Genomic DNA, 57671 nt, shown 5'->3' with positions numbered 1-57671 from the left:
AAGTTCCAGCAGTAGCGAGTAGCTAAAAGACGAATTAGTATAACAGTGCAGGCTCCTATGAGCATGGCGATATTGCCGTTTATCTGCTCCAGCAGCCCGGCATAAAGAATGGCACCGGCAATGGATGCGCTGGCATAGATATGTTTTCGAAGCACATAAGGGGTTTGTCCTGCCATGATATCTCTCAAAATACCGCCCCCAACGCCTGTGATCACTCCTAAAAAGATAATAAGGAAATGATATTCTCCATAGCCGGAGAGGATCGCAGTATCAATACCTACCACAGTAAACGCTCCCAGTCCCACCGCGTCAAAAATGTTCATCACTTTCTCGTAGGTTACCAAGGAACGACCGTCTAAAATCCTTTGATTTGAACGTACAATAATAAATAAAATCATTACCGTAAAAAAGGCAAGTAATACATAAACCGGGTCTTTAAAAAGGGCTGGAGGCACATTTCCAATGATAATATCCCGTATCATACCCCCGCCTACGGCAGTTGTGACCCCCAAAACAATGACCCCTAAAAGGTCCAGTTGTTTTTTGATAGCAACCATTGCGCCGGAAGAAGCAAAGGCAATGGTGCCCACCGCTTCTACAAAGAAAAAAAGGGAAAGTTCAACTTTCATCAATAACCTCCGTATTGCTTCCATTTAGGAAATTAAGGAAAGTATATGTTTTTGGAGGATGTTTGTCAATATACCTATTTATGAAATAATAAATCAGGGGTCAGCTATAGGTGCTGTTTTTATAAAAAACCAGAGACACGATTGCTGATAGAGCAATGGTATCTCTGGCTTTCATATTTATTTTCGTCGAACCAACAACTTTACAAATTCAGATATTAATATGACACTAAAGGTAAGCATAAATATCTTAATCCACATAACAAGTCCCAAAGGAACGGTTCCGAAAAAGGCACCTGCAAACTGAATGATCAGGATTTGTAAAAAGAAGGTGATGGATATCACCAAAAGCATAATTCGGTTCTTTAATAAGTGTTTGAAGATACTGGTAGCATACAGTTCCCTGCAGTTAAATGCGTTAAAAAGCTGGAACAGAGCAAACAGAGTAAATAAAACCGTAGTCACTTCCTCATCCCCAGCGCCTAAAAAGTTATACACATACTGGCATAAGAAGATGATGGAGATATAAAGCCCCGTCAGTCCGATTCTGATAAACATAGTACGAGATATGATATTATCGCTTCTTCCTGTAGGAGGACGGCTCATAAGATCGTCGTAGATAGGCTCTAATCCAAGAGTAAGCGCTGGTGGTCCATCCATGATAATGTTAATCCATAAAAGCTGCAGAGCCGTAAATGGCGCCTTTAAGCCCAAGAGGATAGAGGCTAGTACAACAATAACAGAAGAAACATTAACCGTAAGCTGAAACTGGATAAAACGTTTGAAGTTCTCATAGATTCCACGTCCCCAAGCGATGGCCTTTACGATGGTAGAGAAGGAGTCGTCAAGGAGAACGATATCACTTGCTTCTTTTGATACCTCGGTGCCGGAGATTCCCATAGCGATTCCCACATCTGCATTTTTAAGGGCAGGGGCATCGTTAATTCCATCCCCTGTAACGGCGACTACGTTGTTCTGGGATTTTAACAGCTTTACCACCCTCATCTTAGTGGTAGGAGTGCTTCTGGCAATCACGCTGATCTTAGGAAGCATATGAAGAAGCTCTTCATCACTTAAATCTGCAATTTCACTTGCTTCAATAGCAATTCTACCATCTTCCAGAATGTGAAGTTCATTGGCAATGGCAATGGCGGTAATAATATTGTCGCCGGTTAGAATCTTTAAATCAACTCCTGCCATACGGCAATGCTTCACGGATTCATATACATCGGAGCGGAGAGGATCGGAGATAGCCACAAACCCGTCAAAGACCATGTCCCTTTCCATGTCATTGTGATGGATATCATCCTCATAGTCTTTCATTTCAAGAAGCTCTTTATGAGCAAATGCGATTACACGCATGGCTTTTTCCTGAGCCTTAACAATGAAGTGTTCAATCTCGGCTTGCTTGGACGGAGAGAGAGAACACATAGAGAACACGCATTCCGGGCTTCCTTTTACGTATGAAATTATCTTTCCGTCCACCTTACTGATGGTGGTCATATGTTTTAATTCAGAAGAAAATGGAAATGCGTGAAGCACTTCGTGGTCGGAACGCTCATCTTTATAGGATTTGCCAGTATTCTTAAACGCTTTGGAATTTTGATAAAAGCTTATCATGGCGCATTCCGTCGGATTGCCAATAAAGGACCCATCTGGAGAAATGTCTGCTGTGGTGTTTAAACAGATGTTGTGAACCAGCCAGTCAGAGGCGAAATCACCAGTTTTTTCTTTCCATTCTCCATCGTAAAAAGCCGATACAGTCATCTTGTTTTCAGTCAGGGTTCCAGTCTTATCCGAACAAATTACGTTGATGCATCCAACGGTTTCAGAAGCGATCATCTTTTTAACCAGAGCGTTTTGCTTTGATAACTTTATGATGTTAATGGATAAGGACACGGCTACAATGGTAGGAAGTCCTTCTGGTACAGCGGCAACAATTAAGACGATACTGGTAACAAACGCATCAAGGACAACCTCTAAAGAAAGGCCGCCAGAAAGAGAGAAGGAAATAAGCTCTGAAATAAAAACAATGGCAGCAGCAATGATACCAAGAATTGTAATGGTTTTTCCCAGTCTTGCAAGCTTCTCCTGAAGTGGAGTGGAGGTGCGCTCTACGTTTGTCAGTTCCCTTGCAATATTACCAAATTCTGTGTGATCTCCAACAGCAGTTACAACCATTTTTCCGTAACCGCTTGTAATGTAGTTTCCGGAGTATACCATGTTGGCTCGTTCTGCCAAAGGTGTTTTCTCATCCAGTATTAAAAGCTCGGCGTCTTTTTTCGCAGGCAGACTCTCTCCGGTCAAGGCAGATTCATCTGCCGCCATTCCAGAGCTGTTAAGAAGTCTTCCGTCAGCAGGAACTCTGTCACCAGTGGCTAAAAGAACAATGTCGCCTACAACAATGTCTTTCTGGCCAAGCAGCAGGGTATTGCCGTCTCGTATGACCTTAATCATAGTGTCATCGCTGATTTTTGATAAGGCTTCAAAGGCTTTGGCGCTCTTGCCCTCCATAATGACCGTAATTAACACGGAAAGGAAGATGGCAGCAAAGATACCCAGGCATTCCATAAAGTCCGCTTCTGAGCCTGTGGTGGCACGTATGATGTTGACCAAAAGGGCAATGACACCTGCCATAATGAGCATAAGGATCATAGGCTCTTTGGCAGCCTCTGCGATACGCTTTAGCAGTGACTCCGGTTTTTCCTTTGTCAGCGTATTGCTTCCGTACTGTTCTTTCTGTACCTCCACTTGTTGTTCGCTTAAACCGACTGACCCGTCGGTATTTAACCGCTTTAATAAATCACGTGTGTTCTCCTGAAATTCCTTCAACGCAGTTCTCTCCTTAAATTTGTTTTCTATAAAAACAAAAACTCATGCATAGACTAGCTATGCATGAGTCAAAAAAAATAGCCCATGTATAGCGTAAAGCTATACATGAGTCTCGTTTATTAAGACAAGCCAGACCGCAAAACGGTCAGTATGTTGACTTGGCACGCAGATAAACTGCGCAAACTACTCCCTCAAGTGTGAAACCATCATAACATAAACAGATAATTTTTGTCAACGGTGTGGAGACAGGTTCTCCTTTTTCTTTTCTTTGGGTCTTTTTTGTGATAAATTAATAGAATCACCAAATAGAGCAATATACCATATAGGAGGGAAACTTTGATATGAATTCTCCCAAAGATAATTTAGATCTTGCTGCGGCAATGAAGGCACTTCGTAAAAATCGGATAGGTGCATATTTCGTTGCTGATAAAAAGGAACTGATCTCCCTTATCAATACCTTTATACCAAATGATACCCTGGTTGGCTGCGGAGATTCCGTAACCTTAGAGGAACTTGGTGTATTTGATGAGTTGAGAAGTAGAAACATTCAGTTTTTAGATAAATACGTGTCAACTCTTACAAAAGAAGAGAAGAGGGAAATTTACCGGAAAAACTTTTATGCAGATACCTTTATAACTGGGACCAATGCAGTCACTATGGATGGGAAGTTATTTAATATCGATGGCAATGGAAGCCGGGTGGCGCCTATGCTTTATGGACCAAAGCAGGTTCTAGTGGTGGTGGGTATCAATAAGCTTGTTAAAGATACTCAGGAAGCCATAGAACGAACCAGGCAGATAGCAGCAACATTAGATGCCAAACGGCTGAAAAAGGGGACACCCTGTACGGTTTTGGGCCGGTGCATTGATTGCAGTCATAAGGACAGGATCTGCAACGATTTTGTTTTAATTGCAGGGCAGTTTGAAGAGGAGAGAATCAAGGTGATTTTTGTGGAAGGTGTATTTGGATTTTAAATACAATTCCATTTCTTCTATGTAAATATAGAACAACAGGGAGTCCGAAGGTCGATATATGGCCTTAAGACTCCCTGTTTTTATTATAGTATCTAATATTTAACTTTTCTTATTTCTTTTTATTACCTTAAGCCTTGTAAATTCCTCCCTGTCTTTTTCCTCCAGTGAATTGGAGATGTTTTTCGTCAGGGATTCATATCGAGGTATGGTAATATTCTTTAATGCATTTGCCCGTTTCTGGGTTCGCTTGATGCTGTTTGCCAGACGGTAAGCGGAGTTTTCCACGGAAGAAAGCTTTAAAGTCAGCTCTTTTACCTTCTCAAACTTAGAGCGTGCTTCATCAAGGGATTCTCTGGTGGTGTAATATGCATACGTCAGGTTTAAGGGCCTGCCTTCATGTTCCACCAAAGGAATCTCTGTTCCCATAATACTTCTGGTCTTGATGCGCACCGAATCGTCTACAGGGACTGCCATGGCAATGTCCTTTACGTAGTCGATTCCCAGTTCGATGTTGGCTTTTTGCAGCGCTTTATAGGCAGAGGTAAAGGTCTCATCAATTTCTGACTGAATGCCCTTTGCCTCATCAATTAACTCCATTAGCTCTTTGATCAGGATATTCCGCTTTTTATCCATCAGCTCATAGCCCTGTCTGGCCAGACCGAGAGAGTTTTTAGCTAGAATTAGATTTCCCTTGGTGGGAAACGAATTGGGATTCATAGAGTTCCCTCCTATTCATTGGAAGCGTCTGGGGTGGTTTCCTTATAATACTGATTCAGCACCTTAGTATCCACACGGTCTAATTCCCCTCTTGGAAGAAGTCCTAAGAGCTCCCAGCCAATGGTAAGGGTTTCTAGAATGTTCCGGTTGGTGTGGTTTCCCTGGCCAATAAAACGGTTTTCAAATTCCTTTCCAAATATGAGGAATTTTTTATCAATAGGAGATAGCTCATCTTCACCGATAACCGATGCCAGGGCTCTTGCGTCTCCCACCTTTGCATAGCAGGAGAAGAGCTGGTTTGCCACACCTTGATGATCCGCTCTGGTAAAGCCTTCTCCAATTCCATCCTTCATCAGACGGCTTAAAGAGGGCAGTACATTAATGGGTGGATATACGGACTGACCATAAAGGCTTCGGTCTAAAACAATCTGTCCCTCCGTAATGTATCCGGTTAAATCAGGGATAGGATGGGTAATATCATCATTTGGCATGGTAAGAATTGGGATCTGGGTAACAGAACCGTGTCTTCCCTTAACAATGCCTGCGCGCTCATAAATGGATGCCAGATCACTGTAGAGGTAACCTGGATATCCTTTTCTGGAAGGAATCTCTCCTTTGGAGGAAGAGACCTCACGGAGCGCTTCCGAATAAGCAGTCATATCTGTTAAGATTACCAGAATGTGCATTCCTCTTTCAAAAGCCAGATACTCTGCAAGTGTCAGAGCTACCTTTGGTGTAATCAGTCGCTCCACGACCGGGTCATTTGCTAGGTTGATGAACATGGCAACGTGGTCGGAAACGCCGCTTTCTTCAAATGTTCTGCGGAAGAAATCTGCCACATCGTATTTAACGCCCATGGCAGCAAATACCACGGCGAATTTTTCACTGGAGTCGGCGTCATCCCCTAAGGAAGCCTGTTGGACGATCTGAGCTGCCAGCTCATCGTGAGGAAGTCCGTTGCCAGAGAAGATAGGAAGCTTTTGTCCTCGTATCAAAGTTGTCAGCCCGTCAATGGCTGAAATGCCAGTACGGATATAATCTCTAGGATATTCTCTTGTTACTGGATTTAAAGGTTTCCCATTAATATCAAGACGATTGTCAGAAGCAATGTCGCCAAGTCCGTCAATGGGAACTCCGATTCCGTTAAAGGTACGTCCTAACATGTCTTCTGATACGGAAAGCTCCATGGGATGTCCGGTCAGCCTTGTGTGTACGTTTCGAAGGGCCAATCCGTCGGTGCCTTCAAAGACCTGGATAATTGCTTTATCCTCATATACTTCAATGATTCTTCCAAGTTTCTTTGTTTTCCCAGCCACGGTCATTTCCACAATTTCATCAAAAGCAGCATTCTGAACGCCTTCTAATACGACCAAGGGGCCGTTGATGGCACTTAAGCCTAAATATTCGATTGCCATAATCTGCCTCCTTTCTATGCGTTTCGTTCAATGACGGAATCATAAAAGGCATCAACCTGCTTTTTATAATCATCAAAAAGATCCAGCCTGTCATTGGGAACGTCGTATTTTAAAGAAATGATCTTATCAAAAATCGGGTCTTCCTTTAATACGGACATGGGCATTCCCATGGATATAAGAGAACGTGATTTTTTGTACAGGTATAAGATGAGATCCATCATTAAAAACTGCTTCTCCATAGGAACACAAGTATCCTCTTTATGGAAAGCGTTTTGCTGTAGGAATCCGATTCGAATTACCTTTGCAATTTCAAGAATCAGCTTCTGATCATCAGGCAGCATATCTCCGCCAATCAGTTTTACGATTTCCATTAAGCTGCTTTCCTGTGTCAGAATAAATACCATACGATTTCTATAGTCTACAAATCGTTTATCCACGAAATCCACATACCAAGGAGCCAGATCGGTTAGATATTCCGAATAACTGCTAAGCCAGTGGATGGCTGGGAAATGACGTTCGTTTGCAAGGTTTCTGTCAAGACCCCAGAAGCAGCGTACGAAACGCTTGGTGTTCTGAGTTACAGGCTCTGAGAAGTCACCACCCTGAGGTGAAACCGCTCCGATAATGGTAACAGAACCTTCGGTACCATTAAGATTCTGAATGATTCCAGCTCTTTCATAAAAGGCGGATAGACGGGACGCCAGGTAAGCCGGAAAGCCTTCCTCTGCAGGCATTTCCTCAAGTCGCCCTGATAACTCTCTTAACGCCTCTGCCCACCGTGAGGTGGAGTCGGCCATAATGGCTACGTGATAGCCCATATCCCTGTAATACTCCGCCAAGGTAAGACCGGAGTAAAGGCTTGCTTCTCTTGCCGCTACCGGCATGTTGGAGGTATTGGCAATCAGTGTGGTCCGGTCCATTAGTGGATTACCAGAACGGGGATCTACAAGCTCTGAAAATTCCTCTAAAACCTGAGTCATCTCGTTGCCTCGCTCGCCACAGCCAATATAGATGATAATATCAGCATCGGACCATTTGGCAATCTGGTGCTGGGTCATAGTTTTTCCAGTTCCGAAACCGCCAGGAATGCAAGCGGTGCCGCCTTTTGCCAGAGGGAATAAGGTATCTATGATTCTCTGTCCGGTAATCAAAGGTTTTGCCGCAGGATACCGCTTTAGAATTGGCCTTGGAATTCGGATAGGCCATTTCTGGGTCATGGTGATTTCCTTTGTAGTTCCGTCAGAAAGCTTAAGGGTTAAAAGAGGCTGACTGATGGTGTAAGAACCATCGGTTACCACACTCTCTACAAATCCCTCCATGTCAGGAGGAATCATGACCTTATGAGTGATCGCAGGTGTTTCTGGTACTTCTGCAATAATGGAGCCAGGGAAGAGGTGATCCCCTTTCTTAATTGTAATATGAGTCTCCCAAAGTTTATTCACGTCAAGGGAATCTACCTGGATTCCACGGTCAATATAGGGGCCGCCTGTCTTGGCAATTTCCTTTAATGGCCGTTCGATACCATCAAAAATGTTATTTAAAATTCCAGGTGCCAGAGTAACGGACACAGGAAGTCCGGTGGAGATTACGACTTCTCCTGGTTTTAGACCACTGGTTTCCTCATAGACCTGAACGATGGTTCGTCGGTCCGTAAGACCGATGATTTCTCCTACCAGATGATCTTTTCCCACATATACCATTTCATTCATTTGAAACCCTGTATCACCTTTTAGATAGATGACAGGGCCGTTGATCCCTGAGATTTTACCGGTACTAGTCATTGGCCTCACCTCCCACAATATCTTTTATATCAAAGCGGAAGTCACGTTTCGCTTCGGAAAGCTTAGTCTGGAACGAATTATCGATTAAAATATGTCTCGATGGGATGACCGCCCTGATTCCTCCCAGGAATGAATATTCGCTTACCAGAATCTCTGCACTTTGTGGGAAGGTAAGCTCTAATAGCTTTTCCTTGTCTTCTGGATCAATGTAAATGGTAATGAACTCTTTGTCAGCCAGTGCTAAGGCTTTTTTCACCTGATTGTTTAAAAGTGTTGTGTATTCCGGGGTTTTCATGTATTGAGTCAGTCGGTCTAAAAGTTCTTCAAACAATGTTTCTTTTAGTTCATCCTGCTTTTTTCCAAATTCCCGTCGAATGTTAATCTGTTCCAGAGATAGCTTTTTATTTGTTTCCCGTTCGATCTGCTTTTTCTCCAATATCACCTGCTGTTCGGCCCGTCGGATTGCATTTTCTTGATGCTCTGTAAAGGCCTCTTCTAAAGCGGCAGTATATTCATCAAGCATCTTCGCACTTCGGGATCTGGCATCTTCCATACAAAACTCTAGAAAATGCTGTAGTTTTTCCTCAGTTGTCAAGATGACCACCTCTTTCTTATAGTTTTAAACCGATAGCTTGGTTGACATAATCTGTGATAAAGTTTGGCTTGCGGCCGGTACCGTGGCGGTCAGGAATCTCAACGATCAGAGGCAGTTTCCGGTTTAACTTTACATCGTCGATGATGTCCGGAAACTCTCTGCCAAATTTTTCTGTCAGGAGGATAATCCCGATCTCCTTATCGGCCAGTACTTTATCCAGTTCACTCTTAAGCTCAGCTTTTTCATGTACGACAGCTCCCTCGACCCCTGCCAGCCTCATGCCGGCCCAGGTATCTAAGTTGTCGCTGATTAGATACATTTTCATGATTACAGCTTTCCAAGGATCATGAAGGAAATGATCAGACCGTAAAGACATACACCTTCGGCAAGACCTACGAAGATGAGTGATTTACCTAAGATAGTACTGTCTTCGCTGATAGCGCCAAGAGCTGCACTTGCAGCAGCAGAAACGGCGATACCACCGCCCACACAGGCAAGACCAGTGGATAAAGCAGCCGCTAAATATCCCATTCCGGCTACACCAGAAGTTGCAGTTGCAGCAGCCTCAGCAGCTTCTGCCTGGCCCTGGAACATAAGAACACTGGAAACGATGAGAGTACCAAAGAATAAAAGCACATTGACTGACAACGCTGTCTTGTAACGGCCCTTCGTCTTTTCACCCATGGCGAAAGCGAAGAGTGGAAGAGCTATGCTTAAGGTTAATGCAACTGCTAACGTAATTTTTACTAACATGGTCATTATAAATACCTCCTGATATGTTTTTTATAATTTTTTTCCGTATGGCTTGAATGCGCGTCCGGTTCCCCGGTAAAAGCGGCTGAATAATTCATAATATTCCAGACGAAGTACCTGGATACCAACGATCAGTCCTTCCATGCCGCAGACGAATATATTGCCCAAAATCACAACGAGCCAGTTTATATTTCCGGCCTCATAGCCGGAGAGCATTAGTACGACTTCCATCATTGCCGCATGGCTGATTGCAAAGGCTCCCACACGGACAAAGGAAAGAGTATTGGAAAAATAGCTTAAAAGCACTTCAAAGAGTTCAAAGAAACCTTGAACCACAAACATGCCCTTTTCTTTTGGCATGATCCTTGCTTTCCGCTCCAACAGGTTGGTAAGGGGTTCTTTAAAGAACATAATGGCAAGGGGTAGAGCAAACATGATAACCAGCAAAACAGAAGCTGGAATTGGATTTTGAGTCATATAAAGGACAATGGTTAAAACCAGTCCTGCGTAAAAAACGAATCCAGCCAGACCATTGGTATCAAAAAAGGTCCGTTCCGGGTCATGAGAACGATAGCTGTTTATGATGTTTAAGATCATGGTAAGCAAGATGATTCCCATACCGATTGACACGGAAACGATAAATACGGTATTAAGCCGCCCGATAAATGGAAGGCTGGTCATATGCTGCATTGGCCTTAGCCAGACGGCATGGATTATTTCTTCGAACCCAAACACACTTCCAAATAGGAACCCAAATATGGTTGAAAAGATTCCGCAGCAGGAGATAATAGCGGCAAGGCTTGATTTCTTAAATCGGTGAAGTAAAAAACCTCCAACCAGCAAGCAGAGTCCCTGGCCTACATCCCCAAACATGAATCCAAAGAGGAAGGAATAGGTGAGACCTATTAATATAGTAGGATCAATCTCATTATAGGCTGGAAGACCGTACATCTTGATAAAAAGTTCAAAGGGCTTAAACAGTCCTGGATTTAATAGCTTTGTAGGAGGACGGCTTAAGATATTCTCATGATTTTCCTCAACGATACAAAAGGTTTTCTCGTCATCGGAGATATCACGTTGGAAGGAATCTGCATCATGGTGACTCATCCATCCACATAAGATATAGAAGGTATTCCGGCTCTGCCTGGTACAGGCAGCCAACTTTCTTACGTTAAAGTTAGTAGAAAAGCTTTCCAACCGGTCTTTGGCTGATAAAAGGTCATCCCGTTTTAATTCCAGGAAGGTGGCAAGCTGTTTTCTGACGTCATTAAGCTCGATCTGAACCGCCTTCATGCTGTCCTCTAAAGTTTTGGTCGCCTCAAAAGGCGTACCTTTATATTCATCTGGAACTGTAATCAGTTCAAAGTGCATGGAGGCATAAATGGCATCAATTCGGTTTGAGATGGTATCTGGTACAAAATAAACCAGCCAAACGTATTCGTCATCCTCTCTGCATTTGTATAAAACCGTATCAATGGTATCATACACATAGTCCTCAAACTTGTGATAATACTCATGAGAAATGCGTCCAAAGCGGAACTTAATGTACTTAAAATGAAGGATTGCGCTTAGGTCGTAATTAAGTGCGGTAAATGGAAGAATTCGTTCCAAAGATTCTTTTAAGGTGTTCCGTTTGGATATCAAGGACTCTTCCTTGGCTTTTAGCTCTTCTGCTTCATTTCCAATGGCCTCAATCAAGTCCGAAGCTTGAGAAACGGTCATGGATTTATGACCGGACTGTTCTCCATCTGGAGAGAGAAGCTGGGAAAGTTCTAAGGCGCGTTGGCTGATATCCTTAAATGGATTGTTTTCAACAAAAGGCCTTAAGTCTTGCACCGTTTTTAATTCGGACAGGGCATTTTCCAGATGGATCTCATATTTGGATAAGTAGGTGTCAACCACCCGGTCGATATCCTCCTTGGGCCCGGTGATACTTAAGAATTTCATCTTTTCTATCACAGAAAAAGTAACCCCCTTTACTGTTTTTCCACATAGGAGATGATTTCATCCGGAGTTAAACGATACCGGATGCTCTCTATGAGGGTAATAACTTTTTGAATCTCAGCCTCTTTAAAATAGAGGTAGGAATTCAGTGTTGCAATGGAATACGGATTTTGCTGGCTGGTTGAACGGTAGATCTTATCAAGTACCTCCTTTGTAAGCTTTTCCAGGTCAGGCAAATCAAAAACTTCTATATCCGCTTTCCGGCCATAGTAGGTGGTTTTAAGCACCCCGTAGAATTCTTCTATGGTACCGGCCTCTGCCATTTTCGTAATCTGCTCCTTGGTTAGATGATAATTGGTGGGAATGAGAAGGGAATAGATATCAGTAGATTGTATCTGATAATACTTTTTGGATCGATAGATCCACTGGATATTAAGTAAGTCCAGTTTGCTGCCAAAGCAGTTGGAGAGCAGTTCCTTTTCTTCCTTCTTTAAATGTTTTCCCATAACCTTCCATATAGTTCTAAAATATAAAAGATCCAGATGGACCTCATAATCAAACAACGTAGGTTCCTTTGCATCTGACACTTCTGAGAGAACGTCATAATAAATGGAACCTTCCAGGTTCGTCCAAAATTCCGTAAGACTCCTGGAGGATGAAAGCTTTATTAAGTCTAATTTAGAGTGAAGCTTAAAAAAATCCTCAAAAACTAAAAGATCGATATCCAAATAATTGTTCCCCATAGCATTACGGAGACATTTTTTAAGGATATCGATTTCAAAGTGCATAAAATAAAGATCTAGAAATTTACGCTGGTTTAAGTTAGCGAATCGGTATAACTTGGCAAAATCCTTGTAAAGGGAAAGAATGAGCCTCTCTTCAATGGCAACCCGGTGCAAACTGCTACCTTCCAGGTCATCGAAAAGACCGTTATAGGGTTTTAGGTGGCTTAAGTAATCCACTGCTTCCGTTACGGTTGACAGCCCGGCCATCTCATGGAATTGGTTTTCCGAGATCAAATGACTTTCCATAGCCCTTACTTTGGTGGTAATGCCGCTGTAGGACAGCAGGTCCCCCATGAGATCACTCCTTTATCATAGTTTGAAATAAATCCTCAACGTACTGGCTGTGTTGCTCTTCATAACGCTTTTCCAGTGTGGTTAGGATACGTTTGGAATCACTTAACTGCTTTTCTAACTGACGGTTCATTTCAACTTCCATTTGGGTCCGCAGTGCTTCGATTTTTTTATTGGTTTTAGCTTCTAAATCAGAATCAAATGCAGCTGTGTTTTCCTCCATCTTTTTGGCAAATGCTTTTTTACGCTCATTCGCGTTATCCATAATGGAAGTTGCCGCTGATTCGATATCAGAAATCTTTTCAATAACCTTATCCATACCGTAGCCTCCTTAGTTATGTTTTGTTGAATAACGTATTGTATATATAATGATACTATAAATTGAAAAAAATACCAGACCAAAATAGAAAAATCAACCAATTTTATGAAAATTTAATCAAATACGTGATTTAAAACACACAAAAGGACTGTACAAAATTCCTAAAAAAAACGAAGATAGGGAGAAAATTTCCTCTATCTTCGTTTTGCTATGGTTTATTGTCCTGCTTTTTTCGTGGGTTCTGAAGACGCAGTTGTTTCTTTGGTGGTGGAATCGGAAGCTCCTTCTGATTTCGTTAAAAATTCAGTGGCAATATAAGCTTCTTTTCCTTCAAACATAATGACGCTCCATTTGTCATCGTAGGTTTTTACGAATTCCACCTTAGTATCGGCTGCAAGGCTTCCCAGTCTGGTACCGTCAGTAGAAGGTTTAGAGCGAACGTTTAGCTTACTCTTTGTGGTGTATGTGATTGGAGCTTCTGTTTCAGCTTCGGTTGTTTCCTCCGGTGTTTCAGATGTAGTTGGAACTTCGGTTGAAATCTGAGTAGAGGTTTCAGTTGGAGCGGGATTTTGTTTCCCTCCCTTTCCAGGAACAAGTTTTATAAAGATCAAAACAAGCACAAGGATGCCAAGGAAAATCAGTGCTGGCTTTAATAAGCCGTTTGTTTCCGGTGCGCTTTGTCTGGATCTGCGTCTACTGCGACCCTTAGAAGCGCTTCTTGGAGCCTGCCCTGAACTTGCTGCTTTGTTCCCCGATTGTGGTCTATGAGCTTGTCCCTGAGGCGCATTGCCTCTATGAGAGCCACTTCTTTGAGCGTTGCCTCTTTGAGCGTTGTCTCTTTGAGCATTGTTTCTTTGAGAACTGTCTCTTTGAGAACTACTTTTTTGAGAATTGCTTTTTTGAGAATTGCTTTTTTGAGAACTGCTCCTTTGGGAACGGTCATTGGGAGCAATGGCAACTGGTCTAAGGGGAGCCTGGCGCTGTTTGTAGGTGGCATCTTCCGGGCTTTCTCTATGAAATGTATTTGCAAAGGCATTCACTTCCCCTGCCAGAAGCTTTAGAGCCTCTCCTGCATCATAGGGGCTGTCACTGCCTTCGTGAACTGCCTTGTTACCAATCATACGTATCCTATGATAATGATCCTTGGAAGTTTGGGAGATGAGACGTCCTTCAAATAGCTGATCAATGCTGTCAGCTAAATCTCCTTCCACAATCAGGGCCTTTTCTCCTAAGTAGTTTACCATATATTCCACGGTCTGGCGGGCTTTGATCATGGACAGATTATACTGCTGTTGATTCATGAGTATCTCTGTCTCCCTTAGACCTTGCTGGATTTTGATCCAGAAGTTGTTGTCGGTCGTTCCCATATATTTCCTCCTTTGCAAAAACGGATTTATTCTATTATATAGGTATTATACCTGATTCTCAGAGATTGCGCACCTCTTATTTATTTACGATTTGTTTTCTTTTTGTGAATTTATTCCCGTATCTTGCGTCTGTCCCTAATGATATGATACAATCTACCTGCTATAATAGAAGGAACAGAAAGAATACGATGAAATTATTTGGAGGAATTATAATATGAGGTTACGTCACATACCAGGCTCGGAACAAGAAATCGAAGCCAGTCCATATGTGGTTCAGAACCCGGAGGAAAAAAAGGGCCGGTGGAACGAAGTCTTTGGAAATGAGAGGCCCATTGAAATAGAAGTAGGTATGGGGAAAGGCAGGTTTATTATGGAGCTTGCATCCCTTCATCCGGATATTAATTATGTAGGGATTGAACGGTACCCAAGCGTTCTCTTAAGAGGACTTCAAAAAAGAGCCGAAATGGAACTTAATAATATTGTTTTCATGTGTGTGGATGCCAAAAACCTTTCTGAGATATTTAATCAGGGAGAAGTGCAGAAGATCTACTTGAATTTTTCCGATCCATGGCCAAAGGACAGACATACAAAACGCAGACTTACATCAGAGGAGTTTATGGAAGTCTATGACAAAATATTAAAACCTGATGGAGTCGTTGAATTTAAAACAGACAATAAAGGATTATTTGAATATTCGTTAGAAGCCATTCCGGGAGATGTGTGGGAGATTAAAGAATCTACCTTTGACCTTCATCACAGCGAGATGGGTGAAGGAAATGTAATGACAGAATATGAAGAAAAATTCTCTTTAAAAGGAAATCCTATATTCAAACTCATTGCAGGAAGAAAATAAAATCTTTTGATACCGGTGCCTAATGTTATGACTTTGGCACCGGTTTTGCATATAATATAGAAAAAAGAAGATCATGGTGCATGATTATGGGAATGAAAGACAAGGTTACAAATAAGCTACTTCAGGCAACCAGTGATAAAACTGACTTAAATAAGAAGCTCCTTACATTTAACAAATCTTTTGTCGATGTGAACAAAACACTAGGTGGAAATTCAGGTAAAAATAAGAAAAATAAATAAATTATAAATAATAGTAAAATAATTGTAAAAAAGGTGTTGACTTTTGTTGAAGACGGTTATATAATTACACACGTGCTTGAGACAAGCGCACAACAAAAAACAAAAGATACGCGCCTTTAGCTCAGTTGGTAGAGCAGTAGACTCTTAATCTATTTGTCCGGGGTTCGAGCCCCCGAAGGCGCACTAAAAAAGTACTGGTTTTGCAGACAGAGAGCTGCGGGGTCGGTGCTTTTCCTTTGTGTAGAAATATCAGCGGGAATCTATTTGTCCTTTGGGAAGTCTTTAAGGGTAAAAATAAGTACTGTCTTTGACGGCTGTTAAGAGCGTCGGGGACAGTACTTATTTTTGCTTTATATTATCACCTTATTATAAACATAATGGTAAATTCGATACTCTTAGCATTTATTAGCCAATCGTGTTCCTAAATAGATTCCTTTGTATCGTACTTTATATGTTAGAAAAAGGTCGACTATTAGCAATAATAGCCTTTCTTGTTATAAACTCCAGTAGCTGCACGTCATTTGCAAGATATTCATTATCTTTAGTCAGTGGCAAAATCTTACGGCTACTTTCTGATGCTTTATTATGGACAATACTGCACCGAATGTCGTATATTCGCATTGCTATATCATTTAATATTCCAGCATTATCAGTTAACCTTATTTTTTTCTCAGATATTTTATCTGACTCCTTAGCTGAGTAATAAGTTTCCAAGTGACTATTTTCTTTGATGTAATTAATGACATCCTCTGCCCTTAAAATACTTCGTAAGGTTGTGTTAAGCTGCTCTCTTTCATCTCCCAAGCTTCCAGTACTATATTTCTTAATTATATTCAGTAACTTTACAACATCGGAATCCTTATTTATATTAAAACATGGATCTTTTATCAGGTTCTGAATTATTGTTTTCTCAAGTAATGTTGAATAGATTGGAAAATAGAATTCAAGTACTTGATACAATGCAAAATACATAAAAAACGGAGAATTTTTATTGCTCTGGGCAAACCAATACAAGGACATTGGTATTTCGTCGTACTCGTATTCCAGCTTTAAATCTTTACGTTCTGCGGGTATACCAGTTCGCTCTCGTACTATTCTGTTTCTCTCACGTCTTGGTTTTTTCCTTGGTCTCAAAACAATGTCAATATTATATAGAAGACTCAACTGGAAAAATAATGTGTATGAAACTTTCTCTAGCAGAGATTTGGCTTCGTCTTGGGTTTTAATTGGTGTATTTATATTTTCTATTAGTAAGGTTATTTCAAATCGCGTTTTATTTTCATTAATATCTATCCGTCGTCCTTCTTTATACGCACTTAATAATGCAAATTCTTTGCTAGAGTATCCCAGAGATACCTTCCTTTTTTCATCTGAATATAGCATCACACTTTGAGGTTCGGGATCATCAAAGTCGCCATCGCTATTCTGAGGTTGGTCAATACTAAACGCCTTGTAAAGCCGTGAAAAAAGATAACGACTTGGTAATATAATACCCGGAGAAATAATTCCACATTCAATACAGTTGGACTCAGCTGACCAAATTGATTCATAATTAATTATTCCTCTGTAGTTAAACAAACTACTGTTTAAAAGGCTATCAATATTGGGATCATTTTCTCTAATGCGAATTTCCTCGTATTCCCTTGCAACTGGAAATTGGAAATATAGATATGTTAGTGTTTCGTCTTCAAATGAAACTTCTTCAAATTGATTGTTAATATTATTCTCATCAAGTAGCTGTTTTAGCGCTTTCATCTTTTCCATACTGTTTCCCCATCAATTAGATTTTTATTATAATAGTTACATTTTAGAAGGCATACTAAATGCCAATTATTGCTATTATATAAAGCTCATAATGTAACGTTTAATATTTTGTTCTAATTATATTATAAATGGAAAATTTTACAAGTAAAAAAGTGTATCTCAATCAAGTTCCTGGCCAGAGAAGCTCCGGCCGTTCGGGAAGATTGATTGAGATACTTTTATTTTATCTGACGGAAGAAAATATCATCCAGCTTATACACATCTGCATCCATCATACGGTACTGGTTTGCCATTTTTACATAATCCCTAGTAGTAGTGTAATCACTATGACCCAGCATATCACGAAGAAATTCCAGGTTACCGCCGCCGACCAGATAGGAGACTGCAAACGTATGTCTTAATAAATGCGGATGCAGCCTTTCTACACCTGTCCATTTTCTTATTCTGAAAAAGAGCTGTTTCAATACATTATAGTTAATAGCATCCGATCCGTTTGTTTTAAGAATCAATGCATTCATAGGTCTAGCATCACGATAATCAAGATAACTGCGTATATATATTCGTAGATTCCAGGCTAGGGGTACAATACGGGACTTGTGATTCTTTGAATCCTCTATTAATATGTAATCTTTGTCAAAGCAAATATCCTTTACCTTTAAACCAATGACTTCCTCACTTCTTAAACCACCATCAAGCATAAGATGAATAATGCATAAATTTCTAAGTCCCATTTCAGTTGAGTTTAAGAATACCTGATCAAGAGCCTGAACCTCATGAATGTACAAAGGGAGTTGTATCCTAGTATCGTTGGTTGGGAGCCGGGGCCTTTTAAATTTAATTTCACAGTCCAAGTCATCACGAATATAGTTGACGAACACTTTAACAGCCCTGGCATAGATTCTTATGGTAGAATTTTTTAAATTTCCTTTCTTTGCTTCTCCGATCTTAAATGGGTGATTCTCAAATTTTGGCTTAAATCTAAGATACTTGATATAATCTTAAAATGGTGTCACCGTAAACATAAAGACCCCAAGAGTAAGAGCGAAAAGCCTTTTTAAAGGTTTCATGATAAACTCCTTTCTAGTATCTCAAATTTACCTACAGGAGATTCGGAGCTGTGCCGATCTGTAATTTCACTCAGATACAATAAAAAATTGTACAAAAAAGGAAGGATAATGTTATTGTTGTCCACCCTATACCGTGCAACGGAAAGGGGGTGTAACATGCATTATATATTAAGTTTTTTAGTTTCGATTATGGCGGCTGTAGTTAGCTACTACATACGTAAATGGTTAGATCGAAACAAGAAGGACAACTAACCTAAAAGAAACCCTAGGAATTCGCACTTCCTAGGGTTTCGCTTTGTGTAACACGCAATATTAAGTTTTTTAGCTATCTTTATATTACACCATATATTGTGTATATGTCAACTGCTGGATAACTGGTTTTGCAGACAGAGAGCTGCGAGGTCGGTGCTTTTCCTTTGTGCAAAAATATAATTCACAAGGAAACACGGGCTAAATGATTTCAAAGTAATTTCCAGATTGGCGTTTGCACTTTTTTTTAAGGTAGGCGATCTCTTTGGAAAATGAATCAATCGTTTCATAATGTATGTTCTTATTTGAAATACCTGCGATGGAGAGGCTGGCAATGGGGAAGTTTTCTGTAACTCCATGCCGGTTTTTTGATGTTATATACCCTTTTGTGATATCTTCCTCATGATATAACAATGTGACTTTGCTTGAAAACTGATCTATGACATTTTGGCAGTAATCTTTTGCATCATGAGTATCGAAAATTACAATAAAGTCATCTCCTCCAATGTGCCCGATAAATTCCTGGTTAATGGCGCAGTTTTTTAAGGTATCGGCAACCAGCGCCAACATCATGTCTCCATTCTTAAATCCATAAACATCGTTGTATGCCTTAAAGTTATCAATGTCATAGTATGTAATGCAGTAAGGTTCTTCTTCAAAGACCCGGCTTAATATCTCCTGTTCTATGATTAAATTCCCAGGTAACCTGGTTAAAGGATTGGAATGCATGGCAGTATCCACCTCTGCTTTGGTGCATGCCTCAAGTAGATCTTTAATAGTCACGATTCCCCAATAGTTTCCTTCTTTCTCAACCACAATAGGACTGTATAACTGCTCAAAGGTCCTTCGCATGGCAAGGCTTGATACATGATCAGCAGGCATATAGTAATCCACTCTTAAGAAATCCGCCATGGCCAACTGGCTGATGCGTTTTTTTGAATTAAGACTGAATCCATATCTGCCACCAAATGCTTCGCTTAATGCATTTTTTGTCATAAAGCCAATTGCTGTTTCATTTTCTACGATTGTAAACTCTGTAATGGAGGGGCTAAAGTGTATCGTTTCATATATAACTTCTGCCCGTTCATTTGGAGAAAAGGTGTATCCTGGTTTTGATAGGAGTCCAATCACCGGATAGATAGAATTTTGGTTAAATAAGTTATGATTTCTTCCATGATGTTTTTTAATCAGTTCTATTTTATCTTGAGGTAACTCCTTAAATGTTTTCTCAGGAAAGCCTAGGAAAAAGCCTTGTCCTAAATCGACTCTTAATCGAATCAGTGTTTTCAATTCTTCTTCTGTTTCAATTCCTTCTGCAATTAATAAGGTTCCCGCTCTTTTAGAGAAATCCACCATTGCCTGGCATAATAGCTGCTTTGTTTCACTTTTATCAATATCTCGAACCAACTCTGTGGAAAGCTTAATGAGATTTGGCTTAACCGAAGCGATGATATTAAGTCCGGAATAACAAGAGCCAACATCATCAATAGCAATCCCGTATTTTTGATTTTTATAATGGTTGATGGAACCTAGAAAAGCTTCACCATCAGTAACAGCAACACGTTCTGTTATCTCAAAGATGATATTGTCTGAGTCAATGCCGTCTTCCTTAAGTTTTTGTTTTGTGAAGCCTTCTTGAAATTTTTTATCATAGATGATATTGGCGTTTACATTAAGAAACAATTTCTTGTCCATTCCCAAACATTCCAAATGTTCCAGGGCTTTTGTCCGGCATAATGTTTCAAGCGCCCAGGATTTATTACACTCGTCTGCAATCTGGAACATCTCCTCAATATTCATAGATAAAGAAGGATTTGAGATCCTGCTTAACGCTTCATAGCCGTAAGTTCTGCCATCTTTTAAGGAAGCGATAGGTTGAAAGACTGGAGTAATAAAATGACCTTCTATAATTTGATCTAACAAACGGTATTTATCTTTCATAAGAACGCTCCTTGTGGCAAGTCAGTCAGTAAGATTATGTTATCGAATAAAACGGGAAATAACAAGCATAATAGCGTAAAGAATATGTAATTCTCCTGTGTCTATTTGTGTTCGTTTTAAATCTAGGGAGCATTCATAATTTACGGGAAAGATAAAACGTGAAAGTTGGTTTATAAAATACGTATTATTATGATGTGCTCCCATAGTTTTTTGCTCTAATGCAAATATTTATAAACCGTAAGGCCAGTTTAAGATTACATTAATTTTCCAGTATTATTAAAATGTTACATTTAATATGAAGAAAAACTGAAAAAACTGACTTATTTTCACAGGGAGCATTTGTGGGATTTGTTATTGAAATGGACAATATCCCCAGGAAACGTATCTTATTTTTCTAGCATTTACGGCTGCATTATAGGTTCGTTCGTGCTTAATGACGGTTAAAATTTGAGATGATAAAAAAAAATGGTCATTATTCATAAAAATTAAAAGAAAAAATCGTCATAAATCCTAGAAAATTGAATCGTAAAAATGCAACTTTACTTTTTTATTACATTTAACTTAAAAATAGTGATAATAAAACACGATTTTTAATCGACTAAGTTGTTTTAAATGTGCAAACAATAACCTGCATTAACAAGGTGTTATGAATTAGCTAAAAAGTTGACAATTTTTGCGGTTGAAAGTATGATACACCATATACCTCACGCAGATTGTATGTTCAAAAATACAATTTCTCGATGAGATAGATAATAATAAAAAAGAGAAAAGCTGTCTCTAAGAAAGGAAGTGAGCATTACGGAGGATTTAGCAGAGAAGTTATTGGAAGAACTGACCTGCGAAACGGTATTTACCATCCCGATATTCGGAGGAATTCCCATTGCGGAATCTGTTGTGATAACGTGGTTTATCATGGCGGCACTGACGTTACTTTCCATCTGCCTTGTCAGGAACTTAAAAGTCGAGAATCCTGGAAAGAAGCAGCAGGTGCTGGAGATGGCTGTTGGTGGGCTTTATAGTTTTTTTGATGATCTGATTGGGGAAGAAGGAAGACGTTACGTTCCTTACCTGATTTCTGTGGCAATTTACATCGGTGTAGCGAATCTCATTGGTCTGTTGGGACTTAAACCACCTACTAAGGATTTAAATACCACCGCAGCGCTTGCTATTATAAGCATTTTGCTGATTGAATATGCAGGCTTTCACAGAAAAGGTCTTAAAGGCTTTATTAAAAGCTTTGCAGAGCCGGTTGCGATTATCGCACCGATTAATATCCTGGAACTGTTTATCAAACCGCTTTCATTATGTATGCGATTGTTTGGTAATGTTTTAGGAGCGTTCGTTGTCATGGAGCTTATTAAGCTACTCGTACCAGCGTTCTTACCAATTCCGTTTTCCATGTATTTTGACATTTTTGACGGATTGATTCAGGCGTATGTATTTGTATTTCTGACTGCACTTTTTATTAAAGAGGCAGTGGAGTAAAACTAGTTTAAATTAAAAGGAGAGATTATTATGTTTACAGCTATTGGAGCAGGAATCGCAGTATTAACAGGTTTAGGTGCAGGTGTAGGTATCGGTTTAGCAACCGCTAAGTCCGTAGATGCTATTGCTAGACAGCCAGAAGCAGACGGCAAGATCAGCAAGGCACTCTTATTAGGTTGTGCTCTTGCAGAGGCAACTGCTATTTATGGTTTCGTTATTGCCCTTCTTATCATCTTATTCCTTAAATAATGCCTATTACCAGGGATCGTTTGGAAAATATTAAAAAGAAAGGCAGGCGGTAGAGATGCTTAGACTAGATATGAACCTAGTGTTTAACATGTTGAATCTTATTGTCCTGTATCTTTTGCTTAGACATTTCCTGATTCAGCCGGTTATGGGAATTATGAATAAGCGGCAGGCAATGATTGAGAACAGCATTTCAAATGCCAGGAATTCTGAGGGGCAGGCAGCAGAGATTAAAAAGCAGTACGAAGAGAAACTGGCTGCATCCTCACAAGAAGGATCAAAGATTATTGAAGAAGCAAAAAATCAGGCTAAGGTTCAGTATGACCGTATCTTATCAGATGCGGGAGAAGAAGCTGGCCGAGTGATCACAGAAGCACAGAGAAAAGTGGAAGCGGATCAGGAAAAAGCGCTTAACGAAGCTAAGGCTCAGATAGCTGGCTTAGTAATCGCAGCAGCAGCAAAAGTAGTCAATCAGGAAGTGAGTGCCCTGTCAAACAAGGCGCTTTATGATTCATTTATAGCAGAAGCAGGTGATTCTCATGACGCAGGCAGCAATTAATTACGGAAGAGTGCTTTTTGAACTTTCCATCTCCCAGACGGCCATCGAGGAGACCGCTCTGGCGCTAAAGACAGTGCCAGAGCTTAATCGCGCCTTAAGCAGCCCTATTATTTCTATTGGCAGCAAGCATAAGGTCATTGAGCGAGTGTTTCCTCAGGAAATGATAACCTTTTTAAAGGTGTTAGTGGACCGTAGGGATATGGACCTTGTTGATGATATCTTCAAGGCATATCGTACACGGATAGCGGAAAAAGAAGGTATATTAGAAGCCTCCTTATACTACGTGACTGATCCGGAAGAAGAGCAGCTTCAGGAAATAAAAGCGATGCTTTGTAAAAAGTACGAGAAGAAGGATATAAGACTTCGCATGATCAAAGACCCCGGTTTAATCGGTGGCTTCATTATCCGTGTAGGAGATGTAGAGACTGATTGGAGCTTAAAGGGACGTCTTAGACAATTAGAACAAAAAATAATACGGAGGTGAAAAACGTGGCTTCCATCAATTCAGATGAAATTATTTCAATATTGAGAAGTGAAATAGCAGATTATGACGCCCATTCCAGGGACCAAGAAGTGGGAACTGTTATAAGCGTTGGAGACGGCATTGCGACGGTCTATGGTATTGATCATGCAATGTACGGAGAGATTGTTGTATTTGAAAGCGGAATCAAGGGTATGGTTCAGGATATCAGAAGAGAAGATATCGGATGCATCCTGTTTGGTTCTGACCGTGAAGTAAAAGAAGGTTCCAAAGTAACAAGAACAAAAAAACGTGCAGGCATTCCGGTAGGTGAAAAGTTTGTAGGAAGAGTTGTAAACTCTCTTGGAGCTCCTATCGATGGAAAAGGCGAGATCATTTCTGATGATTACCGCCCAATTGAAAATGAAGCACCTGGTATCGTTGACCGTAAGAGTGTATCTGTTCCTATGGAAACAGGTATTCTTGCCATTGACTCCATGTTCCCAATCGGACGTGGACAGCGTGAGCTGATCATCGGTGACCGCCAGACTGGTAAGACATCTCTTGCAATCGATGCCATTTTAAATCAGAAGGGCAAAGATGTGATCTGTGTTTACGTTGCAATCGGTCAGAAAGCTTCTACCGTTGCAAAGCTTGTAAATACATTAACCCATTATGGCGCTATGGAATATACCATTGTGGTAGCTTCCTCCGCCAGCGAGCCAGCACCTCTTCAATATATCGCACCTTATTCTGGTACTTCTCTTGCAGAGTATTTCATGCATAAGGGAAAAGATGTATTGATCGTATATGATGATTTATCAAAACATGCGGTGGCTTACCGTTCCTTGTCACTGCTTTTAGAGCGTTCTCCTGGACGTGAGGCATATCCTGGTGACGTTTTCTATCTTCATTCTAGACTACTGGAGCGTTCTAGCCGGTTAAAGGATGAACTTGGAGGAGGTTCAATTACCGCTCTTCCAATTATTGAAACACAGGCAGGAGATGTATCCGCCTACATTCCAACCAATGTTATCTCTATTACTGACGGACAGATATTCTTAGAGAGTGATCTTTTCTTCTCTGGTATGAGACCGGCTGTTAACGTTGGACTTTCTGTATCTCGAGTTGGTGGTGCGGCTCAGACCAAAGCCATGAAAAAATCAGCAGGAAGTATTCGTATTGATCTGGCTCAGTGCCGTGAGATGGAAGTATTTACCCAGTTCAGCTCTGATCTTGATGCATCAACCAAGGAGCAGATCCAGTACGGCAGAGGACTTACTGAGCTGTTAAAGCAGCCATTATGCCATCCGTTAAGCCTGCATGATCAGGTTATCAGTCTGCTTGTTGCAAACAATCGTCTGCTTTTGGATGTAGAGGTATCAAAGATTAAGGCGTTCCAGAGAGATATGCTTGAATTTTTTGATAGCGTTCACCCAGAGATCGGCAAGGAGATTGAAGAGACAAAAGCCATTTCTGATGAGCTTAAGCAGAAGATTCTTGACACAGTGGCTGAATTCAAACAGAAACGGGTGTAAGATATGGCAAATGCGAGAGAGATACAAAGCAGGATGAACAGCATTAAAAGTACCATGAAGATTACCAATGCGATGTATACCATTTCCTCGTCAAAGCTTAAAAGGGCAAGGAAAGCCTTGACCGATACGGAGCCTTATTTTTATGCACTGCAAAGCACCATCGCAAGAATTATCAGACATACACCGGATATTAATGATTCGTATCTGGATACCCGGCCGGAGATCAAGAAAAAAGACCGTAAGATCGGATATCTCGTGGTTACGGCTGATAAGGGACTTGCGGGTGCTTATAATCATAATGTATTTAAACTGGCCCAGGAGCAGATTGACAAGGGCGGTAATCCAATGCTGTTTGTAGTAGGTGAATTAGGGCATCAGTATTTTAATAAAAAGGGCATACCGGTGGAGCAAGATTTCCGGTATACCGTACAAAAGCCTAATATGAGCCGTGCCAGAATCATACAAGAAAAGATCGTGGAATATTTCCTGTCTGGACAACTTGATGAGGTGTATATGATCTACACCAGAATGGCAAATGTAATGAAGATGGAAGCAGAGGTTCAGCAGCTTCTTCCTATTCCTAAAAAGCACATTACCAGGAACATACCTCTTAACGTACATTTGGAGGAGGTCACCATGTATCCGTCCCCTCAGGCAGTCATTGATGCCATTGTGCCCAATTATATCGCTGGATTTATCTACGGCGGTTTGGTGGAATCTTATTCCAGTGAACAAAATTCCAGAATGATGGCAATGCAGGCTGCGACTAACAGCGCTCAGGATATGTTGACTGAGCTGGCAATCACATATAACCGTGTTCGCCAGGCTGCGATCACTCAGGAGATCACTGAGGTAATCAGCGGGGCTAAAGCCCAGAAAAAGAAGAAGAAAGCGTAGCTTCATCGTGTTTTCAATAAATTGAGAGAGGAGGAGTCCTCACAACTGTGAGTAACACAATATGAATAAAGGTAAGATCGTTCAGGTTCTTGGACCTGTAGTAGACGTTGAATTTTTAGAAGGCAGTGAGCTTCCTGCCATTAAGGATGCCCTTGAGGTAACCAATGAAGGCAAGCGCTGCGTAATGGAGGTTGCTCAGCATATGGGTAACGGTACAGTCCGCTGCATCATGCTGGCATCCAGCGAGGGACTGAGCAGAGATATGGAAGTAACTGCAACTGGAGATGGGATCAAGGTTCCAGTTGGAGAGCAAACTCTTGGACGTTTATTTAACGTACTTGGAGAAACCATTGATAATGGAGAGGAACTCTCCGGTGGCCCAGAATGGGTCATTCATAGAGATCCCCCAGCATTTGAAGAACAGAGCCCGGTAGCTGAAATTCTGGAAACAGGAATTAAGGTAATCGATCTTTTGGCTCCTTATGCAAAGGGTGGAAAAGTTGGTCTGTTTGGTGGTGCTGGTGTTGGTAAGACCGTTCTGATTCAGGAGTTGATTCACAACATCGCGACTGAGCACGGCGGATATTCCATCTTTACCGGTGTTGGAGAGCGTTCCCGTGAGGGAAATGACCTTTGGACTGAAATGGCTGAGTCTGGCGTTATTGCAAAGACTGCTTTGGTATTTGGTCAGATGAACGAGCCACCAGGAGCAAGAATGAGAGTTGCGGAATCTGGTCTTACCATGGCGGAGTATTTCCGTGATGAAGAACACAAGGATGTATTGTTGTTTATCGATAACATCTTCCGTTTTACTCAGGCAGGTTCTGAGGTATCCGCTCTTTTAGGACGTATGCCATCAGCCGTTGGATATCAGCCAACACTTGCTACGGAGATGGGTGAGCTTCAGGAGCGTATCACTTCTACAAGAAATGGTTCTGTTACATCCGTTCAGGCTGTTTATGTGCCTGCCGATGACTTAACGGATCCAGCACCAGCAACTACCTTCGCACATCTGGATGCAACCACAGTTTTATCTAGAAAGATTGTAGAACAGGGTATTTATCCGGCAGTTGATCCTTTGGAATCCAACTCCCGTATCTTAGAGCCTGATGTGGTAGGAGAAGAACATTATGAAGTTGCACGTAAGGTACAGGAGCTTCTTCAGAAGTATAAAGAGCTTCAGGATATCATCGCAATTCTAGGTATGGAAGAGTTAGGTGATGATGATAAGACTACTGTATACCGTGCAAGAAAAATCCAGAAGTTTTTATCCCAGCCATTTTCTGTTGCGGAAAACTTTACTGGTGTATCAGGTAAGTATGTACCACTGAAGGAGACCGTCCGTGGATTTAAGTCTATTGTAGATGGAGAGATGGATCAGTATCCTGAGGCTGCATTCTTTAATGTTGGAACCATTGACGAAGTCATTGAAAAGGCCGGAAAATTAGAGGCTTAACTTGGAGGTGCTGTCTGTGGGTAAGAATACATTTTTCCTTCAGGTTCTTGCAAGTGATAAGGTGTTTTATAGAGGCTTATGCCAGGAACTTGTGATTCCTTTGGCGGATGGCGAAAAAGCGGTTCTCCCTCATCATGAAAATATGGTTATTGCCATATCAATTGGTGAGATGAAATTGCTTGACGGAAATGGTCAGTGGATCAACGGTGTGGTTGGAAATGGGTTTGCCCAGATCATCAATAACCGTGTAACGATTCTCGTAGACACAGCCGAGCTTCCCCAGGATATTGATGAGCGCCGTGCCGAAGAGGCAAGGGAACGAGCGGAAGAACAGCTTAGACAAGGTAAGAGCCTTCAGGAGCATTCCCATTTTGAGGCGTCTTTAGCCAGATCATTGGCAAGACTGCGTACAAAACAAAAAGTGGGATCTGACAGGAAATAAATGATTATAAAAAAAAGAGGCGTCTTAAACCGGCTTAGAAAAGTCGGCTTAAGACGCCTTTTTAAAAGAATTATTTAGCCAAGGGCTACGTCTAAGATCATCATGATCAAAAATCCTACCATAACGCTCAAAGTACCTATGTTTGAGTGTTCTCCTAAATGGGCTTCGGGAATTAATTCCTCAACCACCACATACATCATAGCTCCGGCAGCAAAGGATAAAAGCCAAGGCATGAGAGGGGTTATGCTTCCTGCAATTAGAACCGTTAAGATACCAAAGATTGGCTCTACGATACCAGATAAGCTGCCTTTTATAAATGCCTTTGTAGGGGAAAGACCTTCTTGGCGAAGGGGTAGGGATATGGCGGCACCCTCGGGAAAGTTCTGAATACCGATACCAATAGCAAGAGCCAGTGCCGATGTATAAAGTGCCGGATTATCGCCTTGCTGGGCAGCCAGTGCAAAGGCCAGGCCCACGGCCATTCCCTCGGGAATATTATGAAGCGTAACAGCCATTACTAAAAGGGTAGTACGTTTCCAGGTAGAGGAGATTCCTTCTGCTTCATTGGCACCAGGATTGCTCATATCGGGGTGAAGATGAGGAAGCAGGGAATCCAGGACGATAAGAAAAAGAACGCCCAATACAAAGCCACCTGCAGCCGGTATCCAACCGATACCTCCAGCTTTTTCTGCTTCTTCAATTGCAGGAATTAAAAGCGACCAAACGGAAGCAGCAATCATTACGCCAGCAGCAAATCCAAGAAATGTTCGCTGTACGGACTGATTTACGTCCTTTCGAAAGAAAAACACCACAGATGCTCCCAGAGTTGTCATTAAAAATGTAAAGCCAGTACCTCCGGCAGCCCACAAAATCGGGGTCATAAAAATCCCTCCTTTTTTAAATATATAATTCCAGATGTTTAAAATATCTGATGTTTTTAATATATCATAAGCAGTCATTGGGCGCAATGAGATAATTTCCCTTTCCCTTTCTGACAATATTATGTTAAAATAGACCTGATTTTACATATGAAAGGAATCTTTTAAATGAACATAAAAATTAAATGGAGAAAACCAACGGTCAATTCCTTTTTTCTGGCAGCGACAGCAGCGGCGTTTCTTACTGCCTGCACCAGTACGGAAACGTCTATTAATAAGAATTCTGCAACCCCATCTACCGCAACTGGTTCTGAAGCAAAAGAGGAATTTCAGCCCATTGCAAAGCTTTTTCCAGGGGAAGGTTTATTCCCAATGCTTAACAATGTGCCGGAACAAAAGGATAATCCCATTCCTCAATATTTAAGAAATGGTGTTGAGCATCCAGTGGTCGCAAGTCTTCAGGAACGCCTGATGAATTTGGGCTTTATGGATAACGATGAACCGACTCATTATTTTGGTAATGTTACAGAAGCGGCTATTAAGGTTTATCAGCGCCAGAATGGACTTGCTCAGGATGGAATTGTAGGTTCTGAGACGTTTACCTCCATTATGTCACCGGCAGCGAAGTATTACGCAGTATCAAATGGAGTTTCTGGTGATGACATTTCAAGAATCCAAACCCGTCTTTATGAGCTTGGCTATCTGGCCAATGCCGCCCAGGTGAGCGGAACCTTTGGGGATGAAACTGAGGCCGCAGTAAGAAAACTTCAGGAAGTCAATGGCTTAAACATAGACGGTAAAGTTGGACGTCAGACCATCAACCTTTTGTATAGTGAGGAGATTAAGCCAAATCTGATCTCTTACGGGGAAAAGAGTGATGTAGTCTTAGCCAGCCAGAAGCGCTTAAAAGAGCTTGGATATTTAATTACGGAAGCAGACGGTGCATATGGCAACGATACGGTGACGGCAATCAAGCAGTTCCAGGGCCGTAATGACCTTGTGGTGGACGGATACTTAGGGCCATCCACCAGAGTGGCTTTAAACAGCAAAGAAGCTCAGCCAAACGGAATGACGCTTGGTGAACAGGGAGATTCTGTTGTTAATGTTCAAAAGCTCCTTAATAAGTATGGATATTTAGCAACTGCTAATGTGACCGGCTATTATGGAGAAGTGACTGAAAATGCGGTAAAGGCATTCCAGAACAACAACGGTCTGCCGGCAGACGGCTCTGTTGGTATGAATACTCTAAATAAGCTTACGGGAAGCGGTGTTAAGAGTGCTGGATCCAAAGGAAACCCCAGTAAGGGTGGAAGCAGTAACAACAACGGTGGCGGCCCTGTAAAGGGTGGCAGTGGTGTCAATGGACTTTTATCCATCGCAAGGTCTAAGCTTGGCAAGCCTTACGTTTGGGGATCAAAAGGGCCTGGTTCCTTTGACTGTTCCGGCTTTATCTATTGGTCTTTAAATCAGGTGGGAGTAAGACAGAGTTACTTAACCTCTTCTGGTTGGAGAAGCGTAGGGAAATACACAAAGATCAGCAGTTTTGGAGATTTAAAGGCAGGGGATATTGTAGTTGTTAGCGGCCACGTTGGCATTGTTGCAGGCGGCGGTAATGTAATTGATGCTTCCTCCAGTAATGGAAAAGTAGTAGAGCGTTCTTTAAGCAACTGGTGGAGAAATAACTTTATCTGTGGCTGGAGAATCTTCGGTTAAAAATATATGATTCCTATGTAAAAGGAGGGGGAGCCAGCTTTTGGCTCTCCCTCCTTTATCGTTATCTTTTAATGGGAAATGCAACTCTTGCTTTGAATAGATCCCCATCAATATGCAGTTGAAACTCACCACCTTGGAGCTCAGTAAGACTTTTGGCAATGGAAATTCCAAGTCCACTTCCTTCTGTGGTTCTGGCCACGTCACCTCGGACAAATCGCTCCGTTAACTCTTCCGCCTTTATGTTAAGGGCGGTTTCTGAAATATTCTTCATGGTGAAGACCACCATATCATCTTCTGTAGTGATGTCTACGTATACCCGGCTGTGCTCCATGGCATACTTAAATGCATTGTTGTAAAGATTTTCAAGGACTCTCCATAAATACCTGCCATCTGCCTCGATAAAGATGAATTCATCAGGTAGGTTAGATACCAATTCCAGATGGCGGAAGGAGAATTTTTCTTCAAATTCGCCGTTGGTTTGCTGAATCAGCTCTACAAAGTCTATGTTTAAGATCTCTAGCTTTAGATTGCCGGAGCTAGCCTTTGAAGCTTCCACCAGATCCTCGGTGAGCGTCTTAAGGCGATGGGATTTTTGCTCCAGGACCTCTAGATACCCTAATATCTTTTCGTCCTTGATTCCCTCTCGTTTGATGAGATCCACATAGTTGATGATGGAGGTAAGAGGCGTTTTGATATCATGGGACACATTGGTGATTAGGTCTGTCTTTAACCGTTCGCTTTTGACCTTTTCCTGAAGGGCCGTTTCCAGTCCAGTGCTGATGTGGTTAATATGCTCCGCTAGCTCTCTCTCTTTCCCGTTAAAAGAATTGATATCAATTTTGTAAGTGGTGTTTCCTAGGGATATATGAAGGAGCGCCTGGTTAATCTGGTCTGTCTCCCAGGCATGACGGTACATCTTATGAAAGACACAATAGTCAATGGCAAGTAATAAAAACCCTATGGCTCCCATTAAGATACGGGAAGCAAGATCTTTGTATGTGAAAAAAAGAATGCAAAAGGCCAGTATCATAAGGACGTTAAAGACCAGATAAAAAATATAGGCGAACATAATTCTGGTGGTAAAGCGGTGATTCTTAAAGTACAAGAACATATTGTTCCGGCATCGAAATAATAGACTGCCGGTCCATAAGGTGCCTGCTTTATATCGTTTTAACATGCTTAATGAAAACATCAGGCCAGCGGCGTAATAGATTAAAACCCGAAGAACCAATTCGCCATAATACCACTGTTCGTAGGAAAGAAACAAGTGGATGATCTTATCAAAGAGTATATCTGCCAGGAATAGGGAACATAAGGTGGCAGCGGCATAAAGAACAAAGCTTCCTTCGGCAGGAAGCTGTTTTAGCTTCTCTATTTGAGGTTGATAGGGTCCTTTTTCTTCCAAACCGGTTAAGCCTATCAATACATAGAGCGTAGCAGCGCTTCCAAGAATGCCAAAGACCAGGCTTACAATTCCTAAAATATATAACAAACGTACTTGATTGTAAGCGTTTGAGGCTTGAGCATAAGCGTCGCTATAGGGATAGGACGTGTCCACTCCTATAATCATATGATAATTGCCGTTGTTGTAGGGATTCATCTTTTCCAACTGGGCAGAAACGTCCTTTGGAGTGGTTGTTAAGTTAGAATCCACATAAAGAGATTCCCCGGTTACATAGAGATATTTGCCCATGGATTTAAAGTTTTCCAATGACTTCCCGGCAACATTGCGGTATTGCTTGTACTCATTTTGTGATTTCTCGTAACGGACCTCGAATTTTAAGTTGCTTGGGTTTTGAATAAAGCGGTAATAAAAGGAGTAGTAATTTCCAAGATGAGTAAGAACCTCATAGGAGAGCTGGTCCATAGTGACAAAGGCTTGTCCTGGTTCGGTAGCCACAAAATCAGGTTCATAAGCTCTATAGTCCACCCGTACGTTAAGGTTCTTATTATCAGAATCTGGAAGTTGTCCTCCGCTTACTTTAAACTGTTCATTGAGATAATATCCCTGTGATTTGGCCCGGCGTATCATCTCATCTACGGTATATTCCTTCATGGATCCGGGTCCATCCGTAACTTTAACGATAGGTTTTGAATAATCGATTCTACCATCTGTTTCAAAGACCTCTTTGTACCTTACATAATTAAAGATCTCATCAATGTCTGTCTTTAACTGGCGGGTGAACTCAGGGGTATCTTCATAGGTTTCATGGGTGATCCAGTTAATACCTTCTCCGTAGTGGATGTTGTTGTACATGATGGTAACGCCAACCACGACCAGAAAGGAAAAGATGATATGCAAAAGGGCAGCGGCTTCTTTTCTCTTTTTCATAATCGCTCCTATTGTTTTTCGATCTTATACCCGACGCCCCAAACCACTTTTAAGTAGCGTGGTTCCCTGGGATTGATTTCGATTTTCTCCCGGATGTGGCGGATGTGCACGGCTACAGTGTTATCTGCACCGATGGCTTCTTCGTTCCAGATCTGTTCGTAAATTTCGTCAATGGAGAATACTTTTCCTGCATTCCGAACCAGAAGTAAAAGAATGTTATATTCTATGGGGGTCAGTTTGATGAGCTCATCATCAACAGATACTTCCTTATTATCATCGTTAATAGAAAGCCCCCCACATTTGAAAACAGTGCCTGTAGGCTGCTGATTCATATTTCCAAGCTGGGTATAACGGCGTAACTGGGATTTGACCCTGGCAACAAGCTCTAAGGGGTTAAATGGTTTTGTTATATAATCATCGGCTCCGATGTTAAGTCCTAAGATTTTATCCGTGTCCTCTGATTTGGCGGATAGGATTATGATAGGAATGCTGCTTGACTCTCGTACCTTTAATGTGGTTCGGATCCCGTCAAGTCCTGGCATCATCACGTCTAGGATCATAAGATCCACTTCATTTTTTTCTAATAGCTCCAGGGCTTCAAAGCCGTCATAGGCTTTTATAACCTGAAAGCCTTCTCCTGTTAAATATATATCAATGGCTTCCACGATTTCTTTGTCATCATCACATACTAAGATATTCGGCATAATAAAACCTCCTTTTCAATTATTATACAACGTAGGCAGTAAAAAAGCACTTTACATTTTTCTAAAGAAATTTGAAACCAAGAGCTTTTCTGTCATGTTTCGGCATTTTTTCACATATGCTTTACCAATTCTGTTTAAAGGATGCTGTTATGAAAATATATGTGGTGCAGCAAGGGGACAGCGTAGATTCCATTGCCAGTTCACAGGGCGTTTCGGTAGAGGCATTGACCTATGACAATCAGATCGAAGCTCCCTATCGCCTGGCTATAGGTCAGGCGCTTTATATCCGGGGAGATGATCCATCGGAGGACAGAACTCCTCTTTATGTATTTGGATATGCCTATCCTTTTATTAATCCGGAAAACTTAGATAATACCCTACCGTTTTTGACGGATCTTTACGTCTTTTCTTACGGATTTACGGAGAACGGGGACTTAGTGCCGCCTATGGCTGACGATGACTGGATGATTGACCGGGCATTAGAGGCAGGGGTGCGCCCGATTCTAACCTTGACGCCCCTTGGAGCTGACGGGCGTTTTAACAACAATCTGGTGACAACCATGGTACATAACACCCAGGTGCAGCAACGGCTTATCTGGAATCTGGGACTTAAGATGCAGGAAAAAAGATTCGGTGGCCTGGATATTGATTTTGAGTATATTATGGCAGATGATCGTCTGGCTTATGCAGATTTTGTGGCAAGGACCACTGAGATCCTGAACCAGTTTGGATATCAGGTATCGGTGGCACTGGCGCCCAAGACTTCGGCGGATCAGGCCGGTCTTTTGTATGAGGGCGTGGATTATGGACTTTTGGGAGCGGCAGCGAATCGGGTGCTTTTAATGACATATGAGTGGGGGTATACATTCGGCCCTCCCATGGCAGTTGCTCCTATCAACCTGGTAAGAAGAGTGGTGGAGTATGCGCTAACAGAGATTCCCGTGTATAAGATGAGCCTTGGAATTCCCAACTACGGATATGACTGGCCTCTGCCTTATGAGCGGGGCGTGACAAGAGCAGAAACCATAAGCAATCTGGAGGCCATTCAGATTGCAATTGAAAATGGGGCGGAGATTCAGTTTGATGAGGAGGCTATGACTCCCTATTTCAGATACTGGAAATTTGGGGTTCAGCACGAGGTCTGGTTTGAGGATGTGAGAAGCTATCAGGCGAAGTTTGATTTAATTAAAGAATATGGTTTGACCGGTGCTGGATACTGGCAGCTAATGCAGTTCTTCCGGGCAAACTGGCTTTTACTGAGTCAGATGTTTGAAGCAAGGAAAGTTGGGGATTAAAGATAGGATGCAGGGTAAGGGATTTGTAGTTTCCCTTATCCTGCACTTTATTTTGATAAAAGATAGCACATTTTTTTGTAAAATTTCAACTTAAAAACATAGCTGCTAAACGTAATTTTTTTCATTTATAAACAGTTTCATTGAGGTTTCCTAGGTCGAAATAACTCTGATTATAAAGTGCCTAAAAAAGAACATGTCGAAATAGAAAAAACTTTGACAAAATATGGAATAACTGGTATCTTTAAGGCTAAGAAATAAATGAAACTAATTATTCAAGCAGGAGGGTTTATACTTTTATGGAGGGTACAAAAGTAGTTATAGTGGATGATTCCCCATTTTCAATTGCGTACATCAGGGGAATTCTTGAAAGACACGGACTTAATGTGGTCGGAGAAGCCGGCACATTGGAAGCAGTTAAGGAAGTGATAAAAGATAAGATGCCCCAGCTTGTAACCATGGATATGACATTGCCTGGAACAGATGGGCTGGAGTGTACAAGGGCGGTCCATGAGATTAATAAGGATATTAAGGTAATTGTCGTAAGCTCCATGATGGACGATGAAATCGTCAAGGCAGCAAAGGACAACAAGGTATCGGCTTATGTTCAGAAGCCGATTGACGAGGACAACCTTATGGCAGCGATAAGCCGGGTTATGGATTCAGATGAGCTGTATCAGGAATTATCGGATAAAAATATTGCTATCTTTAAGGAATCCCTTTTAGATGGAATTAATAAGATGGCTAAGTCCCTGATTACATATCAGGACGAATATACATGTCAAAGAGAATTTGAATCCAAAGGACTTACCATAATTATCGGCATCATTGGGAAGTTTTCAGGAAGAATGCTTATAGATCTAAGTATGAAAACGGCTCATGAGATAACTGCCGCAATTATGAGAAAAGAAACCAATACAAATGATGAAGTGATTGCAGTCATTGGCGAGCTGGCTAATATTATCTCCGGAAACGCATGCTCCGTAATCAACCGGATGAATAAAGCATTTGGATTACGAGTGGCTCCACCGACTATTATGCATGGAGAAAGTGTTTGCATTACATCACCTGGTTTCTATACAACTTCTGTGATTGGTGAATCAGAGTTTGGAGAGATTCTCCTTAATGTCGGATTTCAAAGGGGTGATGATCATTGGATGTAAAATACATAAATCCTTTTATACAGGCATTTTTTTCCGTAATGCCACAACTTGGTTTTGAAGACATTCAAAAAGAAGGCATTAGTCTGAAAGACGATAACCTGGTCAGTACAGGCGTGATTATGACGGTTGGTATTGTTGGAGAAGTAAAGGGAAATGTGGTGTACTGTCTTTCTTTAGAAGATGCAAAAGCCATCGCGTCCACCATGATGATGGGGATGCCAGTTGAGGAATTTGATGAGATGGCACAAAGTGCCGTTTCAGAACTTGCCAACATGCTGACAGCTAATGCCGCCACCTTCTTTTCTGAGATGGGAATTACGGTAGATATTTCCACACCAACTCTTATTTACGGAAGCAATGTGTCCATAAAGATGAGTGCCAATCAGGTGCTTTGCGTAAAGGTTTCCGCAAATGGTATTCCGTTTGAGACTAATATTGCCATTAATGGCTAATGTTCTGACTGTCAGGTCTAAGCACTTAGAAAACTATGCTTTTTTGTAGAGTTTAATAAAGAAAGAGTCTGATAAAAATAAGAGATAAGTTCAACGAGCAGTATATGGGATCTCCCGTATGTTGCTCGTTTTTGCTTGTGAAAAAACAGTATAAAAAATGTATAATTATAAAAACTTTATTGACAAGAAAGGGTCATGGTGTTATTATACCAACAAAACCAGTATGTTAATAAGTATAGATGGGAGATCCAATGAATAAAATGATGAATGCAGCGTGTTGTTCTTATGAAAAAGCGATGGACATGACAATGGCCATGCTTTTCATGTGCTGCAATCATGTTTATTTTATATACTCCCATCCAGGCAAGTAAGGAATGCATAAAAATTGCACTGCTTTACCACTTACCAAAAACGGGAGCCTTCGGGAGTCCGTTTTTTTATTTAGTAGGAAACTGCGTCCCATTACATAAAAAGCCCTACCGGGCGGGATGCACATAACACGCATAAAGAAGATTGCCACTATTGTGGCAGCGTGACAGCGCTAGAGTTTGGCAAGCCAGACACTTTGTTTTATGAGGGAGGAACTAGAGTGATTGAACTTCAAAATATTTCTAAGGTTTTTGGTACCGGAGAAGGGCAGGTTCATGCCATTGATGATGTGACGTTATCCATTGACAAAGGCGAGATATTTGGGATCATCGGATTCTCCGGAGCGGGTAAATCCACACTGGTTCGATGCATCAATTTATTAGAGGTGCCGACGGGGGGAAGGGTAATGGTTGATTCCAAGGAACTTACCACTCTTTCGGCCGGGGAGCTTCGTAGTGCAAGAAAAGGGATTGGCATGATCTTTCAACATTTTAACTTAATGCCTTCCAGAACGGTATTTGGAAATGTAGCATTTCCTTTAAAGGGGAGCAGTCTTGGCCGGGAAGAAAAAGAAAATAAGGTTCGAGAGCTTTTGCGGCTCGTGGATATCGAAGACAAAGAAAATGCCTATCCAAACCAACTCTCTGGCGGGCAAAAACAGAGAGTTGCCATAGCAAGGGCACTAGCCAATGATCCTAAGGTTCTTTTGTGTGACGAAGCCACCAGTGCATTAGATCCCCAGACTACCAAATCCATTTTGCAGCTTCTCAAAAAGGTCAACAAGCAACTTGGTATCACAGTAGTAGTGATAACCCATGAGATGGCTGTCATTAAAGAAATATGCGGACGGGTGGCCGTTATGGAAAAAGGAAAGGTTGTAGAGGAGGGAGAAGTATTTTCCATCTTTGCAAATCCAAGAGAGCCGGTTACCAGGGATTTTATTCGGACCACTTCCAGTTTACATAAGATTGAGGGGCTTTTGGCAGAGGATTCTCCAGTGACTCGAATAAAGCCAGGGGAGATGATTGTTCGCCTGTCTTATGTGGAGAAAAATGTCTCTGAGCCCTTGATTTCCACGGTTTCTAGAAACTTTGACATTGACCTTAACATTATATTTTCTGATATTGAGATTATTCAAGATGCTCCCATCGGTGGAACGGTGGCCATTATGAGTGGAGATCGGGATCAGATTGCATTGGCAATGAAGTATCTTGCCGAGAAAAACGTAGGAGTGGAGGTGATTCAGGATGCAGGAACTAATTTATAATGTTATTCCCAATGTGATGGGTAAGCTTCCCACCTTTTATCAGGCTATTGGGGATACGCTTATTATGGCCCTCTGGTCTGGCACCATTTCCTTTGTCTTAGGTATGATACTTGGGGTCATCATTACCGTAACTAGATCTGGTGGGATTTTAGCTCATAAGGGGCTTTATCAGGTCCTTGATAAAGTGATTAATTTCTTTCGTTCCATTCCCTTTATCATTCTCTTAACAGGTGTAATGCCGGTTTCCAGATTTATTATGGGAACGGCCATTGGAGTGGAGGGAGCCATCGTTCCCTTGGTGTTTGGAACCGTTCCGTTTTTTGCCAGACAAATCGAAAGTGCCTTGGCGGAAATTGACCACGGTCTTATCGAAGCGGCCCTTTCCATGGGAAAGAGTCCCTTAGAGATTATATTCCAGGTGTATCTAAGAGAAAGTATAAGCGGAATTGCCAGAGGCACCACCATTACGGCCATCAGCCTTCTTGGGTTGACTGCCATGGCTGGAGTTGTAGGAGCAGGAGGTCTGGGAGATTATGCCATACGGTATGGACACGACAGAAATCAGACAGATGTGACCTATGTGACTGTTTTGGTTCTGGTTTTTATGGTAAGCATCATTCAGATTATTGGAAACCGAATTGTAAAAAAGAACACCCACTAGCGGGGTCTTATGAAAGGCGGTAGTGAAATGGAGCTTCAAAGAAGAAAAATTATCATTGTCGGTGCTGGTCATGTTGGGTCTCATGCAGGATATTCTCTCATTTCTCAGGGGCTTTGTGAGGAAATCGTATACATAGACATTGATAAGGAAAAGGCAAAAGCTCAGGCTATGGATCTATTTGATGCCACAGTCTATTTACCCAGGCGATGTTTGGTAAGAGCAGGTAATTATGAGGATGCAAAGGATGGGGATCTGTTGATCGTGGCAGCAGGACCTTTGCCTGATATGAGCAAGGGGCAGACGAGAATGGATACTCTGCGGGAGACTATAGCTATTATAAAGGAAGTGGCGGAAGGCATACGAATCTCTGGGTTTCAGGGGATCATTTTAAATATCTCAAACCCAGCTGATGTGGTGACTCACTATATTCAGCATACGCTTTTCTATCCGGCAGAGAAGATTCTTTCTACCAGTACCACTTTAGATAGTGCAAGACTTAGGAGAGCCATATCAGAGGCAGTAGGCGTGGATCAGAAATCCATACTTGCGTATGCCCTTGGGGAGCATGGAGAAAGCCAGATGGTAGCATGGTCTGCGGTTACCATAGGAGGAAAGCCACTTTCCCAGTTGATTCAGGAGCAGCCGGATACCTATGGGGCTCTTGACTTAAAAGCCATAGCGGAGGAAGGAAAGGCTGGTGGCTGGCATATTTTAGCTGGAAAGGGTTCTACGGAATTTGGAATCGGAGCCTCCATTGCAGAAGTGGTCAGAGCTATATTTGGAGATGAAAACCGGATTCTTCCAGTATCCACCCTGCTGACCGGACAATATGGGGAAACAGGAGTCTATGCAAGCGCTCCCTCTCTTTTAAACCGCCATGGAGTGGTTGATGTGATCGAACTTAATTTAACAAAAGAGGAACTAGATGAATTTCACAAGTCCTGTCAGACCATGAAAGATAACTTTGATCTGGCACTTACATTATAACCACAACAAAACATGGAGGAAACAATTATGAAACTGAAAAAACTAATTACCCTTACCTTATCTACAGCAACCTTAGCCCTTTTCTTAACAGCTTGTGGTTCAAAGCCAAGTGAAACAACAGCTTTAAAGGATTCCAAACCGGCGGAAACAAAGGAAGCAGAAGCGACCACGGAAACAAGCTCCCAGGCAGTGGCTGAGACAAAGGCAGCTACAGTGACAGTAAAACTTGGAGTTGTGGGAAGTATTTATGAAGAGCTTTGGGCTCCTACAAAAGAGGCATTAAAAAACGAAGGAATCAACCTGGATATTGTACAGTTTTCCGATTATGTAACTCCTAATAATGCGTTGGCAAATGGGGAAATCGACTTAAATGCATTCCAGCACCGCATTTATTTAAAGAAAGAAATCGAAAGCTACAGCTATAAGATTGAGCCCATCGGCAACACGTTCATCATTCCTTTAAACCTCTATTCCAGCAAGGTTAAGTCTGTGTCTGAATTAAAGGACGGAGATACCGTAGCAATTCCAAACGATGTAACAAACGGAGGTCGTGCCTTAAAGGTATTAGAGTCCGCTGGACTGATTAAAATAAAAAAGGATGCAGGTTTTAGCCCTACCATTGATGACATTGAAACATATACCGTTAAAATTAAAATCCAGGAGCTTGCAGCAAATACCATTCCATCTGCACTGGCTGATGTGGCAGCAGGAATCGTCAACGGCAATTTCGCCCTTGATTTTGGGTTAAAGACGGAAGAAGCAATCTTTAAAGATACTAGCCTGAAGGAAGAAAATTACTGGAATTTAATTGCAGCCCGGTCTGAGGATCTATCTGATCCAGAGAAGAAAGCGGCTTACGAAAAGGTGGTTAAGGCCTTCCAGTCTTCTGAGACAGAAAAAGTCTTTGATGATAACTTTGGTGGATTTTTTATAAAAGCAGGCTGGGATCAGAATCTGCTAAGTAAATAAAAGATAAATCAATCATCTTTGATATCATATCATACAAATAGGAGGCAATGAATATGCAGAAATTGTCTGAACGGACGGCTAGCTTTACGGATTCTGTGATTCGCAGGATGACTAGAATTTCCAATTTGCACGGCGCTGTTAATCTATCTCAGGGATTTCCGGATTTTGATCCGCCAAAGGAGATATTGAACCGATTAAAGGAGGTGGCTGATGAGGATTACCATCAGTATTCCATCACCTGGGGAGCACAAAATTTCAGGGAAGCCCTGGCGGAGAAACAATCCGGCCCTATGGGACGAAACATTAATCCTGATCGGGAGATTGTAGTCACCTGCGGAAGTACGGAAGCTATGATGGCTGCCATGATGACCGTAGCAAACCCTGGAGATAAAGTCATTGTCTTTTCCCCGTTTTATGAAAATTACGGAGCAGATGCTATATTGTCGGGAGCGGAGGCGATTTACGTACCACTCTACCCGCCCTTATTCCAGTTTGATAAGGAAGAACTGGAAGCTGCATTTTTAAAGCATCCAAAGGCTTTGATTCTCTGCAATCCTTCTAACCCCTGCGGTAAGGTGTTTACGAAAGAGGAGCTTACCTTTATTGCAGAGTTGGCAATGAAATATGATGTGTATGTGATTGCAGATGAAGTGTATGAACATATTATTTACGAACCTCACCACCATACTTACATTGCGTCTCTTCCAGGCATGTGGGAGCGGACCATTTCCTGCAGCTCCCTTTCTAAAACCTATTCCATCACAGGCTGGCGCCTTGGTTATATCATTGCTTCCGCAGAAATCATTGATGTGGCAAGAAAGGTTCATGATTTTCTTACGGTGGGAGCAGCAGCGCCGTTGCAGGAGGCTGTCATTCCAGGTCTTAAATTTGGACCGGATTATTATGAGATCCTGCGACTTAAGTACAGCAGGAAGCGGGAACTGTTTTTAAAGGGATTAGATGAGATTGGACTGGTTCACACCATACCAGAAGGTGCGTATTACGTACTCATGGATATTAAGGAATTTCACTATGAAAGTGATCTGGAATTTTGTGAGGTATTGGCAAAAGAAGTGGGAGTGGGAGCAGTTCCTGGGTCTAGCTTTTTTAAAGAACCGGTAAACCATCTTATCCGGTTTCATTTTGCAAAAAGGGACGGGACATTAAGTGAGGCCTTAGAACGGCTTTCTCAGATCAGAAAAAAGATTCCTGCTAAGAGCAGGTTTTTATAAAACGATGCAAAGGGCTGGAATCCACAAAAAGGGGATTTCAGCCCTTTTTTCTCTTTTGATATATGTTGATTGCCATTGACAAATTAGAAATCAGTCATATAATAGTTGTATATGCAATAGTTGCAAGTGCAACATAAAATACACGTGGAGAGACTAACATGAAAAAATTGCTGCTTTATGTGAAGAAGTACAAAAAGGAATTTATCCTTGCAGTTATCTGCATTCAGGTGGAAACCATTTTCGAATTGGTAATTCCCCTGATTATGGCAGATATTATTGATGTAGGTGTTGCAACTGGTGATAAGCACTATATTCTGGTCAAAGGATTCCAGATGGTGGCATTTGCACTTGTTTCCCTGATTCTTGGGCATGCCTGTGCCAAGTACACGGCCAGGGCAGGAAGTGGAATAGGAGCTGAGATTCGTAAGGCGGAATTTCAGAAAATGCAGTCTTATTCCTTTGCCAACACAGACCGGTTTAGCACGCCTTCCCTGGTTACCAGGCTGACAAGTGATATTACAGCCATACAAAATTCCATTACCAATGGATTGCGACCAGGATTTCGTTCCCCAGTGATGATGATCACCGCTATGGTGGTTTCTTTTCGTATCAATCCAAAGCTGGCTCTTGTGTTTTTCCTGGCGGCACCAACTTTGGCAGTCATTCTTTTTTTCATTATAAAAAATGTCAGACCGCTGTACGGGAAGATGCAAGGGGCCATGGACATGGTAAACCGTATCATACAAGAAAATCTTACGGCCATCCGAGTGGTCAAGGCTTATGTGCGTGGGGATCACGAAATCGAGAAGTTTCAGGAGGTGAATGATAGTCTTCAAAGCTCTTCCGAACGTTCCTTTTCCTTGGCCTCTCTTAATATGCCTGCCATGCAGTACGTAATGTATGGAACCATCTTAAGCATCTTATGGTTTGGTGGAAATATGGTCATATTGGGCAACATGAAGGTGGGAGCGCTCACTAGCTTTTTAAGTTATGTGCTGCAGGTTTTAAATTCCCTTATGATGTTTTCTAATGTATTTCTTTTATTTACTCGTTCCTTAACCTCCTGGAAACGAATTTCTGAGGTACTTGATGAAATGCCAGCCATCAATGATGACCGGGCAACGGATCGTGTCATAGAAAAAGGTACCATACGGTTTGACCATGTATATTTTAAGTACAAGGACACAGCCAAAGAGTATGTGTTATCCGATATTTCCTTTCAGATAGAGCCAGGTCAAACCATAGGTATCATTGGTCAGACAGGAGCCGCTAAAAGTACATTGGTCCAGTTGATTCCAAGGCTTTATGAAGCAACCGAAGGAAATATCTATATTGATGACCATCCAATTTATGAATATACCCAGGATCATCTAAGAGATTCCATTGCAATGGTGCTTCAAAAAAACACTCTGTTTTCCGGTACTGTAAGAGAAAATCTTTACTGGGGAAAGGAAGATGCAACGGATGAAGAACTGGAACGGGCGGTAAACATATCCTGCGTAAGCGAGTTTTTGGATCGGCTTGAACATGGCTATGATACCGAACTTGGACAAGGCGGAGTTAATGTATCTGGAGGACAAAAGCAGAGAATCTGCATTGCCAGAGCTATCTTAAGGGAGCCAAAGATCATGATCCTTGATGATTCCACAAGCGCCCTAGATACCGCCACTGAGGCAAAGATTAAGGAAGGGCTTGAAAAAGAACTTCCCGGTATGACAAAGATTATGATCAGTCAGAGAATATCGTCCATCATGCATGCGGAGCAGATTATCATCCTAGATGATGGCAGAATCAATGGAATCGGGACTCACGACCAACTGCTTGAGGAAAACGAAATATATCAAGACATTTATTATTCCCAGCAGAAAGGAGGGATCCAGGCTGTATGAAGCAAACAGGAAGAGCAAAACCAAAGGATGCAAAAAAAGCAATGAGTCATCTGTTGACTTACCTTGGGCATCATAAACGTTCTATGGCAGCCATTGCCGTGCTGGTGTGCATCAGCGCAGTATCAAGTATTGCAGGAACTTACTTACTAAAACCAGTGATCAACGATTTTATCGTGCCTGGTGATATTAAAGGACTTATCCAGATGATTGCAATTATGGGAATTATCTATCTCCTGGGGGCGACCTCCTGCCTCCTCTACAACCAGATGATGGTACGGGTATCCCAAAAGGTGGTGGGAGAAATCCGAATGGATTTGTTTCGTAAGACCCAGAAACTTCCTCTTAAGTATTTCGATACCCACACTCATGGACAGTTGATGAGCCACTTCACAAACGATGTGGATACCATTTCAGAGGCATTGAACAACAGCTTCACCCTGCTGATACAAAGTTTTATTACATCGGTAGGAACGGTTATTATGCTGATTGTATTGGATGTCAGACTATCTCTCATCGTAGTTGTCTTTCTCCTCATTATGTTACTCTATATCAGGCATAATGGAATACTCAGCAAACGATATTTTGTAGAACAGCAAAAGAATCTGGGGAACATCAATGGCTTTGTAGAGGAAATGGTAGAAGGACAGAAGGTGGAAAAGGTCTTTCGTCATGAGAGACAGGATTTTGATAATTTCTGTGAACTTAATGAAAAGCTGCGGATATCCTCTACCATGGCAACCAGCTATACTGGAATCACAGTTCCAACCATTGTATCTCTTTCCTATATTAACTACGCAGTGTCAGCTTGCATCGGGGGTCTCTTTGCCTTATCCGGGTTGATTAATCTTGGTACTTTGGCCTCTTATCTGGTATACGTAAGACAGAGTGCTATGCCAATGAATCAATTTACCAATCAGATTAACTTCCTCATGGTAGCGCTTGCCAGTGCTGAGAAGATATTTGATATGATGGAAATAGAACCAGAAATTGATGAAGGTGTTGTTACACTAAAGCGGGTTATGGAGTGGGAAAATGGAACTCTTTCAGAAACTGAGCATTATACCGGCCATTTTGCATGGAAGGTGCCGGGAGAAAGAGGTGATTTCCAGTTAATCCCCTTAAAGGGAGATGTCCGTTTTCACGATGTGGTGTTTGGGTATAACAAAGAGCATACCATACTAAATGGAATCAGCCTTTATGCAAAACCGGGTCAGAAGATAGCTTTTGTAGGCTCCACTGGGGCAGGCAAGACTACAATCATCAATCTTGTGAATCGGTTCTATGAAATAGACAACGGAACCATCACCTACGATGGCATTGATATCAGAGACATAAAAAAGGATGATTTAAGGCGCTCCATATCCCTGGTTATTCAGGACACCCATTTATTTACTGGAACCATAGCAGACAACATTCGATATGGTAGACTAAATGCATCGGATGAGGACATTATGGATTCCGCCAAAATTGCCAACGCAGATTCCTTTATTCGCCGTCTGCCAAATGGCTACGATACGCTGTTAGAAAGTGATGGCAGGAACTTATCCCAGGGACAGAGACAGCTCATTGCCATTGCAAGAGCGGCAATCTCTCAGCCACCGGTACTTGTTCTAGATGAAGCCACCAGCTCCATTGACACAAGAACGGAAAAGCTCATAGAAAAAGGAATGGACGCGCTTATGAAGGATCGAACCGTGTTTGTAATCGCTCACCGTTTATCCACCGTAAGAAATTCAAAAGCCATCCTGGTCTTAGAACAAGGTGAAGTAATTGAACGTGGAAGTCATGAAGAGTTGCTGGAACAACAAGGAAAGTATTATAATCTTCATATGGGACTTTTTGAACTGGAATAACAAAAAATAGAAGCAAGACGAAAAAGGAGGAAATGAATGAGCAATGAATCCATTCGAGAATTAATGGTAAGAGGAGAAAGAGCAAGAAAGCAGATATTTTCACCACTTTTATCTGAACTCGGTCTTACCCCTGGACAAGGGCAGGCCAGGATTTTATATTATTTATTTTTAAAAGACAATATCACTCAAAAAGAACTGGCAGATAGCTGCCACTTTGAAGCGACTACCATGTCAAGGAACTTAGATAAGCTTGAAAATTTAGGTCTGCTCACTAGACAGAATAATCCCGATTGCAGACGCTCCTTTTTGATCTGCCTGACTGATAAGGGAACGGCAGAGGCAAAAGAAATCAAAAAAGTATTTGAGCTGTTTGAAGGAATCGTATCAGACGGTATCTCCCAGGAAGAATTTGATGTATATTTAAAGGTTATGACACGGATGTGCGTGAATCTGGAATCTTATAATAAGAAAGAAAAATAGATCAGTCTGTCCCCATGATCGATTGACATGAGACACCCCAGACTGCTATAATTTTAGTAAGAATATCGTCGGTGAATGAATAAGGAGTGCTTATGAAATTACAGGAAAAAAGGGAAGTATTAAGAAATTATATCAAAGAGATGGGAAGTCTTGCGGTGGCATTTTCTTCTGGAGTGGATTCCACCTTTCTTTTAAAAACAGCTCATGAGGTGCTGGGGGATCAGGTGATTGCAGTAACCGCCCGTTCCTGTTCCTTTCCGGAACGGGAACTTAAGGAAGCAATCGCATTTTGTGAACAAGAAGGAATCAGACATTTTATCGTAGATAGTGAAGAGCTGGACATCGAAGGCTTTGAAAGCAATCCAAAGAACCGTTGTTATTTATGCAAACATGAGCTGTTTGAAAAGATTGCTTTGATTGCAAAGGAGCAGGGGATCAAGGAGATCGCAGAAGGTTCGAACCTTGATGATAACGGTGATTACCGCCCAGGCCTGATTGCGGTAGCGGAGTTGAACATAAAAAGCCCTCTGCGTCATGCTGAGCTTACAAAAGAAGATATCAGGGAGTTGTCAAAGGAGATGGATTTAAAAACCTGGGATAAGCAGTCCTTTGCCTGCCTTTCCAGCCGTTTCGTCTATGGAGAGACGATCTCCAGGGAAAAACTTTCTATGGTAGACAAAGCAGAACAACGTCTTCTTGATATGGGCTTTTATCAGGTCAGAGTGAGGATTCACGGAACCATTGCAAGAATTGAAGTTCTTCCTTCCCAGTTGGAACGCCTTGTGGCAAGAAGAGAAGAATTTACCGAATACTTCCACGAATTGGGATTCTCCTATATCGCCATGGACTTAGATGGGTATCGAATGGGAAGCATGAATGCTACATTGGAAGAAACCACGGTATCATAAATAAGGCATTAGAAAGTCACTAAGTGTCCGATTTATTTATTTTTAAGGGCATAGATAGAGTACTGTTATTTTAAAAGTGGTTCAGCTTAAAAGGGATCATGAAAAAGGATTGAATTATGGGCTGACTTACATTAAAAACTTATAACCCATATGATTTCTTCTTGTAAAAAGGTGCTTTGAACGTGGCTTTTAAAAACCAGTCAAGGCACTTTTTTATGTGAAGATGTAGACGCAGATGTTTCTGGCACATGTGTATGCATTTGCAATGTTTGGTAGTACTTTGCAGCAGCTTCCGGTCTATTGTCATTCTGGTCCATAGCACTCCTGGTCTTGGGACGAATACCCATTGCTTTTTCCTCGTTTTTCTGTTATATTGATTTGTTAAACCATTACTGGAAAGGATTTCGATATGTTTTTATATCAGAATATAAATGACCAGGTGCGAATCTTAGGATACAGAGGTTTTAATGGATCCATAAGAGTACCAGAAACGATCGGAGGACTCTCCGTAACCGAGCTTTCGTCCTATGCATTTTCGGGAGGTTGGGGTAGGGAAGAGATGCTCTCCTCGTTAAAAGAGGAAGTGCTCTTGTGTGATGAAGAGGGAAATCCCATATCGACAAAAAAAGAGGATCTGCCGCCAGCCATAAGTCTGGAAGGGCTTAAGGAAATATATTTGCCGGAGACCATTGAAAAAATAGGAAATTACGCATTTTATAATTGCTTTGAACTGACTCGATTAGAATGCAGTGCAGCTATTGCAGATTTAGGATCTGGCCTGTTTACCGGGTGTTCGGGCATGCGATATTTAGATATCCATCTAGTGGAGGGAAAACGGTCCTGCTTAAAGGAAATTCTATCTGAATTAAGACAGAAGCTTTTTGTAAACTATAACAGTAGTCAGGGCAATGCCAGACTTGTTTTTCCGGAACTGTATGAGGAATCCATAGAACACACCCCAGCCCGGATTATCATCCGGGAAATGCATGGCTGCGGACACTTATACCGGTATTGCTTTGATCAGGCAGATTTTCAGTTTCATAAATACGATGGCCTGTTTCCTCATCTACTCGTACAGGAATCAGAGTCCGTCATCGGAGATCTGGTCATAAATCGCCTCTACACTCCCATGAATCTTTTGTATCACGATAAAATGGTGTACGAAGCATACTTGCTGGAACATCTAGAAGGAGTATCAAAGCTTGCGATAAATGAAGATGAAACTATGTTTTTGTGGATGATGAAGGAGTATGGCAGGGATCAGGTGAAATTTGATTCCATTGTAGAAATGGCCTCAAAAATGGATCGTCCGGAGCTTCTAAGCCACTTAATGAACTTAAGGCGCCGCAGGTTCCCAGCAAAAAAACGGGAATTTTCCCTTTGATTAAAAAGAAGAAAGGCAGGTGATGTGCATGATCGATCCAGTAAGACAAAGACAGTTAGCAGAGCTTGAAGAGGTGGAAATAGGGCATGGCATATTAATCAATGCCAGAAATGAGCTTTACCTTAATTTTCGCTATCTTGATGTGGCTTTAAGCAGCTTTGTTTTTGAAGCAGATAGAACAGGAAATGTGCTTTCCACAGATGGTTTCATCATTTACTATCAGCCTGATCTTTTGTTTTCTATGTACAAAAGCAGTCGGATTCGTGTGAACCGGGCTTATCTTCACATGCTGTTCCACTGCTTGTTTTGTCATCTAAGAGGAAAGGGAAATAGGGATAAGATACTCTGGGATGTGGCATGTGACATAACCATTGAATCCATCTTGGACAGCTTTTATGTAAAATCAGTATACCAACATCAGTCGGCCTACCGCAGAGAGATCTACGGCAGAATCACAGCCAAACGAAAGGTGTTTACCGCAGAAGGAATTTATAAGGACCTGACGGAAATGAATCTGACCCAGGAACAATTAATCCGAATGGCTGGAGAATTCTTTGTGGATAGCCACGAACGATGGGATGAGGAGGAAGATCCTAAGGTTACTACCCAGCGTCAGAACCAGTGGCAGGAGATGCGGGAAAAGATGGAGACGGAGATGGAGTCCTTTGGAGAAGAGAACGCCTCATCTGGCAAAGACCTTCTGGAACAGATCAAGGCAGAAAACAGGGAGCGATATGACTACAAACGATTTTTGAAGAAGTTCTCAGTGCTTCGAGAAGAGGCAGAGGTCGATCCTGATTCCTTTGATCCCATTTTTTACACCTATGGAATGACGCTTTATAAAAATATGCCATTAATTGAACCATTGGAAACAAGAGAAGTTTTTAAAATAGAAGATTTTGTAATCGCTATCGACACATCCATGTCTGTATCCGGGGATCTGGTGAAACGTTTTTTAGAAGAGACGTATGGAGTGCTTTCGGAGTCTGAGAGCTATTTTAGAAAGGTCAACATCCACATCATACAGTGTGATGAAGAGATTCGCTCCGACGTGACCATAACAAGCCAGGAGGAAATGAAGGATTATATGGAACATTTCACCCTAAGTGGGTTTGGAGGAACGGATTTTAGACCGGCCTTTGAATATGTAAGTGGACTCTTAAACAAGGGGGCTTTTAAAAAGCTTCGGGGCCTGCTTTATTTTACAGATGGAAAAGGAATTTATCCGATTAGCATGCCTCCCTATGACACGGCATTCGTGTTTATGGAAGGACAATATGAGGATATTTCAGTTCCAGGCTGGGCAATGAAAGTGATATTGACGGAGGAAGATTTAAATCTTTCATAACAGGAGAAACTGCCATGAATATAAAACGAGCAAAAGAAGAAATTAAAACTACCATAGCAGCCTATTTGTTAAAGGATGCTTATGGAAATTATGAAATACCCTCTTTGCGGCAGAGGCCTATATTTTTGATAGGACCTCCTGGCGTGGGAAAAACCCAGATCATGGAACAGGTCGCCAGGGAATCTCAGGTTGGTCTGGTGGCTTATACCATTACTCACCATACCAGACAGAGTGCCGTAGGGCTTCCTTTTATCAGGGATAAGGTATTTGGAAATGAAACTTACCGGGTGACCGAGTACACCATGAGCGAAATTGTAGCTTCGGTTTATGAAAAAATGGAAAGCACTGGACTGAAGGAAGGGATTTTATTCATTGACGAAATCAACTGCGTATCTGAAACCCTTGCTCCGACCATGCTTCAATTTTTACAATATAAGACTTTTGGAAATCATAAGATTCCGGAAGGCTGGGTCATCGTTACCGCTGGAAATCCCCCGGAATACAATAAATCGGTCCGGGATTTTGATGTAGTGACTCTGGACCGAATTAAGCTCATTCAGGTTGAACCGGATTTTGAAGTCTGGAAAGCTTATGCTTATGAACATGACCTTCACTCTGCGGTGATATCGTATTTGAATGCCAGACCGGAGAATTTCTGCCGGATTGAGACCACGGTTGATGGCAAATTCTTTGCCACTCCAAGAGGTTGGGAAGATTTATCTCGCTTTATCCAGATTTGTGAGCGCATTGAGAAGACGGTAGACCGGGATGTGGTGGGAGAATACATTCAATTTCCTAAAATTGCTAAGGATTTTACAAACTATCTCCACCTATACTATAAGTACCAGGATGATTACCAGATTGATGAGATTTTATCTGGAGTGATTCGGGAGAGTCTTTGCAATAAGCTAAATAAGGCGCCATTTGATGAAAAGTTAAATGTCATTGGACTTTTGCTATCAAAGCTTGGACAGCAGTTTCGGGCTGTGGCAGATCAAGCGGATCGAACCAGCCTTTTGATGGACGAGCTTAAAAAGATAAATCCGGAAACAGACAGCTCTTTGGAAGAATCTATGCATAAGCGGATTTCCGTTTTACGAAACGATTGGAAGGAAGTTTGGGATAAAAAGCGGGAAGCTGGGCTTGTTAATCGGAGAGAGGATTATTTGTCCAGGGATGTGGAAGTTATACTTGCAAGGTATGAAGAGACTTTGGAACAGGAAGAGATTATAGATATCAATGCATCTTGGGAGCGGATACGGGAGCTTTTTAAGGAAGAGAACGAGCGGTATGAGAAGCTACTTTCTGATGGTGGGAAATCTCTGGAGCATGCGTTTGATTTTATGGAAGCAGCTTTTATGGATGGCCAGGAGATGGTGGTGTTTGTCACTGAATTAAATACAGGCTATTATAGTGTTAAATTTTTAAAAGAATATGACTGCGAAAGATATTATCAGTATAATGAAAAGCTTTTATTTAAAGACCGGGAAGATGAATTGAAGTCACGGATTGATAGTTTGGGGAAATAATGTATAAAATCTTTAGCTCTGCCCAATAATATTAAAGAAAAGGAGGTAGAGCCATGGGAAATAAAGCATTAAATTACACAGCTCTGACCATTGCCATTATCGGCGCAGTAAACTGGGGACTGATAGGCTTCTTTAATTTTGACTTGGTTTCATTTATCTTCGGTAACATGACATGGATTACGAGGATTGTGTACGGCCTGGTAGGGATCTGCGGGTTGTACCTGCTTACCTTTTATGGTCATAATGAGGCTAGAGCAGACTGATAGTGTTTGGGTTAAGAAAAAGGCGTTGCTACATGATTCTGTTTTGTATCATGAGCAATGCCTTTTATCTTGTCTGAAGATAAGAAATGGATTTAAGAAAACAAGGCATAATGCCTTATCCTAAATTATAAGTTTGACGATAAGATATTATAGTATAAGGCAATCTAGCTAGGAGGACTCTTTTTATGAAAACCAAGATTAGGCTTTCACAATGCATGATAGTAAAAAATGAAGAAGAAAATATACAGAGAGCATTAACTTGGGGGAAATCCATTGTTTGTGAACAAATCGTTGTGGATACAGGTTCTACCGATAGAACGGTAGAGATTGCAGAAGAGATGGGAGCAAAGGTTTTTCGCTTTGAGTGGATTGATGATTTTGCTGCTGCTAAAAATTTTGCAATTGAGCAAGCGACGGGAAACTGGATTGCATTTTTAGATGCGGATGAATATTTTCAGGAAGATGATGTAACAAAAATTATACCATTGCTTGTACAAATAGAAGAACAAAGAAAAAAACTTAAGATTCCACTGATTGTAAGAGCATCTCTAGCCAATCTAGATGACGAAGGAAAGATAGCGTCTATGGCAAGTCATGCTAGGCTGTTCAGTAATGATCCCAGGTTGCGTTATCACAAGCGAATTCATGAACATCTTCTTGTATCTGGGAATCAAGCTCCGAGTTCTATTGACGCTAGTAATCAATTTATTATTTATCATACAGGATACTCATGGAAAGCATATGAGAAGACACATAAACTAGAACGTAATATTACTCTCCTGGAAAAGGAGGTAGAACAAGATCCTGAAAACTATGAATTGTGGGCATATCTTGGTGATTCTCTGATGGCAGATAAGCAAGTAAAACGGGCAGAGGAAGTATATAATGTGGTTGTTGACCACATTGAGACTATTAGTTTACAAGAACGTGTGGATATGGTTTTTAGCAATTTAATTAAGTTAAAATATTATAGTCGAGTTATGAATGAAGAAGAAGTGATGGATGTCTATCGTAAAGCAGTTAAAAGTAATTGTATGTCGCCAGATATTGAATATTGGTTAGGGCGTTGGATGCTTGACCAGGAAAAAGTGCAGCAGGGAATTAGTTATCTTGAATTAGCATTAAATCGTATTGATCAGTACAAAAAAGATGGAGTTTTAGATATGGCAGGAGATCTTTCGTACATATACGGAAAGCTTTTCTATGCACATAAGTCATTAGGTCATATACAGGATGCTGTGAGGTACGGTACACTTTATTTGCGGATAGAACCATATGGAGAAGAAATTATAATTGAACTTATTCAGTTGTTTAAGGGTGGAGAAGAGACGAAAGAAGCTACTGACGCTATTTTGGGTTTCCTCTCTAAGTTATATGATCTTTTGCAAGCGAAAAATAAATTGTACTTAATTAGGGTATGCCATAAGATGCGTTATAAAAACCTTGAGAATAAGATATCTGAACTTCTTACTGTAAAAGAACAAGAATTTATTAATGAAAATAAAATAAAGTTTTTTGGAGATTCTTTCTAACAACTATGGGAGCAGGTAAAACAAGGTATCACCTAGAAAATAAAAAAATAAATTTAAGTATTAAGAAAAAAAAAAAAGCGCCGATATAATGATTAGTACACAGATTCAATGAAAGATGTGTGTACTGAAAATTTATATGCTAAATAGGTTTTTAACTTTCATTCAGGGCCCGAATGAAAAGTTTGAAATAATTAAATGGGGGGAAAGGATGTCCCCGACATAATCCAAGGAGGTAACAACAATGAGAATTCAACACAATATCGCAGCTTTAAACTCTTACAAAAATTTATCAAGCAATAACAACACTGTTTCCAAAAGCTTAGAGAAATTATCTTCAGGCTACCGTATCAACCGTGCAGGTGATGATGCAGCTGGTCTTGCTATTTCTGAAAAGATGAGAGCTCAGATCACAGGTCTTGAGACTGCATCTAAGAATGCTAATGATGGTATTTCTTTAATTCAGACTGCAGAAGGTTCTTTAACAGAAGTTCATTCCATGTTAAATCGTATGGTAGAGTTAGCACAGCAGTCAGCAAACGGAACTTATGAAGATTCAGTAGACCGTGGTAACCTTCAGCAGGAGTTTGATGCGTTAAGTACTGAAATTGATAGAATTTCAACTACTACTTCATTTAACGGAAAGAAGCTGTTAAATGGCGATTTGGATGGTAAAAACGTTTCAGGAACCAAGGTTGCTGCACTTACTCTTCAGATAGGTGCTACATCTACAGCTGATGATCAGATTGCTCTTAACATTGATGCAATGAATACAACGAGTTTAGGAATCAATAAGACTGCTGATTCAGTTGATATTACGACAGCATCTAAGGCTAGTGCAGCCGCTGAGAAAGTTAAAGCAGCAATTGATAAGGTATCTACTGCTCGTGGTAAGCTTGGTGCGGTTCAGAACCGTCTTGAGCATACTATTAACAACTTAAGCGTTGCTTCTGAGAATATGACAGCAGCAGAGAGCCGTATCCGTGACGTTGATATGGCTAAAGAGATGATGTCCTATACAAAGAATAATATTCTTGTACAGGCTTCTCAGGCTATGCTTGCTCAGGCAAACCAGGTTCCACAGGGTGTTCTTCAGTTATTAAAATAATTGAAAATGTTATATATTTAACAAAAGGGATTGTTGCAAATTGCAACAATCCCTTTTTGAGATTTATCGTCAATATTTGGGCTGAGATTCCTGGAAGCTCACTCCTTTATTTTATTTCGAGCTGTTTTAATTGTTGGTCCTATTAAATGTTGTTTTTGAGCAAGTAAATAGTCTCCATTTCCTAACCATTTTTTCTATGATGCACAATGAAGTATCTGAGTTCAGAATTGTTTGAATTATTGGATTTCATATGAACTCTGCTTTAATACTTTAATCTCATTATAAACCTTTCGTGATACTATAATCCTTGTCGTTGGTAATATAGTCATAGAATTTTGTTGATGCTTTTGGTAAGCTTCAGACAGATGGATATCGAAAATCATTATTTCCTAATAAAGGCTAATAAAAAATCGCCAACCACACCAAGGACAGGCTGTTTAGCAGAGTGTGTTTCAAAGAAAAGTTTAAAGAAGAATTTGTGTGAAAAACTATTTTGCTAAAATATCTCCCAAGTTTAGTAATGACTCACTATAATTAGGATGGATCTTTAATCGATTATCTTCGTTGACATAAAATACTGATCCTGATAATGCATTTGGGAGGTTTCTTGTAGTTTTATTTTTATAACAAAAATAATGTTGGAAGTGTGTTATTTAGGAACACCTAACATTCAGTATAGACCTGAATTATTATGGTGCTGAAAAAGGAAAAAAATGTATATAGAGAAATAGTGGATATATATGTAATTATATGTTGTAATTTGTCGATATAATAATTGTATATTATGATTTTTATGCCATGTAAACTAAGAAGGCTATTTGGAATCTTTTTTTGAATTATTTACAAGGCTTGAAGTAATAAATAGTCTTTATTAAGAGGAGAGCTTCTTTATGACGAGAGTAATTACATATGGTTCTTTTGATTTGTTTCATGAAGGACACTATAAATTGCTTGAAAGAGCAAAAAAGTTAGGAGATTATTTAATCGTAGGAGTCACTACCGAACAATATGACGAATCCCGTGGAAAACTAAATGTAGTAGACTCTATTATAGATCGAATTGAAAATGTAAAAAAAACTGGGTTTGCAGATAAGATAATTGTTGAAGACCATGTGGGACAAAAAGTAGAGGATATTCATAAATATAGTGTAGATATTTTTACCATTGGCTCTGATTGGACGGGAGAATTTGATTATTTAAAAGATTTTTGTAAGGTGATATATCTTGAAAGAACAAAAGAAATATCCAGTACCTTAATAAGAAAACAAAAGTACCCTATTATAAAGCTGGGTATAGTAGGAACAGGACGTATCGCTTCACGCTTTATACCTGAGGCCAAATTTGTCAGTGGGATTGAAACGGTAAGTGCTTATAATCCTCATAGAGAAAGTGTAGAACGTTTTGGAAAGCGTTTTGGTATTCGAGCAGAATCGGAAAACTTTGAAAATTTTTTAGAACCTTTGGATGCGGTATATATTGCATCATTACATCAAACTCATTTTGAATATGCTAAGGCGGCTTTGAATAGAGGAAAGCATGTGTTGTGTGAGAAACCAATGGCTTTGTCTAGAGTACAGGCATTGGAACTATATACGATTGCTAAAGCTAATGATTGTTTACTTATGGAAGCAATAAAGACGGCATATTGCCCTGGGTTTAATCAGCTTTTAGGAGTAGCAAGAAGCGGTATAATTGGCAATATTGTGGACGTGGAGGCTTGTTTTACCAGAATTGCAGATACGGAAACCAGAGAGAGTAAAGACCCTAATTACGGAGGCGGTTTTTTAGAATTTGGAAATCACACAATGCTTCCGATCTTTAAATTATTGGGGACACAATATAAAAGCGTGAGTTTTGATAGTATTAAGGATGTACGAGGCATTGATTTATATACAAAAGCTTCTTTTACATTTGATAGAGGCATGGCGTTATCGAAAACGGGGATTGCTGTAAAATCAGAGGGACAGTTGATTATTGCAGGAACCAAGGGTTATATTCTTGCGGAGTCACCCTGGTGGTTGACAAAATCTTTTGAAGTCCGTTTTGAGAATGCTTATAAGAAAGAACAGTATACGGCAAAATTTTTAGGTGACGGTCTTCGGTATGAATTAAGTGAGTTTGTGTCACTTATTCACAATGGAGAAAGAAAGTCTTACAAATTTACGGAAGAGGAATCGATTGCTATGGCTGGAGTTATGGAGAAATTTATGGAGATGAGAAAATGAGGTATCAGACTAAAATATACGGCCATCGTGGGGCCAGTCAGTATTCTCCTGAAAATTCTATGGAAGCCTTTCAGATGGCTTATGATATGGGGGCAGATGGAATCGAATTTGATGTGCAGATGACTAAGGATGGGCACCTTGTAGTTGTACATGATGAGGAGATAAGCCGGGTTTCTGATGGAATTGGATATGTGAAGGATTATACATTCGAGGAATTGAGATGTTTTCAGTTCAATAGAACGCATCCGGAATATGAGGATATTAAAATTCCGTTGTTAGATGATGTTTTAGAACAATTTAAGCAAAAAAAAGATTTTCTCTTTAATATAGAATTGAAAAATAATATCTTTGCCTATGAAGGAATGGAAGTGAAAGTATTAAATGTGGTAAAAGAGAAGGGGGTATTAGAGAGAACTCTGTTTTCTTCATTCTACCATAAATCTGTGCTTAGTCTTCGGAAAATGGATTCTAACACTAAAATAGCATTTCTTTATTGCGATGGGCTCTTAAATGTTCCTGATTATGCAAGAAAATATGCTGTAGATGCAGTTCATCCAGCGTGGTATCTTCTGGATCGGGATGATATGTTTTTCTCTCTAAAAAAAGCAGAAATTGAAGTAAATGTTTGGACGGTAGATAATGGAAAAGAGATCAGGCGGTTATGTGACATGGGTGTAAATGGAATTATTACAAATAAACCTGATTTAGGAAGTGAGATAAGAGATGACAGAGGAGCGGTATATCAATAAACGGAAGAGAAAAGCTTTTTTTACAAGTTTAGCTTATTGGTTGTTATGGGCGCTTCCAGTGAAAAAGAAAAAAATTGTTTTTACTACCTTTGAAGGAGATGGAGGATATTGCTGTAATCCGCGCTATGTGGCTGAAGAACTATTAAAGAAGGAGGATGATCTTGAATTAGTATGGCTTGTAAATAATTTTAAAAAACAGTTTCCTCAAGGAATCAGAAAAGTAAAAAATACATTTTGGAGAAGAGCGTATCACCTGGCCACTGCTAAAGTGTGGATAGACAATAGTAGAAAAGCTTATGGTACAAGGAAAAGAAAAGGTCAGTTATACATACAGGTTTGGCATGCTGCAATTGGATTCAAACCACTGGGATTATTCAGGGGGAGGCTGTTTCCAAAGATGGCTTATCTTGTCAGCGAGCATGACTCTAAGCTTGCAGATTATGTAATATCCAATTCGAAGTGGTGTACAAAATTCATTCCAGATCAACTTATTTATACGGGTAACATTATAAAAACAGGTTCTCCGCGTTGTGATGTTTTCTTTAATGAGCGAAAAGAGGTATATAGAAAACTCCGTAAACGATATGGAATACCGCAAGATACAAAAATTGCGTTGTTTGCACCTACCTTTAGAGGTGGAAGTCAAAATGGAGATCGTCAGGTATTTGTAGAAGAACCCATTCTTGATTTTGCACGTATGACAGAGGTTCTAGAACGAAAATTTGGAGGGACCTGGTTTGTATTCCTACGTCTGCATCCACAGTTAGCGGCACAACTTGACCAATTTCCTTT

51 protein-coding genes and 1 tRNA gene (2 of these 52 only partly in view) are annotated in these 57671 nt (G+C 40.9%); 34 read left to right on the top strand and 18 right to left on the bottom strand.

Going from position 1 to position 57671, the window contains the following annotated elements; translation table 11 throughout:
- On the bottom strand, positions 1-629 hold the 5' portion of the coding sequence (locus tag BET01_RS03005) for a trimeric intracellular cation channel family protein (RefSeq protein ID WP_120195256.1). It extends 22 nt beyond the left edge of the window; the window shows 629 of its 651 coding nt (coding positions 1-629); the start codon lies at positions 627-629; the stop codon falls past the left edge of the window.
- 177 nt (positions 630-806) lie between these two features.
- Entirely contained in the window at positions 807-3488 is a 2682-nt protein-coding gene (locus BET01_RS03000) for a calcium-translocating P-type ATPase, PMCA-type (protein ID WP_120195255.1), read from the bottom strand.
- 311 nt (positions 3489-3799) lie between these two features.
- On the opposite strand from BET01_RS03000, the gene BET01_RS02995 reads away from it, so the two are divergent.
- Positions 3800-4432 (top strand): lactate utilization protein, encoded by a 633-nt coding sequence (locus BET01_RS02995; protein ID WP_207667552.1) that lies wholly within the window; start codon positions 3800-3802, stop codon positions 4430-4432.
- A gap of 99 nt (positions 4433-4531) precedes the next feature.
- Here the strand turns inward: BET01_RS02995 and BET01_RS02990 are convergent, their stop codons facing one another.
- The 10 genes from BET01_RS02990 to BET01_RS02945 form a co-directional block, all read right to left on the bottom strand.
- The gene (locus tag BET01_RS02990) at positions 4532-5149 is read right to left on the bottom strand and encodes a V-type ATP synthase subunit D (protein ID WP_120195254.1); all 618 of its coding nucleotides are present in this window, start codon (positions 5147-5149) and stop codon (positions 4532-4534) included.
- Between the two features lie 11 nt (positions 5150-5160).
- Entirely contained in the window at positions 5161-6564 is a 1404-nt protein-coding gene (locus tag BET01_RS02985; protein ID WP_120195253.1) for a V-type ATP synthase subunit B, read from the bottom strand.
- Positions 6565-6578: 14 nt separating this feature from the next.
- The gene (locus tag BET01_RS02980; protein ID WP_120195252.1) at positions 6579-8345 is read right to left on the bottom strand and encodes a V-type ATP synthase subunit A; all 1767 of its coding nucleotides are present in this window, start codon (positions 8343-8345) and stop codon (positions 6579-6581) included.
- On the bottom strand, positions 8338-8940 hold the full coding sequence (locus BET01_RS02975; RefSeq protein ID WP_120195251.1) for a V-type ATP synthase subunit E: 603 nt from the start codon (positions 8938-8940) through the stop codon (positions 8338-8340). The genes BET01_RS02980 and BET01_RS02975 overlap by 8 nt, the downstream gene beginning before the upstream one ends.
- 16 nt (positions 8941-8956) lie before the next feature.
- Positions 8957-9265 carry a V-type ATP synthase subunit F gene (locus BET01_RS02970; protein WP_120195250.1) on the bottom strand — a complete coding sequence of 103 codons (309 nt, stop codon included), beginning with the start codon at positions 9263-9265 and terminating at the stop codon, positions 8957-8959.
- A gap of 2 nt (positions 9266-9267) precedes the next feature.
- Positions 9268-9699: an ATP synthase subunit C gene (locus BET01_RS02965; RefSeq protein WP_120195249.1), complete on the bottom strand. Its 432-nt coding sequence runs from the start codon at positions 9697-9699 to the stop codon at positions 9268-9270.
- A 24-nt stretch (positions 9700-9723) separates the two neighbouring features.
- Complete coding sequence (locus tag BET01_RS02960) at positions 9724-11652, bottom strand: V-type ATP synthase subunit I (protein ID WP_120195248.1); 1929 nt, start codon at positions 11650-11652, stop codon at positions 9724-9726.
- A 17-nt stretch (positions 11653-11669) separates the two neighbouring features.
- Positions 11670-12716, bottom strand: a complete 1047-nt coding sequence (locus BET01_RS02955) for a V0D/AC39 family V-type ATPase subunit (protein WP_120195247.1) — start codon at positions 12714-12716, stop codon at positions 11670-11672.
- 4 nt (positions 12717-12720) lie between these two features.
- The gene (locus BET01_RS02950) at positions 12721-13032 is read right to left on the bottom strand and encodes an ATPase (RefSeq protein ID WP_120195246.1); all 312 of its coding nucleotides are present in this window, start codon (positions 13030-13032) and stop codon (positions 12721-12723) included.
- 215 nt (positions 13033-13247) lie between these two features.
- Positions 13248-14399 carry an SH3 domain-containing protein gene (locus BET01_RS02945; RefSeq protein WP_120195245.1) on the bottom strand — a complete coding sequence of 384 codons (1152 nt, stop codon included), beginning with the start codon at positions 14397-14399 and terminating at the stop codon, positions 13248-13250.
- Between the two features lie 214 nt (positions 14400-14613).
- Between BET01_RS02945 and trmB the strand changes: the two genes are divergently transcribed.
- From trmB to BET01_RS02935, 3 genes are all read left to right on the top strand, one after another.
- The gene (gene trmB, locus BET01_RS02940) at positions 14614-15252 is read left to right on the top strand and encodes a tRNA (guanosine(46)-N7)-methyltransferase TrmB (RefSeq protein WP_120195244.1); all 639 of its coding nucleotides are present in this window, start codon (positions 14614-14616) and stop codon (positions 15250-15252) included.
- An 86-nt stretch (positions 15253-15338) separates the two neighbouring features.
- The gene (locus BET01_RS21695) at positions 15339-15491 is read left to right on the top strand and encodes a hypothetical protein (protein ID WP_166428714.1); all 153 of its coding nucleotides are present in this window, start codon (positions 15339-15341) and stop codon (positions 15489-15491) included.
- A 110-nt stretch (positions 15492-15601) separates the two neighbouring features.
- Positions 15602-15674: transfer RNA gene (locus tag BET01_RS02935), tRNA-Lys, on the top strand.
- A 264-nt stretch (positions 15675-15938) separates the two neighbouring features.
- Here BET01_RS02935 and BET01_RS02930 read toward each other — a convergent pair.
- The 3 genes from BET01_RS02930 to BET01_RS02920 form a co-directional block, all read right to left on the bottom strand.
- Positions 15939-17255, bottom strand: coding sequence for a hypothetical protein (locus tag BET01_RS02930; protein WP_120195243.1), 1317 nt, complete (start codon positions 17253-17255; stop codon positions 15939-15941).
- Between the two features lie 218 nt (positions 17256-17473).
- Positions 17474-18040 (bottom strand): tyrosine-type recombinase/integrase, encoded by a 567-nt coding sequence (locus BET01_RS02925; RefSeq protein WP_120195242.1) that lies wholly within the window; start codon positions 18038-18040, stop codon positions 17474-17476.
- A 732-nt stretch (positions 18041-18772) separates the two neighbouring features.
- Positions 18773-20512, bottom strand: a complete 1740-nt coding sequence (locus BET01_RS02920; RefSeq protein ID WP_120195241.1) for a GGDEF domain-containing protein — start codon at positions 20510-20512, stop codon at positions 18773-18775.
- A 789-nt stretch (positions 20513-21301) separates the two neighbouring features.
- Here BET01_RS02920 and BET01_RS02915 point away from each other — a divergent pair.
- From BET01_RS02915 to atpC, 8 genes are all read left to right on the top strand, one after another.
- Complete coding sequence (locus tag BET01_RS02915; RefSeq protein ID WP_120195240.1) at positions 21302-21997, top strand: F0F1 ATP synthase subunit A; 696 nt, start codon at positions 21302-21304, stop codon at positions 21995-21997.
- A gap of 30 nt (positions 21998-22027) precedes the next feature.
- On the top strand, positions 22028-22246 hold the full coding sequence (gene atpE / locus BET01_RS02910) for an ATP synthase F0 subunit C (RefSeq protein ID WP_120195239.1): 219 nt from the start codon (positions 22028-22030) through the stop codon (positions 22244-22246).
- A 55-nt stretch (positions 22247-22301) separates the two neighbouring features.
- Positions 22302-22802, top strand: coding sequence for a F0F1 ATP synthase subunit B (gene atpF, locus BET01_RS02905; RefSeq protein WP_120195238.1), 501 nt, complete (start codon positions 22302-22304; stop codon positions 22800-22802).
- On the top strand, positions 22783-23286 hold the full coding sequence (atpH, locus tag BET01_RS02900; RefSeq protein ID WP_120195237.1) for an ATP synthase F1 subunit delta: 504 nt from the start codon (positions 22783-22785) through the stop codon (positions 23284-23286). The genes atpF and atpH overlap by 20 nt, the downstream gene beginning before the upstream one ends.
- Positions 23287-23291: 5 nt before the next feature.
- Entirely contained in the window at positions 23292-24800 is a 1509-nt protein-coding gene (gene atpA, locus BET01_RS02895; RefSeq protein ID WP_207667551.1) for a F0F1 ATP synthase subunit alpha, read from the top strand.
- A 3-nt stretch (positions 24801-24803) separates the two neighbouring features.
- Complete coding sequence (gene atpG, locus BET01_RS02890) at positions 24804-25697, top strand: ATP synthase F1 subunit gamma (RefSeq protein ID WP_120195235.1); 894 nt, start codon at positions 24804-24806, stop codon at positions 25695-25697.
- A 61-nt stretch (positions 25698-25758) separates the two neighbouring features.
- Entirely contained in the window at positions 25759-27153 is a 1395-nt protein-coding gene (gene atpD, locus BET01_RS02885; RefSeq protein WP_120195234.1) for a F0F1 ATP synthase subunit beta, read from the top strand.
- A 16-nt stretch (positions 27154-27169) separates the two neighbouring features.
- Complete coding sequence (gene atpC, locus BET01_RS02880; RefSeq protein ID WP_120195233.1) at positions 27170-27595, top strand: ATP synthase F1 subunit epsilon; 426 nt, start codon at positions 27170-27172, stop codon at positions 27593-27595.
- 74 nt (positions 27596-27669) lie between these two features.
- Here atpC and BET01_RS02875 read toward each other — a convergent pair whose 3' ends face one another.
- Complete coding sequence (locus tag BET01_RS02875; RefSeq protein ID WP_120195232.1) at positions 27670-28476, bottom strand: ZIP family metal transporter; 807 nt, start codon at positions 28474-28476, stop codon at positions 27670-27672.
- A gap of 165 nt (positions 28477-28641) precedes the next feature.
- Here BET01_RS02875 and BET01_RS02870 point away from each other — a divergent pair, with 165 nt between their 5' ends.
- On the top strand, positions 28642-30186 hold the full coding sequence (locus tag BET01_RS02870) for a C40 family peptidase (protein WP_120195231.1): 1545 nt from the start codon (positions 28642-28644) through the stop codon (positions 30184-30186).
- A 61-nt stretch (positions 30187-30247) separates the two neighbouring features.
- Here the strand turns inward: BET01_RS02870 and BET01_RS02865 are convergent, their stop codons facing one another.
- Positions 30248-32518, bottom strand: coding sequence for a sensor histidine kinase (locus BET01_RS02865; RefSeq protein ID WP_120195230.1), 2271 nt, complete (start codon positions 32516-32518; stop codon positions 30248-30250).
- An 8-nt stretch (positions 32519-32526) separates the two neighbouring features.
- Complete coding sequence (locus tag BET01_RS02860; RefSeq protein WP_120195229.1) at positions 32527-33222, bottom strand: response regulator transcription factor; 696 nt, start codon at positions 33220-33222, stop codon at positions 32527-32529.
- A gap of 149 nt (positions 33223-33371) precedes the next feature.
- On the opposite strand from BET01_RS02860, the gene BET01_RS02855 reads away from it, so the two are divergent.
- The 21 genes from BET01_RS02855 to BET01_RS02755 form a co-directional block, all read left to right on the top strand.
- Complete coding sequence (locus BET01_RS02855) at positions 33372-34517, top strand: glycosyl hydrolase family 18 protein (protein ID WP_120195228.1); 1146 nt, start codon at positions 33372-33374, stop codon at positions 34515-34517.
- Positions 34518-34813: 296 nt separating this feature from the next.
- A complete protein-coding gene (locus BET01_RS02850; RefSeq protein ID WP_120195227.1) occupies positions 34814-35677 on the top strand; it encodes a response regulator in 864 nt (287 codons plus the stop codon).
- Positions 35668-36129 (top strand): chemotaxis protein CheX, encoded by a 462-nt coding sequence (locus BET01_RS02845; RefSeq protein WP_120195226.1) that lies wholly within the window; start codon positions 35668-35670, stop codon positions 36127-36129. Before BET01_RS02850 ends, BET01_RS02845 begins: the two co-directional genes overlap by 10 nt.
- A gap of 589 nt (positions 36130-36718) precedes the next feature.
- Positions 36719-37765: a methionine ABC transporter ATP-binding protein gene (locus tag BET01_RS02840; protein WP_120195225.1), complete on the top strand. Its 1047-nt coding sequence runs from the start codon at positions 36719-36721 to the stop codon at positions 37763-37765.
- Positions 37746-38426, top strand: a complete 681-nt coding sequence (locus BET01_RS02835) for a methionine ABC transporter permease (RefSeq protein WP_120195224.1) — start codon at positions 37746-37748, stop codon at positions 38424-38426. The genes BET01_RS02840 and BET01_RS02835 overlap by 20 nt, the downstream gene beginning before the upstream one ends.
- Before the next feature lie 9 nt (positions 38427-38435).
- Positions 38436-39413: an L-lactate dehydrogenase gene (locus BET01_RS02830; RefSeq protein ID WP_243117099.1), complete on the top strand. Its 978-nt coding sequence runs from the start codon at positions 38436-38438 to the stop codon at positions 39411-39413.
- 27 nt (positions 39414-39440) lie between these two features.
- Positions 39441-40382, top strand: coding sequence for a MetQ/NlpA family ABC transporter substrate-binding protein (locus BET01_RS02825; RefSeq protein ID WP_120195222.1), 942 nt, complete (start codon positions 39441-39443; stop codon positions 40380-40382).
- A gap of 53 nt (positions 40383-40435) precedes the next feature.
- Positions 40436-41614, top strand: a complete 1179-nt coding sequence (locus BET01_RS02820; RefSeq protein WP_120195221.1) for a pyridoxal phosphate-dependent aminotransferase — start codon at positions 40436-40438, stop codon at positions 41612-41614.
- Positions 41615-41772: 158 nt separating this feature from the next.
- Positions 41773-43503: an ABC transporter ATP-binding protein gene (locus BET01_RS02815; protein WP_120195220.1), complete on the top strand. Its 1731-nt coding sequence runs from the start codon at positions 41773-41775 to the stop codon at positions 43501-43503.
- Positions 43500-45356 (top strand): ABC transporter ATP-binding protein, encoded by a 1857-nt coding sequence (locus BET01_RS02810; RefSeq protein WP_120195219.1) that lies wholly within the window; start codon positions 43500-43502, stop codon positions 45354-45356. The genes BET01_RS02815 and BET01_RS02810 overlap by 4 nt, the downstream gene beginning before the upstream one ends.
- Before the next feature lie 36 nt (positions 45357-45392).
- Entirely contained in the window at positions 45393-45836 is a 444-nt protein-coding gene (locus tag BET01_RS02805; RefSeq protein ID WP_120195218.1) for a MarR family winged helix-turn-helix transcriptional regulator, read from the top strand.
- 92 nt (positions 45837-45928) lie between these two features.
- A complete protein-coding gene (gene larE, locus BET01_RS02800) occupies positions 45929-46744 on the top strand; it encodes an ATP-dependent sacrificial sulfur transferase LarE (protein WP_120195217.1) in 816 nt (271 codons plus the stop codon).
- Between the two features lie 409 nt (positions 46745-47153).
- Positions 47154-48128 (top strand): leucine-rich repeat protein, encoded by a 975-nt coding sequence (locus BET01_RS02795; protein ID WP_120195216.1) that lies wholly within the window; start codon positions 47154-47156, stop codon positions 48126-48128.
- 28 nt (positions 48129-48156) lie between these two features.
- Positions 48157-49476: a vWA domain-containing protein gene (locus tag BET01_RS02790; protein ID WP_120195215.1), complete on the top strand. Its 1320-nt coding sequence runs from the start codon at positions 48157-48159 to the stop codon at positions 49474-49476.
- Between the two features lie 14 nt (positions 49477-49490).
- Positions 49491-51005 carry an ATP-binding protein gene (locus BET01_RS02785; RefSeq protein ID WP_120195214.1) on the top strand — a complete coding sequence of 505 codons (1515 nt, stop codon included), beginning with the start codon at positions 49491-49493 and terminating at the stop codon, positions 51003-51005.
- Positions 51006-51058: 53 nt separating this feature from the next.
- On the top strand, positions 51059-51268 hold the full coding sequence (locus BET01_RS02780; RefSeq protein ID WP_024837805.1) for a DUF378 domain-containing protein: 210 nt from the start codon (positions 51059-51061) through the stop codon (positions 51266-51268).
- Positions 51269-51453: 185 nt separating this feature from the next.
- Entirely contained in the window at positions 51454-52800 is a 1347-nt protein-coding gene (locus BET01_RS02775; protein WP_120195213.1) for a tetratricopeptide repeat-containing glycosyltransferase family 2 protein, read from the top strand.
- 241 nt (positions 52801-53041) lie between these two features.
- Complete coding sequence (gene hag / locus BET01_RS02770; RefSeq protein ID WP_120195212.1) at positions 53042-53905, top strand: flagellin Hag; 864 nt, start codon at positions 53042-53044, stop codon at positions 53903-53905.
- 890 nt (positions 53906-54795) lie between these two features.
- A complete protein-coding gene (locus tag BET01_RS02765; RefSeq protein ID WP_120195211.1) occupies positions 54796-56130 on the top strand; it encodes a Gfo/Idh/MocA family oxidoreductase in 1335 nt (444 codons plus the stop codon).
- Positions 56127-56879: a glycerophosphodiester phosphodiesterase gene (locus tag BET01_RS02760; protein ID WP_120195210.1), complete on the top strand. Its 753-nt coding sequence runs from the start codon at positions 56127-56129 to the stop codon at positions 56877-56879. Before BET01_RS02765 ends, BET01_RS02760 begins: the two co-directional genes overlap by 4 nt.
- Positions 56854-57671: the 5' portion of a CDP-glycerol glycerophosphotransferase family protein gene (locus tag BET01_RS02755; protein WP_120195209.1), read on the top strand. Its footprint extends 379 nt past the window's final position; the window shows 818 of its 1197 coding nt (coding positions 1-818); it begins with the start codon at positions 56854-56856; its stop codon lies off the right edge, out of view. Before BET01_RS02760 ends, BET01_RS02755 begins: the two co-directional genes overlap by 26 nt.

It is taken from the genome of Lacrimispora algidixylanolytica (assembly GCF_003609635.1).
In the GTDB taxonomy this organism is placed as follows: domain Bacteria; phylum Bacillota; class Clostridia; order Lachnospirales; family Lachnospiraceae; genus Lacrimispora; species Lacrimispora algidixylanolytica.
The sequence above is the reverse complement of the archived record's forward strand: the minus strand, read 5'-3'. Positions and strand labels throughout refer to the sequence as shown.

What these genes read in the sequence shown, in the direction of transcription:
- BET01_RS21695 (WP_166428714.1), top strand. Translation starts at nt 15,339, where the DNA reads ATGGGAATGAAAGACAAGGTTACAAATAAGCTACTTCAGGCAACCAGT.
- atpF (WP_120195238.1), top strand. Translation starts at nt 22,302, where the DNA reads ATGCTTAGACTAGATATGAACCTAGTGTTTAACATGTTGAATCTTATT.
- BET01_RS02875 (WP_120195232.1), bottom strand. Translation starts at nt 28,476, where the DNA reads ATGACCCCGATTTTGTGGGCTGCCGGAGGTACTGGCTTTACATTTTTA.
- larE (WP_120195217.1), top strand. Translation starts at nt 45,929, where the DNA reads ATGAAATTACAGGAAAAAAGGGAAGTATTAAGAAATTATATCAAAGAG.
- BET01_RS02775 (WP_120195213.1), top strand. Translation starts at nt 51,454, where the DNA reads ATGAAAACCAAGATTAGGCTTTCACAATGCATGATAGTAAAAAATGAA.
- BET01_RS02780 (WP_024837805.1), top strand. Translation starts at nt 51,059, where the DNA reads ATGGGAAATAAAGCATTAAATTACACAGCTCTGACCATTGCCATTATC.
- BET01_RS02920 (WP_120195241.1), bottom strand. Translation starts at nt 20,512, where the DNA reads ATGAAAGATAAATACCGTTTGTTAGATCAAATTATAGAAGGTCATTTT.
- atpD (WP_120195234.1), top strand. Translation starts at nt 25,759, where the DNA reads ATGAATAAAGGTAAGATCGTTCAGGTTCTTGGACCTGTAGTAGACGTT.
- BET01_RS02980 (WP_120195252.1), bottom strand. Translation starts at nt 8,345, where the DNA reads ATGACTAGTACCGGTAAAATCTCAGGGATCAACGGCCCTGTCATCTAT.
- BET01_RS02850 (WP_120195227.1), top strand. Translation starts at nt 34,814, where the DNA reads ATGGAGGGTACAAAAGTAGTTATAGTGGATGATTCCCCATTTTCAATT.
- BET01_RS02870 (WP_120195231.1), top strand. Translation starts at nt 28,642, where the DNA reads ATGAACATAAAAATTAAATGGAGAAAACCAACGGTCAATTCCTTTTTT.
- BET01_RS02855 (WP_120195228.1), top strand. Translation starts at nt 33,372, where the DNA reads ATGAAAATATATGTGGTGCAGCAAGGGGACAGCGTAGATTCCATTGCC.
- atpE (WP_120195239.1), top strand. Translation starts at nt 22,028, where the DNA reads ATGTTTACAGCTATTGGAGCAGGAATCGCAGTATTAACAGGTTTAGGT.
- BET01_RS02955 (WP_120195247.1), bottom strand. Translation starts at nt 12,716, where the DNA reads ATGGGGGACCTGCTGTCCTACAGCGGCATTACCACCAAAGTAAGGGCT.
- BET01_RS02860 (WP_120195229.1), bottom strand. Translation starts at nt 33,222, where the DNA reads ATGCCGAATATCTTAGTATGTGATGATGACAAAGAAATCGTGGAAGCC.
- BET01_RS02965 (WP_120195249.1), bottom strand. Translation starts at nt 9,699, where the DNA reads ATGACCATGTTAGTAAAAATTACGTTAGCAGTTGCATTAACCTTAAGC.
- BET01_RS02835 (WP_120195224.1), top strand. Translation starts at nt 37,746, where the DNA reads ATGCAGGAACTAATTTATAATGTTATTCCCAATGTGATGGGTAAGCTT.
- BET01_RS02785 (WP_120195214.1), top strand. Translation starts at nt 49,491, where the DNA reads ATGAATATAAAACGAGCAAAAGAAGAAATTAAAACTACCATAGCAGCC.
- BET01_RS02825 (WP_120195222.1), top strand. Translation starts at nt 39,441, where the DNA reads ATGAAACTGAAAAAACTAATTACCCTTACCTTATCTACAGCAACCTTA.
- BET01_RS02760 (WP_120195210.1), top strand. Translation starts at nt 56,127, where the DNA reads ATGAGGTATCAGACTAAAATATACGGCCATCGTGGGGCCAGTCAGTAT.
- BET01_RS02790 (WP_120195215.1), top strand. Translation starts at nt 48,157, where the DNA reads ATGATCGATCCAGTAAGACAAAGACAGTTAGCAGAGCTTGAAGAGGTG.
- BET01_RS02985 (WP_120195253.1), bottom strand. Translation starts at nt 6,564, where the DNA reads ATGGCAATCGAATATTTAGGCTTAAGTGCCATCAACGGCCCCTTGGTC.
- BET01_RS02995 (WP_207667552.1), top strand. Translation starts at nt 3,800, where the DNA reads ATGAATTCTCCCAAAGATAATTTAGATCTTGCTGCGGCAATGAAGGCA.
- hag (WP_120195212.1), top strand. Translation starts at nt 53,042, where the DNA reads ATGAGAATTCAACACAATATCGCAGCTTTAAACTCTTACAAAAATTTA.
- BET01_RS02810 (WP_120195219.1), top strand. Translation starts at nt 43,500, where the DNA reads ATGAAGCAAACAGGAAGAGCAAAACCAAAGGATGCAAAAAAAGCAATG.
- BET01_RS02815 (WP_120195220.1), top strand. Translation starts at nt 41,773, where the DNA reads ATGAAAAAATTGCTGCTTTATGTGAAGAAGTACAAAAAGGAATTTATC.
- BET01_RS02805 (WP_120195218.1), top strand. Translation starts at nt 45,393, where the DNA reads ATGAGCAATGAATCCATTCGAGAATTAATGGTAAGAGGAGAAAGAGCA.
- trmB (WP_120195244.1), top strand. Translation starts at nt 14,614, where the DNA reads ATGAGGTTACGTCACATACCAGGCTCGGAACAAGAAATCGAAGCCAGT.
- BET01_RS02970 (WP_120195250.1), bottom strand. Translation starts at nt 9,265, where the DNA reads ATGAAAATGTATCTAATCAGCGACAACTTAGATACCTGGGCCGGCATG.
- BET01_RS02820 (WP_120195221.1), top strand. Translation starts at nt 40,436, where the DNA reads ATGCAGAAATTGTCTGAACGGACGGCTAGCTTTACGGATTCTGTGATT.
- atpG (WP_120195235.1), top strand. Translation starts at nt 24,804, where the DNA reads ATGGCAAATGCGAGAGAGATACAAAGCAGGATGAACAGCATTAAAAGT.
- BET01_RS02830 (WP_243117099.1), top strand. Translation starts at nt 38,436, where the DNA reads ATGAAAGGCGGTAGTGAAATGGAGCTTCAAAGAAGAAAAATTATCATT.
- BET01_RS02795 (WP_120195216.1), top strand. Translation starts at nt 47,154, where the DNA reads ATGTTTTTATATCAGAATATAAATGACCAGGTGCGAATCTTAGGATAC.
- BET01_RS02865 (WP_120195230.1), bottom strand. Translation starts at nt 32,518, where the DNA reads ATGAAAAAGAGAAAAGAAGCCGCTGCCCTTTTGCATATCATCTTTTCC.
- BET01_RS02950 (WP_120195246.1), bottom strand. Translation starts at nt 13,032, where the DNA reads ATGGATAAGGTTATTGAAAAGATTTCTGATATCGAATCAGCGGCAACT.
- BET01_RS02765 (WP_120195211.1), top strand. Translation starts at nt 54,796, where the DNA reads ATGACGAGAGTAATTACATATGGTTCTTTTGATTTGTTTCATGAAGGA.
- BET01_RS02930 (WP_120195243.1), bottom strand. Translation starts at nt 17,255, where the DNA reads ATGGAAAAGATGAAAGCGCTAAAACAGCTACTTGATGAGAATAATATT.
- BET01_RS02990 (WP_120195254.1), bottom strand. Translation starts at nt 5,149, where the DNA reads ATGAATCCCAATTCGTTTCCCACCAAGGGAAATCTAATTCTAGCTAAA.
- atpH (WP_120195237.1), top strand. Translation starts at nt 22,783, where the DNA reads ATGACGCAGGCAGCAATTAATTACGGAAGAGTGCTTTTTGAACTTTCC.
- BET01_RS02945 (WP_120195245.1), bottom strand. Translation starts at nt 14,399, where the DNA reads ATGGGAACGACCGACAACAACTTCTGGATCAAAATCCAGCAAGGTCTA.